Source organism: Mycobacterium sp. MUNTM1 (assembly GCF_054660795.1).
On record NZ_BAAGDE010000032.1, the window covers coordinates 1 to 57,671 of the forward strand.

45 protein-coding genes and 2 tRNA genes (1 of these 47 running past the window's edge) are annotated in these 57,671 nt (G+C 67.3%); 26 read left to right on the forward strand and 21 right to left on the reverse strand.

Annotated features, from left to right (window positions below):
- Positions 1–201 precede the first annotated feature (201 nt).
- Positions 202–1,668, reverse strand: a complete 1,467-nt coding sequence (locus ACYQ8K_RS18225) for an aldehyde dehydrogenase (RefSeq protein WP_459971101.1) — start codon at positions 1,666–1,668, stop codon at positions 202–204.
- Between the two features lie 82 nt (positions 1,669–1,750).
- Between ACYQ8K_RS18225 and ACYQ8K_RS18230 the strand changes: the two genes are divergently transcribed.
- Positions 1,751–3,100, forward strand: a complete 1,350-nt coding sequence (locus ACYQ8K_RS18230) for a secreted hydrolase (protein ID WP_459971103.1) — start codon at positions 1,751–1,753, stop codon at positions 3,098–3,100.
- On the opposite strand, the gene ACYQ8K_RS18235 is transcribed toward ACYQ8K_RS18230, so the two are convergent.
- Positions 3,083–4,234 (reverse strand): aromatic ring-hydroxylating oxygenase subunit alpha, encoded by a 1,152-nt coding sequence (locus tag ACYQ8K_RS18235; RefSeq protein ID WP_459971105.1) that lies wholly within the window; start codon positions 4,232–4,234, stop codon positions 3,083–3,085. The genes ACYQ8K_RS18230 and ACYQ8K_RS18235 overlap by 18 nt on opposite strands.
- A gap of 40 nt (positions 4,235–4,274) precedes the next feature.
- Here ACYQ8K_RS18235 and ACYQ8K_RS18240 point away from each other — a divergent pair, with 40 nt between their 5' ends.
- The 6 genes from ACYQ8K_RS18240 to ACYQ8K_RS18265 all read left to right on the forward strand — a co-directional run bounded on the left by ACYQ8K_RS18240 (position 4,275) and on the right by ACYQ8K_RS18265 (position 18,975).
- Positions 4,275–5,168 (forward strand): MerR family transcriptional regulator, encoded by an 894-nt coding sequence (locus tag ACYQ8K_RS18240; protein WP_459971107.1) that lies wholly within the window; start codon positions 4,275–4,277, stop codon positions 5,166–5,168.
- A gap of 60 nt (positions 5,169–5,228) precedes the next feature.
- The gene (locus tag ACYQ8K_RS18245) at positions 5,229–5,951 is read left to right on the forward strand and encodes a DUF1906 domain-containing protein (protein WP_459971109.1); all 723 of its coding nucleotides are present in this window, start codon (positions 5,229–5,231) and stop codon (positions 5,949–5,951) included.
- Between the two features lie 541 nt (positions 5,952–6,492).
- Positions 6,493–15,756 (forward strand): fatty acid synthase subunit beta domain-containing protein, encoded by a 9,264-nt coding sequence (locus tag ACYQ8K_RS18250; protein WP_459971111.1) that lies wholly within the window; start codon positions 6,493–6,495, stop codon positions 15,754–15,756.
- Between the two features lie 25 nt (positions 15,757–15,781).
- Complete coding sequence (acpS, locus tag ACYQ8K_RS18255; RefSeq protein WP_007774057.1) at positions 15,782–16,180, forward strand: holo-ACP synthase AcpS; 399 nt, start codon at positions 15,782–15,784, stop codon at positions 16,178–16,180.
- A 10-nt stretch (positions 16,181–16,190) separates the two neighbouring features.
- Positions 16,191–17,516: a M20/M25/M40 family metallo-hydrolase gene (locus ACYQ8K_RS18260; protein ID WP_459971113.1), complete on the forward strand. Its 1,326-nt coding sequence runs from the start codon at positions 16,191–16,193 to the stop codon at positions 17,514–17,516.
- Between the two features lie 94 nt (positions 17,517–17,610).
- Positions 17,611–18,975 (forward strand): cytochrome P450, encoded by a 1,365-nt coding sequence (locus ACYQ8K_RS18265; protein ID WP_459971115.1) that lies wholly within the window; start codon positions 17,611–17,613, stop codon positions 18,973–18,975.
- A 306-nt stretch (positions 18,976–19,281) separates the two neighbouring features.
- On the opposite strand, the gene bcp is transcribed toward ACYQ8K_RS18265, so the two are convergent.
- The gene (gene bcp / locus ACYQ8K_RS18270) at positions 19,282–19,755 is read right to left on the reverse strand and encodes a thioredoxin-dependent thiol peroxidase (protein WP_459971117.1); all 474 of its coding nucleotides are present in this window, start codon (positions 19,753–19,755) and stop codon (positions 19,282–19,284) included.
- 104 nt (positions 19,756–19,859) lie between these two features.
- Between bcp and ACYQ8K_RS18275 the strand changes: the two genes are divergently transcribed.
- Complete coding sequence (locus ACYQ8K_RS18275) at positions 19,860–20,087, forward strand: DUF3618 domain-containing protein (protein WP_459971193.1); 228 nt, start codon at positions 19,860–19,862, stop codon at positions 20,085–20,087.
- Here the strand turns inward: ACYQ8K_RS18275 and ACYQ8K_RS18280 are convergent.
- The 4 genes from ACYQ8K_RS18280 to ACYQ8K_RS18295 form a co-directional block, all read right to left on the reverse strand.
- Positions 20,074–21,813 carry a DUF3556 domain-containing protein gene (locus ACYQ8K_RS18280; RefSeq protein ID WP_459971119.1) on the reverse strand — a complete coding sequence of 580 codons (1,740 nt, stop codon included), beginning with the start codon at positions 21,811–21,813 and terminating at the stop codon, positions 20,074–20,076. The genes ACYQ8K_RS18275 and ACYQ8K_RS18280 overlap by 14 nt on opposite strands.
- A 148-nt stretch (positions 21,814–21,961) precedes the next feature.
- Positions 21,962–22,228, reverse strand: a complete 267-nt coding sequence (locus tag ACYQ8K_RS18285; RefSeq protein ID WP_459971121.1) for a hypothetical protein — start codon at positions 22,226–22,228, stop codon at positions 21,962–21,964.
- A 137-nt stretch (positions 22,229–22,365) separates the two neighbouring features.
- Positions 22,366–22,441: transfer RNA gene (locus ACYQ8K_RS18290), tRNA-Lys, on the reverse strand.
- Positions 22,442–22,649: 208 nt separating this feature from the next.
- The gene (locus ACYQ8K_RS18295; protein WP_459971123.1) at positions 22,650–23,888 is read right to left on the reverse strand and encodes a GNAT family N-acetyltransferase; all 1,239 of its coding nucleotides are present in this window, start codon (positions 23,886–23,888) and stop codon (positions 22,650–22,652) included.
- Between the two features lie 202 nt (positions 23,889–24,090).
- On the opposite strand from ACYQ8K_RS18295, the gene ACYQ8K_RS18300 reads away from it, so the two are divergent.
- The 3 genes from ACYQ8K_RS18300 to ACYQ8K_RS18310 all read left to right on the forward strand — a co-directional run bounded on the left by ACYQ8K_RS18300 (position 24,091) and on the right by ACYQ8K_RS18310 (position 28,760).
- Positions 24,091–26,472 (forward strand): MMPL family transporter, encoded by a 2,382-nt coding sequence (locus ACYQ8K_RS18300; RefSeq protein WP_459971125.1) that lies wholly within the window; start codon positions 24,091–24,093, stop codon positions 26,470–26,472.
- Between the two features lie 13 nt (positions 26,473–26,485).
- A complete protein-coding gene (locus ACYQ8K_RS18305) occupies positions 26,486–27,388 on the forward strand; it encodes a DMT family transporter (protein WP_459971127.1) in 903 nt (300 codons plus the stop codon).
- Between the two features lie 175 nt (positions 27,389–27,563).
- Positions 27,564–28,760, forward strand: a complete 1,197-nt coding sequence (locus ACYQ8K_RS18310; protein ID WP_459971129.1) for a L,D-transpeptidase — start codon at positions 27,564–27,566, stop codon at positions 28,758–28,760.
- A 5-nt stretch (positions 28,761–28,765) separates the two neighbouring features.
- On the opposite strand, the gene ACYQ8K_RS18315 is transcribed toward ACYQ8K_RS18310, so the two are convergent.
- The 3 genes from ACYQ8K_RS18315 to orn all read right to left on the reverse strand — a co-directional run bounded on the left by ACYQ8K_RS18315 (position 28,766) and on the right by orn (position 30,035).
- Positions 28,766–29,074, reverse strand: coding sequence for a hypothetical protein (locus ACYQ8K_RS18315; protein WP_459971195.1), 309 nt, complete (start codon positions 29,072–29,074; stop codon positions 28,766–28,768).
- 183 nt (positions 29,075–29,257) lie between these two features.
- Positions 29,258–29,333, reverse strand: a tRNA-His gene (locus ACYQ8K_RS18320).
- A gap of 54 nt (positions 29,334–29,387) precedes the next feature.
- Positions 29,388–30,035: an oligoribonuclease gene (gene orn, locus ACYQ8K_RS18325; RefSeq protein WP_459971131.1), complete on the reverse strand. Its 648-nt coding sequence runs from the start codon at positions 30,033–30,035 to the stop codon at positions 29,388–29,390.
- A gap of 60 nt (positions 30,036–30,095) precedes the next feature.
- Between orn and ACYQ8K_RS18330 the strand changes: the two genes are divergently transcribed.
- Positions 30,096–31,733: a helicase HerA-like domain-containing protein gene (locus ACYQ8K_RS18330; RefSeq protein WP_459971133.1), complete on the forward strand. Its 1,638-nt coding sequence runs from the start codon at positions 30,096–30,098 to the stop codon at positions 31,731–31,733.
- Between the two features lie 3 nt (positions 31,734–31,736).
- Here ACYQ8K_RS18330 and cmrA read toward each other — a convergent pair whose 3' ends face one another.
- A complete protein-coding gene (gene cmrA, locus ACYQ8K_RS18335) occupies positions 31,737–32,543 on the reverse strand; it encodes a mycolate reductase (RefSeq protein ID WP_459971135.1) in 807 nt (268 codons plus the stop codon).
- 69 nt (positions 32,544–32,612) lie between these two features.
- Here cmrA and ACYQ8K_RS18340 point away from each other — a divergent pair, with 69 nt between their 5' ends.
- Positions 32,613–33,977 (forward strand): MFS transporter, encoded by a 1,365-nt coding sequence (locus ACYQ8K_RS18340; protein ID WP_459971137.1) that lies wholly within the window; start codon positions 32,613–32,615, stop codon positions 33,975–33,977.
- Here the strand turns inward: ACYQ8K_RS18340 and ACYQ8K_RS18345 are convergent.
- Positions 33,974–34,747 carry an MmpS family transport accessory protein gene (locus ACYQ8K_RS18345; protein WP_459971139.1) on the reverse strand — a complete coding sequence of 258 codons (774 nt, stop codon included), beginning with the start codon at positions 34,745–34,747 and terminating at the stop codon, positions 33,974–33,976. The two genes, ACYQ8K_RS18340 and ACYQ8K_RS18345, sit on opposite strands and share 4 nt — an antisense overlap.
- Before the next feature lie 63 nt (positions 34,748–34,810).
- Entirely contained in the window at positions 34,811–35,467 is a 657-nt protein-coding gene (locus tag ACYQ8K_RS18350) for an SACE_7040 family transcriptional regulator (RefSeq protein WP_459971141.1), read from the reverse strand.
- A 196-nt stretch (positions 35,468–35,663) separates the two neighbouring features.
- Between ACYQ8K_RS18350 and ACYQ8K_RS18355 the strand changes: the two genes are divergently transcribed.
- The 8 genes from ACYQ8K_RS18355 (at position 35,664) to ACYQ8K_RS18390 (ending at position 45,301) form a co-directional block, all read left to right on the forward strand.
- Positions 35,664–37,250, forward strand: a complete 1,587-nt coding sequence (locus ACYQ8K_RS18355) for a carboxyl transferase domain-containing protein (RefSeq protein WP_459971197.1) — start codon at positions 35,664–35,666, stop codon at positions 37,248–37,250.
- Between the two features lie 5 nt (positions 37,251–37,255).
- On the forward strand, positions 37,256–39,271 hold the full coding sequence (locus tag ACYQ8K_RS18360; protein WP_459971143.1) for an acetyl/propionyl/methylcrotonyl-CoA carboxylase subunit alpha: 2,016 nt from the start codon (positions 37,256–37,258) through the stop codon (positions 39,269–39,271).
- Complete coding sequence (locus ACYQ8K_RS18365; RefSeq protein WP_459971145.1) at positions 39,268–40,431, forward strand: acyl-CoA dehydrogenase family protein; 1,164 nt, start codon at positions 39,268–39,270, stop codon at positions 40,429–40,431. Before ACYQ8K_RS18360 ends, ACYQ8K_RS18365 begins: the two co-directional genes overlap by 4 nt.
- Positions 40,431–40,934 (forward strand): MaoC family dehydratase, encoded by a 504-nt coding sequence (locus ACYQ8K_RS18370; RefSeq protein ID WP_459971147.1) that lies wholly within the window; start codon positions 40,431–40,433, stop codon positions 40,932–40,934. The genes ACYQ8K_RS18365 and ACYQ8K_RS18370 overlap by 1 nt, the downstream gene beginning before the upstream one ends.
- A complete protein-coding gene (locus ACYQ8K_RS18375; RefSeq protein ID WP_459971149.1) occupies positions 40,931–41,752 on the forward strand; it encodes an HpcH/HpaI aldolase/citrate lyase family protein in 822 nt (273 codons plus the stop codon). Before ACYQ8K_RS18370 ends, ACYQ8K_RS18375 begins: the two co-directional genes overlap by 4 nt.
- 250 nt (positions 41,753–42,002) lie before the next feature.
- Positions 42,003–43,070 (forward strand): pyruvate dehydrogenase (acetyl-transferring) E1 component subunit alpha, encoded by a 1,068-nt coding sequence (pdhA, locus tag ACYQ8K_RS18380; RefSeq protein WP_459971151.1) that lies wholly within the window; start codon positions 42,003–42,005, stop codon positions 43,068–43,070.
- Positions 43,071–43,079: 9 nt separating this feature from the next.
- The gene (bkdB, locus tag ACYQ8K_RS18385; protein ID WP_459971153.1) at positions 43,080–44,135 is read left to right on the forward strand and encodes a 3-methyl-2-oxobutanoate dehydrogenase subunit beta; all 1,056 of its coding nucleotides are present in this window, start codon (positions 43,080–43,082) and stop codon (positions 44,133–44,135) included.
- Positions 44,132–45,301, forward strand: a complete 1,170-nt coding sequence (locus ACYQ8K_RS18390; RefSeq protein ID WP_459971155.1) for a dihydrolipoamide acetyltransferase family protein — start codon at positions 44,132–44,134, stop codon at positions 45,299–45,301. Before bkdB ends, ACYQ8K_RS18390 begins: the two co-directional genes overlap by 4 nt.
- A gap of 29 nt (positions 45,302–45,330) precedes the next feature.
- On the opposite strand, the gene ACYQ8K_RS18395 is transcribed toward ACYQ8K_RS18390, so the two are convergent.
- The 3 genes from ACYQ8K_RS18395 to ACYQ8K_RS18405 all read right to left on the reverse strand — a co-directional run bounded on the left by ACYQ8K_RS18395 (position 45,331) and on the right by ACYQ8K_RS18405 (position 48,457).
- Positions 45,331–46,101 carry an enoyl-CoA hydratase gene (locus tag ACYQ8K_RS18395; protein WP_459971157.1) on the reverse strand — a complete coding sequence of 257 codons (771 nt, stop codon included), beginning with the start codon at positions 46,099–46,101 and terminating at the stop codon, positions 45,331–45,333.
- A gap of 440 nt (positions 46,102–46,541) precedes the next feature.
- The gene (locus ACYQ8K_RS18400; protein WP_459971159.1) at positions 46,542–46,952 is read right to left on the reverse strand and encodes a hypothetical protein; all 411 of its coding nucleotides are present in this window, start codon (positions 46,950–46,952) and stop codon (positions 46,542–46,544) included.
- 821 nt (positions 46,953–47,773) lie between these two features.
- The gene (locus ACYQ8K_RS18405) at positions 47,774–48,457 is read right to left on the reverse strand and encodes a cutinase family protein (RefSeq protein WP_459971161.1); all 684 of its coding nucleotides are present in this window, start codon (positions 48,455–48,457) and stop codon (positions 47,774–47,776) included.
- A 153-nt stretch (positions 48,458–48,610) separates the two neighbouring features.
- Here ACYQ8K_RS18405 and ACYQ8K_RS18410 point away from each other — a divergent pair, with 153 nt between their 5' ends.
- Together ACYQ8K_RS18410 and ACYQ8K_RS18415 are read left to right on the forward strand one after the other, a co-directional pair.
- On the forward strand, positions 48,611–48,832 hold the full coding sequence (locus tag ACYQ8K_RS18410) for a hypothetical protein (RefSeq protein WP_459971163.1): 222 nt from the start codon (positions 48,611–48,613) through the stop codon (positions 48,830–48,832).
- Positions 48,833–49,287: 455 nt separating this feature from the next.
- On the forward strand, positions 49,288–49,596 hold the full coding sequence (locus tag ACYQ8K_RS18415; protein WP_459971165.1) for a hypothetical protein: 309 nt from the start codon (positions 49,288–49,290) through the stop codon (positions 49,594–49,596).
- Positions 49,597–49,869: 273 nt separating this feature from the next.
- On the opposite strand, the gene ACYQ8K_RS18420 is transcribed toward ACYQ8K_RS18415, so the two are convergent.
- Positions 49,870–50,583 (reverse strand): GAF and ANTAR domain-containing protein, encoded by a 714-nt coding sequence (locus tag ACYQ8K_RS18420; RefSeq protein WP_459971167.1) that lies wholly within the window; start codon positions 50,581–50,583, stop codon positions 49,870–49,872.
- Between the two features lie 358 nt (positions 50,584–50,941).
- Between ACYQ8K_RS18420 and ACYQ8K_RS18425 the strand changes: the two genes are divergently transcribed.
- Entirely contained in the window at positions 50,942–51,352 is a 411-nt protein-coding gene (locus ACYQ8K_RS18425) for an ATP-binding protein (RefSeq protein WP_459971169.1), read from the forward strand.
- A 112-nt stretch (positions 51,353–51,464) separates the two neighbouring features.
- Here ACYQ8K_RS18425 and ACYQ8K_RS18430 read toward each other — a convergent pair whose 3' ends face one another.
- From ACYQ8K_RS18430 to ACYQ8K_RS18440, 3 genes are all read right to left on the reverse strand, one after another.
- A complete protein-coding gene (locus tag ACYQ8K_RS18430; RefSeq protein WP_459971199.1) occupies positions 51,465–52,043 on the reverse strand; it encodes a fasciclin domain-containing protein in 579 nt (192 codons plus the stop codon).
- 108 nt (positions 52,044–52,151) lie between these two features.
- A complete protein-coding gene (locus ACYQ8K_RS18435) occupies positions 52,152–53,900 on the reverse strand; it encodes a cytochrome c biogenesis protein CcdA (RefSeq protein ID WP_459971171.1) in 1,749 nt (582 codons plus the stop codon).
- A 115-nt stretch (positions 53,901–54,015) separates the two neighbouring features.
- The gene (locus tag ACYQ8K_RS18440) at positions 54,016–54,552 is read right to left on the reverse strand and encodes a fasciclin domain-containing protein (RefSeq protein ID WP_459971173.1); all 537 of its coding nucleotides are present in this window, start codon (positions 54,550–54,552) and stop codon (positions 54,016–54,018) included.
- Positions 54,553–54,968: 416 nt separating this feature from the next.
- Here ACYQ8K_RS18440 and sigK point away from each other — a divergent pair, with 416 nt between their 5' ends.
- Together sigK and ACYQ8K_RS18450 are read left to right on the forward strand one after the other, a co-directional pair.
- The gene (sigK, locus tag ACYQ8K_RS18445; protein ID WP_459971175.1) at positions 54,969–55,529 is read left to right on the forward strand and encodes an ECF RNA polymerase sigma factor SigK; all 561 of its coding nucleotides are present in this window, start codon (positions 54,969–54,971) and stop codon (positions 55,527–55,529) included.
- A complete protein-coding gene (locus ACYQ8K_RS18450) occupies positions 55,529–56,230 on the forward strand; it encodes an anti-sigma factor (protein WP_459971177.1) in 702 nt (233 codons plus the stop codon). Before sigK ends, ACYQ8K_RS18450 begins: the two co-directional genes overlap by 1 nt.
- Positions 56,231–56,735: 505 nt before the next feature.
- On the opposite strand, the gene ACYQ8K_RS18455 is transcribed toward ACYQ8K_RS18450, so the two are convergent.
- On the reverse strand, positions 56,736–57,671 hold the 3' portion of the coding sequence (locus ACYQ8K_RS18455; RefSeq protein WP_459971179.1) for a PPE family protein. Its footprint extends 429 nt past the window's final position; only the last 936 of its 1,365 coding nucleotides appear in the window; the start codon falls outside the window, past its right edge; the stop codon is at positions 56,736–56,738.

A 57,671-nucleotide genomic window follows, 5' to 3' on the forward strand; every position in this document is an offset into this window, starting at 1 on the left:
GCCCCGGACCCCTCGGCGAACGCGCCCAGTGGTGGTGGTACACCCCCTTCCAACCCCAACCACCACCGACAACCGTCTAGCTCGATGCGGCATCGATCGCTACGGCATACCGTTGGAGCCCAAATATGTTGCGGCATCGAACAATGTAAATAGTCCGGCCGCCCACCGCGTCGTTGATGCCGTGCCCGACAACCGCAAAGCCTATAGCGGCGGCAGCTGGCCCTTGCAAATCAGGGTCTGCAGCTCGACGTACTCGTGCAGCCCTTCGGGCCCGAACTCACGCCCGATGCCGGACTGCTTGAAGCCGCCGAACGGTGCGCCGATGTCCAGGGTGTACATGTTGATGCCGTAGGTTCCGGTGCGGACGGCGGCCGCGACCTCCAGGCCGTGTTCGATGTCGGCGGTCCACACCGAACCGGCCAGGCCGTAGTCGGTCTCGTTGGCGATGCGGACCGCGTCGTCCTCGTCGCGGTAGCGCAGCACCGTCAACACCGGACCGAAAATCTCCTCCCGGGCGATGCGCATGTCGTTGGTGGCGTCGGCGAACAGTGTCGGCTGCACGTACCAGCCGCGCTCGGACGGGCTCTGTTCCCCGCCGAGCACGACGCGGGCTCCCTCGCTGCGGCCCGACTTGATGTACTCCTGGACGCGGCGCTGTTGTCGTTGCGCCACAAGGGGTCCGATGTCCGTCGACTCGTCGGTCGGGTCGCCGACGTTCAGCGATGACATCATGTCGGCCAGCGCGTCTACCACCTCGTCGTGTTTACGGTCGCTGACCAGAATCCGGGTTTGCGCGACGCACGCCTGACCATTGTTCATCAACCCCGCGGACTTCAGGCCGGCCACCGTCTTGGCGATGTCGGCGTCGTCGAGGATGATCGCCGCGGACTTGCCGCCCAGCTCCAAACTCACCCGTTTCAGCTGCTCGCCGCACAGCGCGGCGATCCGGCGGCCGACCGCACTGGAACCGGTGAACGCGACCTTGTCCACACCGGGATGGCGGACCAGCGCCTCGCCGATCTCGGGGCCGCCGGGCAGCACCGACACCACGCCTTCGGGCAATCCGATCTGCTCGATCATCTCGGCCAACCACAAAGCGTCCAAAGGCGTTTCGGGCGCCGGTTTGATGATGACCGTGCAGCCGGCGATCAGCGCCGGGATCAGCTTGGGCATGATCAGAAACTGCGGAACGTTCCACGGCACGATCGCACCGACCACCCCGACCGGGGCCCTACGCAGATGGACTTCGCCGAGCACACCCTGGCGGCGTTCCTCCCACGGGAACCCTCGGGCGGCGGCCAGCGACAGGTGAATCAGCGCCCCGGCGGCCGCCCCCTGGCCCATCCGGCTGAAGCTGCGCGGCGACCCCATCTCGTCGGTGATGAGATCGGCCATCTCGTCGGCGTGGGCGGCGTAGATGCCGGCGAGTTGTTCGACCTTGGCCATCCGATCGGCATGACTCATCCGCGGCCACGGGCCGTGATCGAAGGCGCGCCGTGCGGCGGCGACGGCGGCGTCGACGTCCTCGGGGCCCGCGACCTGCACGTGCCCGACCGGCTCTTCGGAGTGCGGCGAGATCACGGCCAGCTGCTGGGGATTGGCGGGCTTGCGCCACTGGCCCCCGATGAACAGCTCGTTATAGGAGCGATGGGCGGAAGTCTCTGTCATCGGGGCACTTCCTCAGGGGATTGGACGCGACCGCAATTTCGCTATTCACGCTAACATAGCGAAAAAAGCAGCGAGGCCCGATATGACCAGCGATTGGCGCAGTTACCCGTTCCAATTGGTGCCCGGCGACAGCCAGTTGGAGTTTCCCGCCGCCGAAGGCGAACATCTCGACCAGGAGTCGGACACCTGGTTCATCGCCGGTCAGCTTGACGCCGCCGAGACCGATCGTTCGTTTGCCTTCCTGACCATCTTCAACAAGAACCGGCCCGGGGGAACGGTCGTCGCGGACTTCTACACGATGGCACTGTTCGACCTCGACACCGGCGACTACGGCACCTTCACCGACTACGACATGCCGCCGGCCAATATGGAGCCCGGCGCCCAGCGCAAGCTGACGATGGCGTCCGGTCATCTCGACATCAACTACCACAGCAGCGTGGGGACCGCGTCGTGGACGACCAGCCGCAACGGAGATGGCGAACTGCTGCCCTACACCTACCGGGTCAGCCTGGTCGGACAGGACCAATCCGGGCGGCCCATGCGACTGGACCTGGCCGTAACACCAACGCGCGCACCGACGCCGGTGGGCGCATCGACGTATAACGGGAAGATCGTCTGTTTCGGTCAAAGCGATACCTACTCCTATTTCCAGACCGGCATGGCGATGACCGGCACCCTGCGCTGGGGCGACGTGGTCCAGCAGGTGTCCGGCGCCAGCGGGCACGTCGATCGGCAGTGGTTCCCCAAGTACGCCGGCGGCGGGGGATCGGGGGGAGACCCGCGGGCCAGGTCGCACGAATGGCGCACGATCAACTTCGACAACGGCGTCGACCTGAGCATCTGGCGCCAGTTCGACCGCGCAGATGGCAATGCGCTGCAACCGTTTACCGGCATCACCACAAGCCACCCGGACCCCGCGATCGCGCCGGAATGCGCCGAAGACTTTGAGGTCACGGTGAGCAGCTATGTGCGATGGCCGGAGGCCGTGCGCCCCCTGGTACGGCCCCTCGCCCCGGCGCGGTACATGCCCGACCGGCACCGGATCACCTGTCCCACACTGCAACTGGATCTCATCGGCGAGCCGTTGGTGGCGGCGCCGGCGCACGGCCTGCCGATCGAGTACATGGAGGGCCCCTACCGCTACCGCGGAACCATGTGGGGAAAACCGGTGACGGGCTTCGCGTTCAACGAACGCTCGCTGGCGTTGTACCGGGATTGGGAACTCGTCGACGTGCTGTCCACTACCGTTGCGAGCCTGGCACCGGGGGAGCCCAGCTTGCAGGCCATGGTGGATCAGGTTGTGCCGCTGGTGGCGGCCGGCCGGCGCAAGGATGCCGTCGAGCTGCTGTTCCGCTCCGCGCCCGTCGAAAACGACATGCTGGCAAAGCTTCTCGACGATCTGATCGCGGTGCTCTCAGCCGACCCCAGCTGACGCGGACAGCGCCCGGGCCCACGTGACGTGGCGGTGCTGCAGGCCCGGCTCGTTGCGGCCGAACACCAGATGGTCGCGAGCTCCCGACTCGAGATTGGCTTGCAGCCCCTCGGCCAGCCGGTAATCCTCGTCGCGCACGGTGGCGTGTGCATAGTCGAAGACGGCTTGAACGGCGGCTGCCACCGCGTCATCGGAGACGTCCTGCGGTGTTGCGTTCTGGTGGACGGTGATTGACCTGCCGGGCCGATCCCCGGGGTACACCCGGAACAGCTCGCCGTTGGCGATCGTCACCGAAAGCACGATGTTGGGGAACAGCGCATAGATCACCACCACGTTGTAGAACGGACTCCACTGATCCTCGGGCACGTCATCGAGCTCGCGGATGGTGTTGAGCGGAAAGATCAGCCGGTGGTGCGGCCCGTAGGAGTCGAACACCGTGCAGTTGCTGCGCGCGATCGTGCCGAAGGTCTGCTGATGGACGGTGGCGAAATGGTAGTTCTCGGCGAAAGTGTCGATCGCTAATTTCCAGTTGACAGGGGAGTCCAGCACCTTCTCGCCCAGCGGGGACCAGCGCCCGATTCCCCACGAGTCGAGTTCGTCGGCGAGCGGGCCCAGGTGTGCCGCCACATCCAGCGTCGCTGCGGGATCCAGTGCCACCCAGAGGAATCCGGCGAATTCGGTGGCCGGCAGCTCGGTCAGCCCGTCGGACTTGATGGCCACTTCCGGGAACCCCTCGCGTCCCGGAAGGGCCACCAACTGCCCCGTGTTGTCGTATGTCCAGGCGTGATACGGACAGGTGAACCGCTTGGCGACGCCGCAACCCGACGCCACCTGCGACTGGCGATGCAGACACACGTTGTTGAACGCCTTGACCGTTCCCTGCGAGGTCCGGGTCAGCAGGATGGACCGCCCCATCACCGTCTTCGTGCAGTACGCACCGGGGGCGGGAAGTTCCGAGACGTACCCGACCAGCTGCGGACTGGCCAGCAGCATGGCCCGATCCCGGTGGTGCCGCTCGATACTCGTGTAGTCACGCGCATCGACCGTGTGCTGGGCCGGAGCGAGATCGGTCGCCTTGTCCCGCGCCAACTTCAACGCGCGCCGGGTGAGGTCGATGAGCTGATCGTGTTGCATCTGCCCAGTACAGACCTTGCCACAGTTGTAAGGTCAAGGGGTGGCTGAGCAGCTACTGATCGGCGACGTCACGGCCTTGACCGGTATCGCCTCCGGCCGTATTCGCCATTACGAGAAGATCGGACTGCTACACGCCCAGCACCTATCCAACGGTTATCGCGTCTTCGACGTCGAGCAGGTCCTCGACTTGCTGCGCATCGATCTGATGCGAAGCCTCGGCGTCGGTATCAATGACATCGCGCGGTTGATCGAAGGCGGGCACAGCACGCTGGCCGGCCTGCTCGACGAGCACCGCGCGCTACTGATGCAACAACGGGAGCGGATCGACCGCCTGATCCAGGCCATCGATGCGGCCACCGAGTGCGGCGACGCCAACCTCAACGAGGACATCCTGCACCGGTTGGCGACCACGCACCGCGACAGCATCGGGGTGATCGGGCGACTCAGCGCTCCGCTGCCCGCGCCCGTCGCCGCGATGTATGCCGACCTCTTCGACGAATGGGACCTGCCGGTTCCCGCGTTGTTCGGGCAAATGGTGCTTCCAACGGCGGCCAGCACCCTGTTGTCGCAACTGGCCGAGACCCGGGGACGCGAGGTGCTGTTCGATCGGTTGCGCGGCCTGGCCGCCGATGTGATCGCCTTGGGCGATGACGATGCCGCGGCAGCGGAGCTGGCGCGCCGCTGGGTCGACCAGCAGCTGGCCGACCCCCTGCCCGACGAGGTGGTCGGCGTGCTGCGGGGCGTGCAACCGCTGCTGGAGCGCGATCCGGTGATCGTGCAGGGGTTTCGCGCCTGGGCGGGATCGATCAGCCCGGCGGCCGCCGACTTCCTCGAGGAGGTCGCCCAGCAGACCGCGCGGCGCGGCGTAGAGGCCGTGAGCGTCATCGTGCTGCCCGCGCGCCAACCCGTTCAAACGCACGATGCGGCACTGTGATGCATATGTGACCGGTGTGATCAATGTGTCATATGGGATTTGTGTCGTACCCTGTGGCGTGTGTCATCCGTTTCACGGCGCGATCTGCTGAAACTCGCGGCCGTAGCCCCCGCCCTGCTGAGCCTGGGCGCCGCCGGCGCCTCGCTGAGCGCAGCGCCCGCATCGGCGTCGCTCGGCACCCTGCTGGACTACGCGGCCGGCGTCATTCCGGCCAGCCAGATCCGGGCCGCGGGCGCGGTGGGGTCGATTCGGTACGTCTCGGACCGTCGCCCCGGCGGCAACTGGATGTTGGGCAAGCCGATCCAGGTCGCCGAGGCACGCGACCTCGACAGCAACGGACTCAAAATCGTGTCGTGCTACCAGTACGGCAAGGCCAGCAGCGCGGACTGGCTGGGCGGCGCCAACGCCGGTCTGCAGCACGCGCAGCGCGGGATGCAGCTGCACGCCGCGGCCGGTGGGCCCGCCAGCGCGCCCATTTATGCCTCGATCGATGACGACCCGTCCTACGAGCAGTACAAGAGCCAGGTGGCGCCCTATCTGCGATCCTGGGAGTCGGTTATCGGGCATCAGCGCACAGGCGTGTACGCCAATTCGAAGACCATCGACTGGGCGCTGCACGACGGATTGGGCTCCTACTTCTGGCAGCACAACTGGGGCTCGCCCAAGGGATATGCCCATCCGGCGGCCAACTTGCACCAGGTTGAAATCGACAAACGCAGCGTCGGAGGGGTCGGCGTGGACGTCAACGAGATCCTCAAGCCCCAATTCGGTCAGTGGGCCTAGCGGCCGCCGCCGCCGCCCGTCCCCGTAGGGGCGCGGACTCTTAGAAACTCCAGCAAACACTCGTTCGCTCATTTTCCGGACGCGCGCGAGCGGGCGAACGTCGTCTGTTGCCGCCGACAGCGCCGTGACGGCACTCCACGACCCAAAAAATTTATATAACGATTCGATAACAAGACTGCCTTGATCTGCGCAGTTATAGCTACTCGACCGTAACCACCTTCATGCAGCGGGTTTGGTAATCGGGTTCGCGCCGCCGGTGAAACGGGGTGTTACCCAGGACACGGTTACCCATGCGTAGAACTCATCAGTAACCGATCAGCACGCGAAACGAGGGTCGATCCTTATGACACTCTTAGTGCAGCCGATGGAGTCCGTCGCGCCGCTCAGCGCCAGCCGGGCGGTCCGCCGACAACACACCGGCCAGCCGTTTTCCCGGCTAGTGATTCGACGCTGAACCACGCCGCATCGACAGAACCCCGCCCGGCGGTGGTGACCGCCAGACGAACGAGACCTAAAGACGCATACAGGGGAGACAGACAAGGTGACGATCCACGAGCACGACCGGGTGTCCGCTGACCGCGACGGCCAAGGCAAGGGCCCACAAGCCGGGGATGCCCACGCCCTTGTCGACCGCCTGACGACCGGCGAGCCCTACGCCGTGGCATTCGGCGGCCAGGGCAGCGCCTGGCTGGAGACCCTGGAAGAGCTGGTGTCGTCGGCCGGCATCGAGTCCGACCTGGCAACGCTGGTCGGTGAGGTCAACCTGCTCCTCGAGCCGGTGGCCAAAGAACTCGTCGTGGTGCGCCCGATCGGCTTCGAGCCGCTGTCGTGGGTGCGCGCGCTGGCGGCCGAGGACCCGGTTCCGTCGGACAAGCACCTGACCTCCGCCGCGGTGTCGATCCCGGGCGTGCTGCTCACCCAGATCGCGGCCGTGCGGGCGCTGGCCCGCCAAGGCATGGACCTCAAGGCGACGCCACCGGTCGCCGTCGCCGGACATTCCCAGGGTGTGCTCGCCGTCGAGGCGCTGAAGGCCGGGGGCTCCCGCGACGCCGAGCTGCTGGCAATGGCCCAGCTGATCGGGGCGGCCGGAACCCTGGTGGCCCGTCGGCGCGGCATCTCGGTGCTGGGTGACCGCCCGCCGATGGTGTCGGTCACCAACGCCGACCCCGAACGCATCGGCCGGCTGCTCGACGAGTTCGCGCAGGACGTGCGCACTGTGCTGCCGCCCGTGTTGTCCATCCGCAACGGCCGCCGTTCGGTCGTGATCACCGGCACCCCGGAACAGCTGTCCCGCTTCGAGCTCTACTGCCAGCAGATCTCGGAGAAGGAAGAAGCCGACCGTAAGAACAAGCTGCGCGGCGGCGACGTCTTCTCGCCGGTTTTCGACCCGGTGCAGGTCGAGGTGGGCTTCCACACGCCCCGCCTCGCCGACGGCATCGACATCGTCGGCAGCTGGGCCGAGAAGGTCGGCCTCGACGTCGAGCTGGCCCGGCACCTGACCGAGTCCATCCTGGTGCGTCCGGTCGACTGGGTGGAGGAGATCACCCGGGTCAACGACGCCGGCGCCCGCTGGATTCTCGACCTTGGCCCCGGCGACATCCTCACCCGGCTTACCGCGCCGGTGATCCGTGGGCTCGGCGTGGGCATCGTGCCTGCGGCGACCCGCGGCGGGCAGCGCAACCTATTCACCGTCGGCGCCGTCCCCGAGGTGGCGCGGGCGTGGTCCAGCTACGCCCCGACCCTGGTTCGCCTGCCCGACGGCCGGGTCAAGCTCTCGACGAAGTTCACCCGGCTCACCGGGCGCTCGCCGATCCTGCTGGCCGGCATGACCCCGACCACCGTCGACGCCCACATCGTGGCCGCCGCGGCCAACGCCGGGCACTGGGCCGAGCTGGCCGGCGGCGGGCAGGTCACCGAGGAGATCTTCGCCGACCGCATCGAGCAGCTGGCCGGGCTGCTCGAGGACGGCCGGACCTACCAGTTCAACGCGCTGTTCCTGGACCCGTATCTGTGGAAGCTGCAGGTCGGCGGCAAGCGGCTGGTGCAGAAGGCACGCCAGTCCGGCGCGGCCATCGACGGTCTGGTGGTCAGCGCCGGCATACCGGATCTGGAGGAGGCCGTCGAGCTGATCGAGGAGCTGGGCGAGGTCGGCATCAGCCACGTCGTCTTCAAGCCCGGCACCGTCGAGCAGATCCGCTCGGTCATCCGCATCGCGACCGAGGTGTCCACCAAGCCGGTGATCGCGCACATCGAGGGCGGACGCGCGGGCGGCCACCACTCCTGGGAAGACCTCGACGACCTGCTGCTGGCGACCTACTCCGAATTGCGGTCGCGTTCCAACATCACCGTCTGCGTCGGCGGCGGCATCGGCACGCCGGAGCGCGCGGCCGAATACCTGTCCGGGCGCTGGGCGCAGGCATACGGCTTCCCGCTGATGCCGATCGACGGCATCCTGGTGGGCACCGCGGCGATGGCGGCCAAGGAGGCCACCACGTCGCCGTCGGTCAAGCGGATGCTGGTCGAAACCCAGGGCACCGATCAGTGGATCGGCGCCGGAAAAGCCTCGGGCGGAATGGCTTCCAGCCGCAGCCAGCTCGGTGCGGACATCCACGAGATCGACAACAGCGCCTCGCGGTGCGGCCGGCTTCTCGACGAGGTCGCCGGTGACGCCGATGCCGTCGCGGAGCGTCGCGACGAGATCATCGCGGCGATGGCCAACACCGCCAAGCCCTACTTCGGCGACGTCGGCGAGATGACCTACCTGCAGTGGTTGCAGCGCTACGTCGAGCTGACCATCGGGGACGGCGATTCCACCGCCGACACCGCCTCACCCGGCAGCCCGTGGCTGGCCGACACCTGGCGTGACCGCTTCGAACAGATGCTGCAGCGCGCCGAAGCCCGTTTGCACACACAGGATTTCGGTCCCATCGAAACGCTGTTCGACGGCTCCACCGAGGACGGCGCGCGGCTGCTGGAGAATCCGGCCGAGGCGATCGCCACCCTGCTGGCGCACTACCCCGACGCCGAACGCGTGCAGCTGCACCCGGCCGACGTCCCGTTCTTCGTCACGCTGTGCAAGCTGCTGGGCAAGCCGGTCAACTTCGTGCCGGTGATCGACAAGGACGTGCGGCGCTGGTGGCGCAGCGATTCGCTGTGGCAGGCGCACGACGCCCGGTACGACGCCGATCAGGTGTGCATCATTCCGGGAACCGCGGCCGTCGCGGGCATCACCCGGATGGACGAGCCCGTCGGCGAACTGCTGGACCGCTTCGAGCAGGCAGCCATCGACGAGGCGCTGGCCGCCGGGGCAGAGCCCACGGCCGTCACGTCACGCCGGGCGGGCCGCGCCGACGTCACCGGTCCGCTGGCCGTCGTGCTGGACGCCCCCGATGTCCAATGGGCGGGCCGCACCGCGACCAACCCGGTCCACCGCATCGCCGACCCCTCCGACTGGCTGGTGCACGACGGACCCGAGAGCCGCCGCGCCACGCATTCGTCCACCGGCGCACGGCTTCAGGTCGAGGGCGACCGCGTCGTGCTCAGCGTTCCGGTGTCGGGCACGTGGATCGACATCCCATTCACGTTGCCGCCCAACACCGTTGACGGCGCCACCCCGGTGGTCTCCATCGAGGATGCCGCGACGGCGATGCGTGCGGTGCTGGCCATCGCCGCCGGCGTCGACGGGCCGGAGTTCCTGCCGGCGGTCACCGACGGATCGGCCACGGTCACGGTGGACTGGGACCCCGAACGGGTCGCCGACCACACCGGTGTCACGGCCACCTTCGGAGAACCGCTGGCGCCCAGCCTCACCACCGTGCCCGACGCGCTCGTCGGACCGTGCTGGCCCGCCGTATTCTCCGCGATCGGCTCGGCCGTCACCGACGCCGGCGTCCCGGTCGTCGAGGGCCTGCTGAGCCTGGTGCATCTGGACCACGCCGCCCACATGGTCGGCAAGCTGCCGGTGACCCAGTCGCAATTGACAATCACCGCAACGGCTTCGGCGGCTATCGACACGGACATGGGGCGCGTCGTCCCGGTCTCGGTCACCATCGCCGACACCGACGGTCGGGCTATCGCCACCCTCGAAGAGCGGTTCGCCATCCTGGGCCGCACCGGGGCCGCCGAACTGGCCGACCCCACCCGCGCCGGTGGCGCGGTCTCGGAGAACGCGACCGACACCCCGCGCCGGCGCCGGCGCGACGTCACCATCACCGCGCCGGTCGACATGCGTCCGTTCGCGGTGGTCTCCGGTGACCACAACCCCATTCACACGGACCGGGCCGCCGCGCTGCTGGCCGGCCTGGAATCGCCCATCGTGCACGGCATGTGGCTGTCGGCCGCCGCCCAGCACGCGGTGACCGCCACCGATGGTCAAGCCCGCCCGCCGGCACGGCTGATCGGCTGGACCGCGCGCTTCCTGGGCATGGTGCGACCCGGCGACGAGGTCGCGTTCCGCGTCGATCGGGTCGGAATCGACCAGGGCGCAGAGGTTTTGGAGGTCACCGCCAAGATCGGTTCGGATCTGGTGATGTCGGCGACGGCCCGCCTGGCGGCCCCGCACACCGTCTACGCGTTCCCCGGTCAGGGCATTCAGCACAAGGGCATGGGCATGGACGTCCGGGCCCGGTCCAAGGCCGCCCGCAAGGTGTGGGACAAGGCGGACAAGTTCACCCGCGACACCCTGGGCTTCTCGGTTCTGCATGTGGTGCGAGACAACCCGACCAGCATCATCGCCAGCGGTGTGCACTACAACCACCCCGAGGGCGTGCTGTACCTGACGCAGTTCACCCAGGTCGCGATGGCGACGGTGGCCGCGGCGCAGGTTGCCGAGATGCGCGAGCAGGGCGCCTTCGTCGAGGGTGCGATCGCCTGCGGCCACTCCGTCGGCGAGTACACCGCGCTGGCCTGCGTGACCGGCATCTATGAGCTGGAAGCTCTGCTGGAGACGGTGTTTCACCGCGGATCGAAGATGCACGACATCGTGCCGCGCGACGAGCTGGGCCGGTCCAACTACCGGCTGGCCGCCATCCGGCCGTCGCAGATCGACCTGCCGGACGACGAGGTCCCCGGGTTTGTCGCGGGCATCGCCGAGAGCACCGGCGAGTTCCTCGAGATCGTCAACTTCAACCTGCGCGGGTCGCAGTACGCGATCGCCGGCACCGTGCGCGGCCTGGAGGTGCTCGAGGAAGAGGTGGAGCGGCGCCGCGAGATCACCGGCGGCAAGCGCTCGTTCATCTTGGTGCCCGGGATCGACGTGCCGTTCCACTCGCGCGTGCTGCGGGTCGGTGTGGCGGAGTTCCGGCGATCGCTCGACCGGGTCATGCCGCGCGACAAGGATCCTGACGTGATCATCGGGCGCTACATCCCCAACTTGGTGCCGCGGCCGTTCACCCTGGACCGCGACTTCATCCAGGAGATCCGCGACCTGGTGCCGGCCGAGCCGCTCGACCCGATCCTCGCCGACTACGAGACCTGGCGTGCCGAGCGCCGCATCGAGATGGCCCGGATCGTCCTGATCGAGCTGCTGGCATGGCAATTCGCCAGCCCGGTGCGCTGGATCGAAACCCAGGACCTGCTGTTCACCGAGGAGCCCGCCGGCGGCCTGGGCGTGGAGCGCTTCGTCGAGATCGGCGTGAAGTCCGCACCGACCGTCGCGGGCCTGGCCACCAACACGCTGAAGCTTCCCGAATATGCCCACAGCACAGTGGAAGTGCTCAACGCCGAGCGTGACGCCGCGGTGTTGTTCGCCACCGACACCGACCCCGAGCCGGAGCCCGAGGACGAGCCGGAGACGCCGGCCGACAGTGCGTCGGCACCGGAGGCAGCCGCGGCCGCACCGGCGGCCCCCGCCGCCGCGCCGACCGCGCCGTCGGGCGCGGCCCGACCGGACGACATCGGGTTCGACGCCGCCGATGCCACCCTGGCGCTGATCGCGCTGTCGGCCAAGATGCGCATCGACCAGATCGAGGAGCTGGACTCCATCGAATCCATCACCGACGGCGCGTCGTCGCGGCGCAACCAGCTGCTGGTGGACCTGGGTTCGGAGCTGAACCTGGGCGCCATCGACGGCGCCGCCGAAGCCGACCTGGCCGGGCTGCGCGCGCAGGTCACCAAGCTGGCGCGCACCTACAAGCCTTACGGCCCAGTGCTTTCCGACGCGATCAACGACCAGCTGCGCACGGTGCTGGGGCCCTCCGGTAAGCGACCCGGGGCCATCGCCGAGCGGGTCAAGAAGACCTGGGAGCTCGGCGAGGGCTGGGCCAAGCACGTCACGGTCGAGGTCGCGCTGGGCACCCGCGAGGGGACCAGCGTCCGGGGCGGCGCGATGGGCCACCTGCACGAGGGTGCACTGGCCGACGCGGCAGCCGTCGACAAGGCGATCGACGCCGCGGTGGCTTCCGTCGCCGCGCGTCGTGGCATCGCGGTGGCGCTGCCGTCCTCGGGCGGAGGCGGCGGCGGTGCGACCATCGATGCCGCCGCGCTGGGCGAATTCACCGACCAGATCACCGGCCGCGACGGCGTGCTGGCCTCGGCGGCGCGCCTGGTGCTCAACCAGCTTGGCCTGGACGACCCGGTCAGCGCTTCGCCGGCGGCCACCGATGCCGAGCTCATCGACCTGGTGACCACCGAACTCGGCGCCGACTGGCCGCGGCTGGTGGCGCCGGTGTTCGAGCCGAAGAAGGCCGTGCTGTTCGACGACCGGTGGGCCAGCGCCCGCGAAGACCTGGTCAAGCTCTGGCTGGCCGACGAGGGTGACATCGACGCCCGCTGGCTGGAGCTGTCCGAAAGGTTCGAGGGCGCAGGCCATGTCGTGGCCACGCAGGCCACCTGGTGGCAGGGCAAGGCCCTGTCCGCGGGCCGGCAGATTCACGCGTCGCTGTACGGGCGGATCGCGGCCGGCGCCGAGAACCCGGACCCCGGCCCTTACAGCCACGAAGTCGCGGTGGTGACGGGCGCTTCCAAGGGCTCGATCGCCGCATCGGTGGTCGGGCGGCTGCTCGACGGCGGTGCCACCGTCATCGCCACGACGTCCAAGCTGGACGACGAGCGGCTGGCGTTCTACCGCGCGCTCTACCGTGACCACGCCCGGTTCGGCGCGGCGCTGTGGGTCGTCGCGGCCAACATGGCGTCCTACTCCGACATCGACGCTCTGGTCGAGTGGGTGGGCACCGAACAGAACGAAAGCCTTGGGCCGCAATCGATTCACATCAAGGATGCGCAGACCCCGACGCTGCTGTTCCCGTTCGCCGCACCGCGGGTCGCGGGCGACCTGTCCGAGGCCGGCTCGCGCTCCGAGATGGAGATGAAGGTGCTGCTGTGGGCGGTACAGCGGCTGATCGGCGGCCTGTCGAAGATCGGCGCCGAGCGCGACATCGCGTCGCGGCTGCACGTGGTGCTGCCGGGCTCACCGAACCGCGGAATGTTCGGCGGCGACGGCGCTTACGGCGAAGCCAAGTCGGCGCTGGACGCCCTGGTGAGCCGCTGGCACCCCGAGTCGTCGTGGGCGTCCCGGGTCAGCCTGGCGCACGCGCTGATCGGCTGGACCCGCGGCACCGGGCTGATGGGCCACAACGACGCCATCGTCGATGCGGTCGAGGAGGCCGGCGTCACCACCTACTCGACCGACGAGATGGCGTCAATGTTGTTGTCCCTCTGCGACATCGAGTCGAAGGTGGCCGCGGCCGGTGCGCCGATCAAGGCTGACCTGACGGGCGGGCTGGGCGAGGCCAACCTCGACATGGCCGAGCTGGCCGCCAAGGCCCGCGAGCAGGTCACCTCGAGTGAAGAGGCGGCCGGGGAGGCCGGCGCCGAGGGCACCATCGCCGCGCTGCCGTCCCCGCCGCGCGGCTTCACCCCGGCGCCGCCGCCGGAATGGGCGGACCTGGACGTCGACCCAGCCGACCTGGTGGTCATCGTCGGCGGCGCGGAACTCGGCCCCTACGGCTCGTCGCGGACTCGCTTCGAGATGGAGGTCGACAACGAACTGTCGGCGGCCGGTGTCCTGGAGCTGGCCTGGACCACCGGCCTGATCCGCTGGGAGGATGACCCCCAACCTGGTTGGTACGACACGCAATCCGGTGATCTGGTCGACGAGTCCGAACTGGTCGAGCGCTACCACGACACCGTCGTCGAGCGCTGCGGCATCCGCGAGTTCGTCGACGACGGCGCGATCGACCCCGATCACGCGTCGCCGCTGCTGGTGTCGGTGTTCCTGGACAAGGACTTCGCGTTCGTGGTGTCCTCGGAGGCCGACGCGCGGGCCTTCGTCGAGTTCGATCCGGAACACACGGTCATCCGGCCGGTGCCCGACTCCAGTGACTGGCAGGTCATCCGCAAGGCGGGCACCGAGATTCGGGTGCCGCGTAAGACCAAGCTGTCGCGGACGGTCGGCGCGCAGATCCCGACAGGGTTCGACCCGACCGTGTTCGGCATCAGCCAGGACATGGCCAGCTCGACCGACCGGGTTGCGCTGTGGAACATCGTCGCGACCGTCGACGCGTTCCTGTCCTCGGGATTCACCCCGGCCGAGTTGATGCGATGGGTGCACCCGGGCCTGGTGGCCAGCACGCAGGGCACCGGCATGGGCGGCATGACGTCGATGCAGACGATGTACCACGGCAACCTGCTCGGCCGGAACAAGCCGAACGACATCCTGCAGGAGGTTCTGCCGAACGTCGTTGCCGCGCATGTCATTCAGAGCTACGTGGGCAGCTACGGCGCGATGATCCACCCGGTGGGCGCATGCGCGACCGCGGCGGTGTCGGTCGAGGAGGGCGTCGACAAGATCCGTCTCGGCAAGGCCGAGCTGGTGGTCGCCGGCGGATTCGACGACCTGACGCTGGAAGCCATCATCGGCTTCGGTGACATGGCGGCCACCGCCGACACCGGCATGATGCGCGGCCGCGGCATCCACGACTCGAAGTTCTCCCGGCCCAACGATCGTCGCCGGCTGGGGTTCCTCGAGGCGCAGGGCGGCGGCACCATCCTGCTGGCGCGCGGCGACCTGGCGCTCAAGATGGGTCTGCCGGTGCTGGCCGTGGTGGCCTACGCGCAGTCGTTCGCCGACGGCGTGCACACGTCGATCCCGGCGCCGGGGCTGGGCGCGCTGGGCGCCGGTCGTGGCGGCAAGGATTCGGCGCTGGCGCGGTCGTTGGGTAGGCTCGGTGTGGGCGCCGACGACATCGCGGTGATCTCCAAGCACGACACGTCGACCCTGGCCAACGATCCCAACGAGACCGAACTGCACGAGCGGCTTGCGGATTCGCTCGGCCGCTCCGAGGGCGCGCCGCTGTTCGTGGTGTCGCAGAAGAGCCTCACCGGGCACGCCAAGGGCGGCGCGGCGGTCTTCCAGATGATGGGCCTGTGCCAGATGCTGCGCGACGGGGTGGTCCCGCCCAACCGCAGCCTGGATTGCGTCGACGACGAGCTGGCCGGCTCGGCCCACTTCGTGTGGGTGCGCGAGACCCTGCGGCTTGGGGAGAAGTTCCCGCTCAAGGCGGGCTTGGTGACCAGCCTTGGGTTCGGCCATGTTTCGGGGCTGGTGGCGCTGGTGCACCCGCAGGCGTTCGTCGCCGCGCTCGACCCGGAGCAGCGTGCGGACTACCAGCGGCGCGCGGATGCGCGCCTGCTGGCCGGTCAGCGGCGGCTGGCATCGGCGATCGCGGGTGGCGCGCCGATGTACGAGCGGCCACCGAACCGCCGCTTCGACCACGACGAGTCCGAGAAGCGTCAGGAGGCGGCGATGCTGCTGAACCCGGATTCGCGCCTGGGTGACGGCGAGACCTACCAGGTCTCTGCCGGATGACGCCGGTCCGTTAGCCTGGCGACCCATGGGAATTGTCGGTGTGGGGATCGATCTCGTCTCTATCCCTGATTTCGCCGAGCAGGTCGACCAGCCGGGAACCGTCTTCTCCGAGACGTTCACCCCGGGGGAGCGCCGCGACGCGTCGGACAAGAGTTCGTCGGCGGCTCGTCACCTGGCGGCCCGCTGGGCCGCGAAGGAGGCCGTGATCAAGGCGTGGTCGGGATCGCGGTTCGCCCAGCGGCCGGTGCTGCCGGAGGACATCCACCGCGACATCGAGGTCGTCACCGACATGTGGGGGCGTCCGCGGGTTCGGCTCAGCGGCGACATCGCCAAACACCTGGCCGACGTGATCATTCACGTCTCGCTGACGCACGAGGGCGATACCGCGGCCGCGGTGGCGATCCTGGAGACGACCGCCGACTAGCCTCGATCCCATGAGCGATCTGGTTGAGCGCGTCCGCGAGGTGCTGCCGTCGGTGCGCCGCGATCTGGAAGACCTGGTGCGCATCGAGTCGGTGTGGGCCGACCCCGCCCGCCGCGACGAGGTACACCGCAGCGCGCAGGCCGTCGCGGATCTGTTGTCGCAGGCCGGTTTCGGCGACATACAGATCGTCAGCGAAGGGGGAGCGCCCGCGGTCATCGCCCGCCACCCGGCGCCCCCCGGCGCGCCGACCGTGCTGCTGTACGCCCACCACGACGTCCAGCCCGAGGGCGACCGCGGCCAATGGGTGTCGCCGCCCTTCGAGCCCACCGAGCGCGACGGCCGGCTTTACGGACGCGGCAGCGCCGACGACAAGGCCGGCATCGCAACGCATTTGGCGGCGTTTCGGGCGCACGGCGGCCGGCCGCCGGTGGGCGTGACCGTGTTCGTCGAGGGCGAGGAGGAATCCGGGTCGCCGTCTTTGGGTCGGCTGCTGGCCGCGCACCGCGACGCGCTGGCCGCCGACGTGATCGTCATCGCCGACTCGGACAACTGGAGCACCGAAATCCCGGCGCTGACGGTGACGCTGCGCGGTCTGGTCGATTGCGTCGTCGAAGTCGCCACGCTCGACCACGGCCTGCACTCCGGCATCTGGGGCGGCGTGGTGCCCGACGCGCTCAGCGCCCTGGTGCGGCTATTGGCCAGCCTGCACGACGACGACGGGAATGTGGCCGTCGCCGGCCTGCACGAAAGCACCGCCGCGGCAGTCGATTACCCGCCCGAACGGGTGCGTGCCGACTCCGGGCTGCTGGACGGGGTGTCCGAAATCGGTTCGGGCTCGGCGCCGCAGCGGCTGTGGGCCAAGCCCGCGATCACCGTGATCGGCATCGACACCACACCCATCGAGAAGGCGTCGAACACGCTGATCCCGCGGGCCCGCGCCAAGATCAGCATGCGCGTCGCGCCCGGCGGTGACGCGGCGGCGCACCTGGACGCCTTGTCCGCGCACCTGCAGCAGCACGCCCCCTGGGGCGCGCACGTCAGCGTGACCCGCGGCGACGTCGGCGAGCCCTACGCCATCGATGCCAGCGGCAACGTCTACGACGCCGCGCGGGCCGCGTTCCGGCAGGCGTGGGGCGTCGACGCGATCGACATGGGCATGGGCGGGTCGATCCCGTTCATCGCCGAGTTCGCCGAGGCCTTTCCGGAGGCGAAGATTCTGGTCACCGGCGTGGAGGACCCGGCAACGCAGGCGCACAGCATCAACGAGAGCCTGCACTTGGGCGTGCTGGAGCGGGCGGCGATCAGTGAGGCGCTACTGCTGGCGAACCTGGGGTGAGCGGAAAACTCGACCGAGAGAATGCTTAACGAGACCGGCAGTCTCGCTGCATACTGCTTCTAGATGCAGCCACCCGTCCGCAGGAGACGCCACCGTGAGCACGGAAAACACCCTGACCGAAGACGCCGGCAAGACCAACCGTTACCACTTTGATCGCCACACCCCGGAGTACCGCGAGCGGTTCGCCGCGATCACCGAGGAGATGCACGCCAGGTGCCCGGTGGCCTGGACCGACACCTATGACGGGCATTGGGTGGCTGCGGGCAACCGGGAAGTCTTCGAGCTCGCCCGATGCCCGCACGTGTCCAACGACCACGACGTCACCGGCGAAGGCACCGGCTATAAGGGCATCACGATTCCCACGCTGCCGCAGGGCACCGGAGTCCGCGGCGGCATGCTCGAGATGGACGAACCCGAGCACTCCGCCTACCGCAGCATCCTCAACCCCTACCTGTCGCCGGCGGCCGTCAAGCGTTGGAAGCCGTTCGTGGACGAGATCGTGCGGGCGAGTATCGACGAGAAAATCGAAGCCGGGCGGATCGACTTCGTCGACGATCTCGCGAACGTGGTGCCCGCCGTCCTGACGCTGGCGATCATGGGCGTTCCGCTGAAGAAGTGGCAGCTGTACTGCGAGCCGGCCCACGCCAATGTCTACACGCCCGCCGATTCCCCGGACGCCCCAAGGGTTTTGGAGCAGACGATGGCGATGGGCGCGGACCTGTTCAACCACCTCCTCGAGATCCGCGAGAACCCGCGCCCAGGGATAGTGGACGCGCTGGCCAGGCTGAAGATCGACGGCGAACCCGCTCCCGACGCCGAACTGCTCGGCATGCTCGGCCTGATCATCGGCGGGGGTTTCGACACGACGACGGCGCTGACCGCGCACGCGCTGGAATGGCTGGGCGAGAATCCCGAGCAGCGCGAGCTGCTGAGGCGGGAATCGGAAACGCTGCTCGACTCGGCGACCGAGGAATTCCTGCGTTACTTCACGCCCGCGCCGGGCGACGGTCGCACGATCGCCGCCGATCTCGAAATCGCGGGCACGCGGTTCAAGGAGGGCGATCGCCTGTGGCTGTCCTGGGCGATGGCCAACCGCGACCCCTCAGTGTTTCCCGATCCGAACCGACTGGACCTCAGCCGAAAGAACAACCGGCACTTCAGCTTCGGGCTCGGCATCCATCGCTGCATCGGGTCCAACGTCGCGCGGGTCGTGTTCAAGTCGATGCTCACGGCGGTCCTCGACCGGATGCCCGACTACCGCTGCGACCCCGAGGGCACCGTGCACTATCCGACGATCGGCGTGATCCAGGGCATGCAGCACCTACCGGCCACCTTCACCCCCGGCAAGCGGCGTGGACCGGGGATTGACGAGACGCTGGAGAAGCTGCAACGGGTCTGCGACGAACAGGGGGTCGCGCGGCCTATCACCGAGTATCACGAGGCCGCCGTCATCGGTTGATCGTCGCTAGGCGGAAAGCGGAAAGGTCGTGAGTGGCGTACGACGCGCTTTTGCGCCGCACTTTGTGAGCGAAGCGGCAAAAAAGGAAGTGCCACTTTGTTTTACTTGCCACGGAGGTTGGGCAATGGGGACAGCTGGACAACGACTGGGGAGGAACGCCATGAGGGGTAAGAGGATCTTGATTGCGGTACTGCTGGCGTTCGCCGTCTCAACAACGTCGGTGAGCTGCGTGCTTCCCTACTGCCCCATGAAAGGTGGCCCATCCGTCACCTGCTAGGCAGCGTTATTGGCCGGTCAATTTTCGGGCTACACCGACAGGTCGCGGCGCAGCTTGGCGACGTGGCCGGTGGCCTTCACGTTGTACTGCGCGACGGCGATCTTGCCCTTCTCGTCGACCACGAACGTCGAGCGGATGACGCCGGTGACCGTCTTGCCGTACATCTGCTTCTCGCCGTAGGCGCCATACGCGCTCAGGACCTTGCGTTCGGGGTCGGACAGCAGCGGGAACGTCAGCTTCTCGGCGTCGCGGAACTTGGCCAGCTTCTCCGGCTTGTCGGGGGAGATTCCGATGACCTCGAGGCCGGCGCCGTTGAGCTCGGCCAGGCTGTCCCGAAAGTCGCACGCCTGCTTCGTGCAGCCCGGCGTCGACGCGGCCGGGTAGAAGTACACGACGACGCGACGCCCCTTGTAGTCGGCCAGGGAAACCAAGTTGGCGTCGGCGTCGGGCAGGCTGAAGGAGGGCGCTTTGTCGCCCGGTGCAAGCCGCGTGGTCTCGGTCAAGGTGGGTCCCTTTCTGTTCACCGGAGCGTTGGGGTTACCGCCAGCTGATCTAGGGTAGTTCGGGCAGGTGCATGAGCCGGATACTGGGCGACTTGGAGGACACAGTGGCGGACCGGGACCCCGAAGCCATCAAGCAGGACATCGACGTCGCCCGTGACCAGCTCGCGGCCACCGTCGACACGCTTGCCGAGCGGGCCAACCCTCGGCGCCTCGCCGACGACCTCAAGATCCGGGTGATCGGATTCGTGCAGAAGCCGGTGGTGCTGGCCTCGCTGGCCGGGGTCGGGGCCCTCGTCGTGGTGGTGGCGGTGCGCCGCGTCAGGAATCGGTGACGCGCCGGGCCTGGACGTAAACCGGGATGTCGTCGGCCCAGGGCTGGTTGGTGGCCATGTCGTCGACGTCGCAGTAGCCACGCTCGAATTCGCCCGTCGCGGCGTCGACCAGCCGGTATTCCTGCCGCTGGTGGTGGATGGGCTGGGCATCCAGGATGACGACCCGCACCTCGCCCGGCTCGAACCCGCACCGCTGCTGCAGCGCCTCGATCAGGCACTCGTTGTGCATGTGCCCGTCGCCGAAGTTCCAGCCGAGAACCATTGAGCACAGGACTTCGCCCTCGCACAGGTTGTAATCGTCCTCGTCGTAGTAGGCCATAGCCCGGTGCGCCAGGGTCATCAGCGCGCGTCCGTGCGTGTTCATGCCGCGGAACGCCAGGGCGAGGTGCAGGGGGATCAGGGTTTCCTCTTTGCTGCCGTACAACCGCTCGAGCTGCAGGTGCTGCATCGGGCCCAGGGCGCGCGACCCGACGCGGAACTTCTCGTCGGCCGACGGCCGCACGCACCACAGCGTGGTGTCCCAGTTGCCGGCGTAGTAACGCATGCCGGGCAGGAACGAGACCTTGCGCGGGTAGAGGTTCCCGACGACGACGGTGCCGGTGATGACCGCGAACAGGGCGGCGATCGGCAGCGGATGGGCGACGTCCGACAACCCCAGGCGCGCGTGCGCGACGAACAGCCACAGCACCCCGAAGATCATGAACACGTTCCACTCCAGCGGCACACCCATCGGGAAGGCCAACAGGATGTTCAGGTGGAACACGATCATCACGAAGGCGGCGAGGGCCGTCGGCCACCCGCCGTGCGAGAAGAAGAGCACCAGCGGCACCAGACCTTCCACCGCGGTCGAGAAATGCGCGATGAAGCCCGCCAACGCGCTGGGCCGCAGGTCGTCCGGATGGTGCTTGAACATCGACCGCTTGAGCGGGCCCGACGGGATGAACGGATTGTTCGCCAGCATGGTCGAGATCACGAACGGGAAGTGCTTGTTGAGCTTCGAGGTCGCCGCGCCCAGCCAGATCACCATGAATATGACCTTGGCCCCGACGACGATGTCGGGCCCGGCGAACAGAAACGTCAGCGCCAGCGGCGCATACACCTCGCCCCGCGCGGCCAGAAAGATCACCTTGTCGCGCAGGCTGAGCGCGGCCAGCACCACCAGAATCGCGACGGTCCGCCACCACGGCAGCACACCGATCACCGTGTGCAGAGCGGGAATTGGCCCGCTGCCGTCGGCCAGCAGCGCGGACACGAGCAGCGCCAGCAAAATGCCGTAGAGCAACGCGTCGAACGGGGTCCGGTTGCTGCCGTTGGTCAACGGCGCCCGGGTCGGCCACGGTGGCAACCGGATGGTGCCGGGCCGCAGCCAGTACAGGATCGACCCCATCGGCGGGAAGTAGCGCCCGGCCAACGGGCCGAAGCAGCAACCGAGGCCGATGACTTCGAACAGCATCGTGTAGAGCACGGCCTTCTGGAACACGATCGGCTCCGACCACCACGCGCCGACCCGGGTGAAGCCGCCGATGCCGGACGTCGACCACGCGAACAGCCAGCCGCCGAGGACGTATAGCGCGATCTTCACGCCGTACATCACGTGCATCACCAGGGGGGTGCCGAAGCCGTGCTCGGCGATGTGGCGCGCCATCGGCACGATCCGCTCGGCGCGTGAGCGGGCGCTCCATTCGGCCATGTCGACGACGGGCAGGTTGGGCCGGATGAACCCCATTGCAGCTCCTTCGACGCAGCGTGTCTCAAGGGGGCCTGTCGGCGCTTCAGGCGCCGATCGGTGCCAGCAAGAAATTACCTTCTAGGAGGGGCTTTCGCGATGAGATACGACGGCAACTGGTGCGTCGCCCACGGTGAGGGTGGTCGGCTTACTTCCAGCCGGGCGGGTCGTTCTCGGCCATGTAGGCCTCCCATGCGGCGCGCCGCATGGTCCGGGTGTACAGGTCCTGACAGATCGCTTGCGCCTCGGCGGCGGTGCCGGCCCGGCCCAGGTCGTGGTGCACCAAGCCGTCATCGACGCGCTCGGCGCGGAAGCCGCCCGTCGAGACCGCATGGACGCGGAACTCGCTGCGGTCGTCGATGTTGGCGTGGAAGTGGCCCTCGTAGGGTTCGACCCACTTCAGCTCAGTTTTCACAAATCCCCTCTGAAAAACCCCGTCGCAGAGATGGTAGGGCTGCCGGGGCCACGGGGAAAAGGAGTTCTCGGAGATTGTTACCCATCGGGCGAACTCCCATCGAAGTTCAGACGCCACCAAATAGATCTTTGGTGGGCTGGTGCGCCGTCAGGGTTTCGAACCCCGGACCCGCTGATTAAGAGTCAGCTGCTCTACCAACTGAGCTAACGGCGCTTGTGGTCGGCCGAGACCGCGTAGGCGACAATAACAGGCGTTGCGCCACGGAGTGAAATCCCGACCTCGTTCCAGGATAGCGGCCCGGGGACGGGCGGGCCGGTAACAGTCCGAGCTCACCCTGGTCGGCCGTCGCCTGGCTGCCGTCGACCCTTCGCCGCGCAATTCCGTGCGCCAGTGAAAGTGGCTGTCGCATAGCGGGTTTCGTTTACAACACGGTGCCGCAGAAGGGCGCGCGGTCGGTGCCGAAGGCCGCGTCCAGCTCGGCCAGCGCCCCCTGGCGCACCTCGGTGATCCGGTTCGCGCGGGCCAGCTGGGAAGCGCGATGCGCCCCCATGTAGATGGTGGCCAAGTCGGCCAGCCCGATCTCGATGTCGGGCGAGCCGTCGTGGGGCGTGCACTTACCGGCGCCGTCGCGGATCTGCAGCTGGAAACGCCCGCCCGCCAGCCCGAGCGGGTCTGTGACCTCCAGCACGATGTCGGCGTCGGCGCCATAGCTGCGGGCGCCGAGCGCTTCGGGGACGTCGTTGATGCGCACCCACAGGAAGTCGCTCATACCCTTGGTCTCGGCGGCGCGCTGGTCGACGAGTTTGAGCGGCAGCGGATCGTCGGGGGGCACATCGATCTCGATGCGGTAGAACATCTCCAAGACCAGGAGCGTCTGCAGCAGTTCGGTGTGCGCTTCATCGGTGATGGGGCAGAAGTCTTCGACGACCACGGTGCCCAGCGGCGGGCGGAACGCGTGCTGGTGCGAGCCGACGACCCGGTAGGTCAGGAAGCCGTCGGGATGAATGGTGTAATGCAGCGCAGATCCGTTGCCGCGCTGGGTCGGTCGGTCGTCCAGCGAGTCGGCCCACCACGCGTCGTCCCGCGATATCGCGCCATTGGTTGCGGCACACCATCGTTCGTAGAGCTCGGGCAGGTGCCGTCGCGCCTCGGCGGCGTTGACCTCGCGCGTCCGGATCCGGCTCGGCTTGTTGCGCAACTTCGCGAAACGGCGGTCGATGGCGTAGGTGCGACTGTAGCTCGACACGCCGGCGCCGAAACCGTCGTACATCGCGGTCTGCGTCGGGACGCCACACACGATCGGATAGCCGCGGTCCAGCAGTATGCCAAGTCCCTTGGCGCTGAGCTGCGCCCATAGTCCCTTGCCCTGATGCGTTGACGCGACGGCGATCATGGTCAGCCACGCCACCCGCAGAGTGGCACCACCCGGCACGGTGAGCCGCGAGCGGTAGATGATGGACGTTCCCACCAGATTCGGGTGCTCCGGATCGGAGACGTCCTCGGCAATGAGAATGTCGTCGAGGCTGACTCGGCGTTTCCACGCCTCGAGGTCTTCGGGGCCCACCGGGTCGCCGAATGTCCGGGCCTGATTCTCGAAGACCGCCTGCCAGTCGTCATCGGTGGGATGCCGAATATTGGTGCCGTCGTCCGTGTCATCCATTGCGCATCCAATCTGGTTGTAGCCCAGCCAAACCGGCACTGCGCACACCGAATGCAAGTACCGGAGTGCGCTTTTAGATTCGATACCCGAGCACCCGAGCGTCAAACCTCGAACCGACATCGTGCGCCACGAAATGCGCGCTGATGTGAGCAATTCAATACCGGGCGGGTCAAAGGGCGCGGTTTCGGGTAGGCGATACGCCATGCTGCAAGTAATCACCCGGCTTGCCATCGCCGCGCCGCGCCGCATCATCGCGATCGCGGTGCTGGTGTTTCTGGGGGCCGCGATCTTCGGGCTTCCGGTGGTCAACGGCCTTTCCGGTGGGGGTTTTCAGGACCCGACCTCGGAGTCCTCGCGGGCGACCGACACCCTTCGGGACAAGTTCAACCAGACCGATCAGCAGATGCTGATCGTGGTCAGCGCCCCGACCGGCGCCCGCCACGAGCAGGCCCGCCGGGTCGGCACCGAGATCGCCGACCAGCTGAAACGTTCGCCGTATGTGCTCAACGTGTCGTCGGCGTGGACGTCGCCACCGGCGGCCGCGGCACAGCTGATCAGCAAGGACGACAAGTCCGGAATGATCGTGGCCGGCCTCAAGGGTGGGGAGAACGACGCGCAGCGATACGCCAGCACGCTGGCCAAGGACCTCGTGCATGACCGCGACGGTGTGACCGTGCGCGCCGGCGGCATGGCCGTCGCGTATGCGCAGATCAATGACCAGAACCAGCGCGATCTGCTGCTGATGGAGTCCATCGCGATTCCGTTGAGCTTCGCGGTGCTGGTCTGGGTGCTCGGCGGCGTGGTCGCCGCTGCAATGCCGATCGTGTTGGGCACGTTGGCCATCGTGTGCACCATGTCGGTGTTGCGGCTGATCAGCTTCGCCACCGATGTGTCGACGTACGCCCTGGACCTCAGCATCGCGATGGGCCTCGCCCTGGCGATCGACTACAACCTGCTGATCATCACCCGCTACCGCGAGGAACTGGCCCGCACCGGGGACCGGAAACAGGAGCTGATGCGGCAGATGGATCGATACCAGGCGCTGATGCGGACCATGGCCACTGCGGGCAGGACGGTGCTGTTCTCTGCCACCACGGTCGGGTTGTCAATGGCGGTGATGGCGTTGTTCCCGATGTACTTCCTGAAGTCTTCCGCCTACACCATCGTGGCCACCGCGGCCATCGTCGCGATCGCGACCGTGGTCGTCACCCCGGCCGCGATCGTGCTGCTGGGGCCACGACTGGACACGATGGACGCCCGGCGGGTGCTGCACCGTATCCTGCACGGGCAGCGGCCGTTCCGCGATCACGCGCACAAGCCGCTCGTGGCGCAGTTCTGGTACCGATCGACCAAGTTCGTCCTGCGCCGCGCCGTGCCGGCCGGCCTGAGCGTCGTGGCGCTGCTGCTGGTGCTGGGGGTCCCGTTTCTGGGTGTGAAGTGGGGCTTTCCCGACGAGCGCGTGCTCCCCCGATCGGCGTCGGCGCGTCAGGTGGCCGACATGCTGGACAACGATTTCGCCAACGGGCTGGGGAACTCGGCGTCCGTCGTCGTCCCGGACGCCCACGGCGTGACCCCGGGCGAACTGCAGCGCTACGCCGCCGACCTGTCCCGGGTGCCCGACGTCTCCGCGGTCAGCGCGCCGACCGGGACGTTCGTGGCCGGAAACCGGGTGGGGCCGCCCGCCGCGCCCACCGGCATGGCCAACGGCAGCGCATTCCTCACCGTGGACAGCACGGCGCCGCTGTATTCACAGGCCTCGAACACCCAACTCGACCGGCTGCATCGGGTCGACGGGCCGGCCGGGCGGTCGGTGCAGATGACCGGCCTGGCCCAGATCAACCGCGACAGCGTCGATGCGATCACCAAGCGACTGCCGTCGGTGTTCGGGCTGATCGCCCTGATCACCTTCATGCTGCTGTTCTTGCTCACCGGCAGCGTGGTGCTGCCGCTGCAGGCGCTGGTGTGCAACGTGTTGTCGCTGACGGCGGCATTCGGGGCGATGGTGTGGATCTTCCAGGACGGCAACCTGGGCGCGCTGGGTACCACGCCCAACGGGACGCTGAACGCCAACATCCCAGTCTTGTTGTTCTGCATCGCTTTTGGGCTGGCGATGGACTACGAGGTGTTCCTGGTCTCGCGCATCCACGAGTACTGGCTGGCCTCGCAAGCCGGCCGGGAGAGGCCACCGACCGCGACCGAGGCGCGCGCCGACACCGACGAGAGCACCGCGCTGAGCATCGCCGGCATCGGCCGGGTGGTCACCACCGCCGCGGTGGTGATGTCGATTTCCTTCGCCGCGCTGATCCCCGCGCACGTGTCGTTCATGCGAATGCTGGGCCTGGGCCTCACGCTCGGTGTGCTGGTGGACGCCACGTTGGTGCGGATGGTCTTGGTGCCGGCCTTCATTCACCTGCTTGGCCGCTGGACGTGGTGGGCTCCCCGGTGGTCGGCGTTGTTGCGGGACCGGTCCGCGACGGGGCAGGACGAGGCCGTCGCGGTGGGCCGGCGCCGCTGGGCAGCCGATGCGCCCAGGATGCCCGTGGCCAGAAGGTGGTCCACCAGAGCCGCGCCCGGTCGAAGTTGATACGGAAACCCTGATGGCTCAAGCGAATATCGCCGCACTGCTGGCATTGAGCTCCGCGCTGTGCGTGGCGAGCGGTGATGTGCTGCAGCAACGGGCCGCGCACTGCATCGCCGACCGGTCGGTAGGCCCCGTCGAATTGTTCGCCGGCCTGCTGCGCAACCAGCGGTGGTGGTGGGGCGCAGTGCTTTTGGTCGCGAGCATCGCGTTACAGGCCGCGGCGCTGGGCGAGGGCTCGGTGCTGATGGTGCAGGCGCTGTTGATGTCCTCGGTGCTGTTCGCGCTGCCGATCAACGCCTGGTTTTCGCACCGCGCCGTGACTGGCGGCGAATGGGTGTGGGCCGCCCTGCTGACGGCCGCAGTGATCGTGGTCGTGGTCGTCGGCAACCCGGAGGCCGGTCGTCCGGGCGCCTCGCTGCGAACCTGGGCCGTCGTGGCCGTCGTGCTGGGGCCGCTCCTGGTCGGCTGCGTGGTCGCCGGCCGGATCCGGGGTGGCGCGACGGCCGCGGCGCTGTTCGCCTTCGCGTCGGGGTCGCTGTGGGGCGTCTTTGCGGTGCTCGCCAAGGAGGTCGTCGCCCGGCTTGGCGACGGCGCGGGCGCGGTGGCCCGGACCCCCGAGCTGTACGCGTGCATTCTGGTCGCGGTGGGCGGCGTCGTGTGGAGCCAGTCGGCGTTTCGGGCGGGTCCGCTGACCGCGTCGATGCCGACCCTGCAGATGTCGCAGCCGGTGGTGGGGGCGGTGCTCGGCGTCGTCGTGCTCGGCGAGACGTTGAACACGGGCCACGCGGGGATGATCGCCCTGGTGGCGGCCGCGCTGGTGATGACCGCGGCGATCGTCAAGCTCGCGCGCGTCGAGGCCGTCAGCACCCGCGACAGGGTCGAGGCGCAGCTGCGCGACGAAGTCGGCTCGCCGGCCTGATCTCCCCGGGGCGGGGCCCGGGGCCGGCCTGAATGACGAATTCATTGCGGTGGTGACACCGATCGGCAGCCCCGACTCGCATGGGCATGGAGTGTCGGCAAGAGCCATTAGAATGCCTGCAGCTACCTCGCTGGTCAGCGGTGACCAACTGGAGATTCATACGGAAGGTCACTGGATGACGCAGTTGCGGAGACGACGATCGTGGCTGGTGGCCGCGATGGTTCCGATTGCTGTCTTCGGTGCCGCCTGTAACGGCAATCACGCGGCGGCACCGGCGAAGGTGATCTTCGACAAGGGCACCCCGCTGGCCGACCTGCTGGTCCCCAAACTCACCGCCTCGGTGACCGATGGCGCCGTCGGCGTGACGGTGGATGCGCCGGTCACGGTGACCGTCGCCGACGGGGTGCTCGCGTCGGTCACCATGGTCAACGAGAACGGTAAGTCGATCAGTGGGCAGCTCAGTCCCGACGGGCTGCGCTGGTCGACCACCGAGCAGCTCGGCTACAACAGGCGCTACACGCTGAACGCGAAGGCGACCGGCCTGGGCGGCGCGGCCAGCAAGCAGATGACCTTCGAGACCAGTTCACCGGCGCACCTGACCATGCCCTACATCAGCCCGGCCGACGGCGACGTGGTGGGCATCGGTGAGCCCGTGGCGATCCGCTTCGACGAGAACATCGCGAACCGTGCGGCCGCCCAGAAGGCCATCACCGTCACCACCAACCCCCCGGTCGAGGGCGCGTTCTATTGGCTCAACAACCGCGAAGTGCGTTGGCGCCCAGAGCGTTTCTGGAAGTCGGGAACCACCATCGACGTGGCGGTCAACACCTACGGGGTGGACCTGGGCGACGGGATGTTCGGCGAGGACAACGTCAAGACGCACTTCACCATCGGTGACGAGGTGATCTCGACGGCCGACGACACCACGAAGACGGTCACGGTGCGGGTCAACGGTGATGTCGTCAAGACCATGCCGACGTCGATGGGCAAGGACAGCACCCCAACGGCCAACGGCGTCTACATCATTGGGGCGCGGTTCAAGCACATCATCATGGATTCCTCGACCTACGGCGTTCCGGTCAACTCGCCCAACGGATATCGCACCGAAGTCGACTGGGCCACCCAGATGTCCTACAGCGGCGTCTTCGTGCACTCCGCGCCGTGGTCGGTGGGCGCCCAGGGCCACACCAATACCAGCCACGGGTGCCTGAACGTGAGTCCGAGCAACGCCGAGTGGTTCTACGACCACAGCAAGAGCGGCGACATCGTCGAGGTGGTGCACACGGTGGGGCCGACGCTGCCGGGCATCGAGGGGCTGGGCGACTGGAACATCCCCTGGGCGCAGTGGAAAGCGGGCAACGCCAACACCTGACGGCGTCAGTCGATCTTCTGCCAGGTCCCGCAACTGCGCGTCATGAACGCGGCGTCGGTCGGCAAGATCCGGACCACCTGCTGGCCGTCGCCCACGTTGTTGTCGATGACGTCGTTGGTGTTGAAACTGCGCAGCCTGGCCCAGTAGCACCCCGACTTGCCGCCATCGGTGCGATAGGTGCCCGGCGCGATGTCCTTGTTGACGATGAACGTGCCGTTGTTCTCGATCGAGGTCTTGGGGCCGGGAGGGGGCGGCGGGGCGACGGTCTTTGTCACCGTTTTGGTCTCAGCCGGCACCGTCGACGTGACGGTCATCGTGGTGTGGCTCGACCCGCCGCAGCCCGCGAGCAACAGCGCAACCGCCGCGACGGCCGCGGCCCGGAGGGCTCGCGGCGGGGAGGGACGTTGGCTGTTCACTACATTTCACTCACGGGTGCGTCTGCGTTTGCCCGGAGACGGTAACACCAAGGTCGGGGAGCGGTGATGCTCCCCGACCAGTGGGGTGAGTGACGGGACTCGAACCCGCGACATTCAGGATCACAACCTGACGCTCTACCAACTGAACTACACCCACCACGGCCGCAAGCCGACCTCGCACGATGACGGTCAACGAGCGGCGACGTCGATACTAGCCGGTTGGCGGCGCGCTGGCCGAATCGCTTGGTCCCGGTGCGTCCTTTCCGCCGTCAAGCGCGGTGACCACCGCCTCGATTTCGCTGGTAGACGGCCCCGGCGGTGCGACGAACGCGGTGCGCCGGTAGAACTGCAGCTCGCGGATCGATTCGTGGATGTCGGCCAGCGCCCGGTGGGCCAGGCCCTTCACGGGCTGACCGAAGTAGATGCGCGGGTACCAGCGCCGGCACAGCTCTTTGATCGAGCTCACATCGATCATGCGGTAGTGCAGGAACGAGTCCAGGGCGGGCATGTCTCGCACGAGGAAGGCGCGGTCGGTAGCGATGGAGTTGCCGGCCAGCGGGGCGGTCTTGGGCTGCTTGACGTGTTCGCGGATGTAATCCAGCACCATCGCCTCGGCGGTCGCCAGGTCGACGGTGGACGTCCGCACGGCGTCGGTCAGCCCGGAGCGCGAATGCATTTCGCTGACCACGTCGCCCATCGCCGCGAGCGCGGCATCGTCGGCATGGATCACCACGTCGACTCCGTCGCCGAGAACGTTCAAATCGGCGTCGGTCACCAGCGCCGCGATCTCAATCAGCTTGTCCGAGCCCAGATCAAGCCCGGTCATCTCGCAGTCGATCCACACCAATTCGTCTCGCACAGCGCTCAGACTAGTGGCGCCCGCGCCGGACCTCGCCCCCGGATGAGCTGGAGAAGTAGGGTGAGCGTTGTCGAACTGCATGCCGAATCATCACCGGAAGAGGGGCGCAGCACGATGAGCACCGATTCAGCGGCCACGGCCGCGACGCGGATCGCCGATGGTTACGCCGTTGACGGCCAGGCCCTGGAGTTGGGCACGGTCGTCATCGACGGCGCGGCCGATCCGGCGGCTCAGATCCGTATCCCGTTGGCCACCATCAACAGGCACGGCCTGGTGGCCGGGGCCACCGGAACCGGCAAGACCAAGACGCTGCAACTGATCGCCGAGCAGCTCAGCGCCGCGGGTGTCCCGGTGCTGATGGCCGACGTGAAAGGCGACCTGTCCGGGCTGTCCAGACCCGGCGAAGGCAACGAGAAGACCGACGCACGGGCCAAGGACACCGGCGACAACTGGGAGCCGACCGGGTTTCCGGTCGAGTTCTTGTCGTTGGGCACCAAGGGAATCGGCGTGCCGATCCGCGCGACGGTCGACAGCTTCGGTCCCGTCCTGCTGTCAAAAGTTCTGGGGCTCAACGCTACCCAAGAGTCGACGCTGGGGCTGATCTTCCATTGGGCCAAGGACCAGAACCGCCGGCTGGTCACCACGGACGATCTGCGCAGCGCCATCGGCTACCTCACCAGCGACGAGGGCAAGGAGGCCCTGAAATCCTTGGGTGGCGTGTCGGCGACGACGGCGGGCGTGATCCTGCGGGCGCTGGTGAACCTCGATGCCGAGGGCGGGGACACGTTCTTCGGCGAACCCAAGCTCGACCCGAACGATCTGCTGCGCAACAACGACCAGGGCCAGGGCATCATTTCGCTGCTGGAGTTCACCGGTCAGTCGGTGCGTCCGGTCATCTTCTCCACCTTCCTGATGTGGCTACTCGCCGACCTGTACACCCAGCTGCCGGAGGTCGGCGACGTGGACAGGCCGAAGCTGGTGTTCTTCTTCGACGAGGCCCACCTGTTGTTCGCCGACGCGTCCAAGGCCTTCCTCGAACAGGTCGAACAGACCGTCAAGCTGATCCGGTCGAAGGGCGTCGGGGTGTTCTTCTGCACCCAGCTGCCCACGGACATTCCCAACGACATCCTCTCGCAGTTGGGCGCCCGAATTCAGCACGCGCTGCGCGCGTTCACCCCCGACGACCAGAAGGCGCTCAGCAGGACCGTCCGCACCTACCCGAAAACCGATGTGTACGACCTGGAGTCGGCGTTGACGTCGCTGGGAATCGGCGAGGCGGTGGTCACCGTGCTGTCGGAGAGGGGCGCACCGACGCCGGTCGCGTGGACCCGGATGCGGGTGCCGCGCTCGTTGATGGCGTCGATCGGCAACGGGGACATCGAGGCCGCAGCGAAAAAGAGTCCGCTGCAGGACAAATACGGCCAGACGGCTCCCCAGCCCGCGCAGCCGCAGGCCGCCCCGCAGCCGCCGCAGGCTCAACCCGCGCCGCAGCCACCACAGGCCCAGTCCGGCTACCCCCCGGTCCCGCCGAATGAGCCGGTACCGCCGATGCCGGAACCGGCGGAGCCGAAGGGTGCGAAGGGGCCCTCCATGTGGGAGGAAGTGCTGCAGAACCCGACGGTGAAAAGCGGGATCAACACCGCGATACGCGAAGCGGTCAAAAGCATCTTCGGTAGTTCCGGCCGGCGCCGGAAGTAATCCCTACCCGCCGCCCAGCTTCTTGTAGAACGCGCCGACGATCGGCGCCACGATGGCGCGCGGCCCGTACCCGCTGGCCACCGACATGGCCTTCGACGTCAGTCCCGGAACGACGCGCATCTTGTTGCGCGCCAACGCATCCAGCGACACCCGCGCGGTGTGCTCGGTCGAGATCCACAGGAAGTCCGGCACCAGCCGCTCGACGATCGAGGCCTCGGTGTCGTCGGGCAGGTCGGTCCGCACCGGGCCCGGCGCCAGCAGCGTCACGTTGACACCGGACCCGCGCAACTCGCCGCGCAACGATTCGCTGAAGGTGTTCGCGAACGCCTTGGTGGCCGCGTAGGTGGCGTTGTAGGGGATCGGCGAATTGCCCGCCGCCGAACCGGAAATCAGGATCCCGCCGGACCTACGCTCGACCATGCCCGGCAGCACCGCCAACGTAAGGTCATGCACACCAAGGACATTGAGTTGAAGCTGGGCCTTTTCGCCGGCCGGATCGAGCGTGGCGACCGGACCGAACGTCGCGGTGCCCGCGTTGGCGCACAGGATCGAGATCGGGCGGGCGGCCAGCTCGTCGCACAGCTTCGCGCGTTCGCCCGGGTCGGCCAGGTCGGCGGGGCGCACGTCGACGATGACGCCGTACCTGTCGGTCAGGTGGGCGGCCAGGCCCTTGAGCAGGTCCTCGCGGCGCGCGGTGACGATCAGGTGGTGTCCGCGTGCGGCGAGTTCGGTGGCCAGCGCTTCACCGATGTTCTGCGACGCTCCGGTCACAACGGCGCGCACCTCGGGGCTTGGAGCGGGTAGCGGCATGCGCCCAATCGTAGACAGCGGGCGAAATGGCGCCCGCAGCCGATCGCGGGCGCCTATAGAGTGCCGGGAATGAGCCAGCCGGAGTCGCCTTCCGTCAGCCCCGTGCGATCGCGGGTGGTGGCGTGGGCGCTGTGGGACTGCGGCTCGACCGGCCTGAACGCGATCGTGGCGACCTTTGTCTTCGCCGTCTACCTGACCAGCAGCGTCGGGGTGGGGATACCCGGCCCCACCACGCCGGCGAGCTGGTTGGGCCGCGCGGCGGCCGTCGCCGGGCTGACCGTCGCCGTGCTCGCGCCGGCCGTCGGCGTGTGGGTGGAGTCCCCGCACCGCAGGCGGGTGGCGCTGAGTGTGCTGACCGCCACGGCGGTGACGCTGACCTGCCTGATGTTCTTCATCCGCGACAGCCCCGGCTATCTGTGGGCAGGGCTGGTGCTGCTCGGGGCGACGGCGGCCTGCGGCGACTTGGCCAGCGTCCCCTACAACGCCATGCTGCGCCAGCTCTCGACGCCGCAGACGGCCGGGCGAATATCCGGATTCGGCTGGGCGGCCGGATATGTCGGAAGCGTTCTGCTGCTGCTGGTGATCTACACCGGCTTTATCTCCGGATCCGGCAAGGGGCCCGACGCGACGCGTGGCCTGCTGCGAATTCCCTTGCGGGACGGGCTCTATGTCCGTGAGGCGATGGTGGTGGCCGCGATCTGGTTCGCGGTGCTGGCGCTTCCCCTGCTGTTCGTCGCGCACCGGCTGACGGAGTCGTCGGAGGGCTACCAGCCGACGAGCATGCTGGGTGGATACCGCAAGCTGTGGACCGAGGTCAGCGCGGAATGGCGACGCGACCGCAACCTGGTGTACTTTCTGTTCGCCAGCGCGCTCTTCCGGGACGGGCTGGCGGCGATCTTCGCGTTCGGCGCGGTGCTCGGCGTCAACGTCTATGGCATCTCGCAGGCCAACGTGCTGATCTTCGGGGTCGCGGCCAGCGTGGTCGCCGCGGTGGGCGCGGTGCTCGGTGGGTTCGTCGACCACCGCGTCGGATCGAAGCCGGTCATCGTGGCGTCACTGTTCGCGATCGTCGTCCTGGGCCTGACCCTGATGGCGCTGTCCGGGCCGGTGGCCTTCTGGGTGTGCGGGCTGCTGCTGTGCATGTTCATCGGGCCGTCGCAGTCGTCGTCGCGCGCCTTGCTGCTGCACATGGCCAAGCACGGCCGGGAAGGCGTCGCGTTCGGCCTCTACACCATGACCGGGCGGGCCGTGGCGTTCGTGGCGCCGTGGCTGTTCTCGGTGTTCGTCGACGTCTTCGGCGCGGTGCGGGCCGGCCTGGGCGGCATTTCGCTGGTGCTGATCGCCGGATTGCTGGCGATGCTGGCGGTGCGGGTTCCGGCGCGTGGCGCCGCGGTGCCCGAACCCGCGGCCGAGCCGGCTGGAGGCAGCACCTAGCCGCGAGCGTCGCAAATGGTCAGGCCGCCGCCGACGCGCTTGCTGACCTGAACCCCGTCGATGGTGAGCGTGCAGGTCACGCTGTGGCCGATGTTGACGATCGTGACGTTGGGCGGGTGGTTGGCCGACTTCGACAGGCTGACTTCCTTGCTCCACGGCAGCGCGACGTTGAATTCGGTCTGGATCAGCCCGCCGGTATCGATGTACATGATGCTGATCGCGCGGCCCTCACCCGAGACGGTGTAGACGACGTCCTGCATCGTGGCCGGCCCCGTCGTCTCCGACGGCAGCTCGGGGCCGCTGGTCGGCGGTATCGGGGCCGGGATGAGCGACGGCGACCGGTGGGGCGATGTCGTCGTCTCCGGGGTCGTCTCCGGCATCGCCGGCAACGGCGGGACGGCGGTCTGGGTCTTGATCGCGTCGTTCGCCAGCACCAGCGCTATCACCAATGCGACGACCAGCAGGACCGCCGCGCCGGCGCCGAGCCACAACCACCGCGACGATTTCGGGCCGTCGGGCGGCGGGGGAGCCATGCCCGCCGGGAGGTCGCCCGACGGCGGCAGGTCCTGCTGCCAGTACGCCGGCAGCTCCTTGGTGGTGTTCGCCTCGTTCGGGGTGGGCGCCCAGGGCGACGCCGCCCCGCCATAGCTCTGCGCGTAGGGCATCTGGTCGGCGTACGCGGGATCGGCGGGCGGCGCATACCTCGGTTGCTGTGGCCCCGGCTGCGATGTAGGAAACCGCTCGGTGGGACGTGAATCGTTCATGTCCACCTCATGGCTTGCAGGGTACCTGGGCTCGGTGTTAAAACCCTGAGTCACCTTGTGACGGGGCGCTCAGGGGCAGTGATTTCCGGCCGCGAGCGCGGCCACCGTCATTGCCCGCATGACGGCGCGCGACCTCGACGCGCGGACGGTCTTGCTACGCGAATTATCGGCGGACTTCATGCTGTGCGGTGTCGAATTCAGCAGACCGAACACGGCGTGCGCGGCCAGCCGGGCGTCGGCCTCGGCCAGCGCCGGATTCAGCTCGCGCAGCACCCCCACCCAGACCTCGACGTATTGACGCTGTGATTTGCGCACCTGTTTTTCGGCGGACGCGGGCAGGTACGCGAGGTCGCGATCCTGGATGCGAATCAGGTCGGGCTCGTCGAACACAAAGTCCAGATGGAAATCGATCAGCCCGTCCAGGGCCGCGGCCGCGTCGGCGCTCTCGGTCTGCACCCGTCGGGCGCCGGCGAGCAGTCGCGTGCTGATGCCCACCAGCAATTCGACCAGCAGCGACTCCTTGTTCGGAAAGTGCCGGTAGATGGCCGGTCCGCTGACCCCGGCGGCCGCACCGATGTCTTCCAGCCGCACCGCCAGGAACCCGCGCTCGGCGAACAACCGCTCGGCGGCGGACAGCAGTTGTAGCCGGCGGTCGGACTTCAACTGGCTCCGGCGATTTGGAGCGTCAGCGGGACCGGCCTGGCCCTCGGAGGCGGAAGCTGTCATGACGGACCTCCGTCTGGTCAACTGGCCCTAACGTAGCACGAGTTATTCGCGATTAACTCGCGCCGTGCACCGACCGTGGTCCTCCCTGGACCGGCGACGACGGCAATGGTATTCTCGGCCCTTGAGTTAATGAGCATTAACTCAAAAGGCCCGACCGCACGACGGCAAGGAGGCTGCTGCGGCGATGGACAACGTGGTGACCTCACCCGCCAAGGCCGAGGCGTCGTTCTCCGACGAGCACCGTCGGCTGGTGGGCGAGTTGAACGCCAAGCTCGCGGCGGCGGCGTTGGGTGGAAACGAACGCGCACGGGAGCGTCACGTCAGCCGCGGCAAGCTGTTGCCCCGCGAACGGGTGGACCGCCTACTGGACCCGGGCAGCCCTTTTCTCGAACTTTCCCCGCTGGCCGCGGACGGCATGTATGGCGACGAATCTCCCGGAGCCGGGATCATCACCGGGATCGGCCGCGTGTCGGATCGCGAGTGCGTGATCGTCGCCAACGACGCGACGGTCAAGGGCGGCACCTACTACCCGATGACGGTCAAAAAGCATCTGCGCGCCCAGGAGGTGGCACTGCAGAATCGGCTACCGTGCATCTACCTGGTGGACTCCGGCGGCGCGTTCCTGCCCCGGCAGGACGAGGTCTTTCCCGACCGCGAGCACTTCGGTCGCATCTTCTACAACCAGGCGACCATGAGCGCCAAGGAGATTCCGCAAGTGGCCGCCGTGCTCGGTTCGTGCACGGCCGGCGGCGCCTACGTGCCCGCGATGAGCGACGAGGCCGTCATCGTGCGGGAGCAGGGCACGATCTTTTTGGGAGGCCCGCCCCTGGTCAAGGCGGCCACCGGGGAGATCGTGTCGGCCGAAGACCTCGGCGGTGGCGACCTGCATTCCCGGGTGTCCGGTGTCACCGACCATCTCGCCGAAGACGACGAGCACGCGTTGCGGATCGTCCGCGCGATCGCGGCCACGTTCGGCCCGCGCGAGCCTGCCCCGTGGGAGGTGCGGTCTCCGGTCGCGCCCACCTGCGCCCAGACGGAGCTCTACGACGTGGTGCCGCCCGACCCGCGGGTGCCCTACGATGTGCACGAGGTGATCGTGCGGCTGGTCGACGGCGGCGAATTCAGCGAATTCAAGGCCAATTACGGCAAGACGCTGGTGACCGCGTTCGCCCACATTCACGGCCACCCGGTTGGCATCGTGGCCAACAACGGCGTGCTTTTCAGCGAATCCGCTTTGAAGGGTGCGCATTTCATCGAGCTGTGCGACAAGCGCAGGATCCCGTTGCTGTTCTTGCAGAACATCGCCGGCTTCATGGTCGGCCGCGACTACGAGGCCGGCGGCATCGCCAAGCACGGCGCCAAGATGGTCACCGCCGTCGCCTGTGCGCGGGTGCCGAAGCTGACCGTGGTGATCGGCGGTTCCTATGGGGCGGGCAACTATTCGATGTGCGGCCGGGCGTATTCGCCACGCTTCCTGTGGATGTGGCCCAACGCCCGCATCTCGGTGATGGGCGGCGAACAGGCCGCTTCGGTGCTGGCCACCGTGCGTGGCGAGCAACTCGCCGGCGCGGGCAAGCCGTGGTCGGCCGACGAGGAAGAGGCGTTCAAGGCGCCCATCCGCGAGCAGTACGAAAGCCAGGGCAACCCTTACTACTCCACGGCCCGGCTGTGGGACGACGGGATCATTGACCCCGCTGACACCAGAACCTTTGTCGGGCTGGCTCTTTCGGTGTGCGCCCAAGCACCGCTGGAACCCGTCTCCTACGGCGTCTTTCGGATGTGAGTGCAGTGTTTCAGACCGTACTAGTGGCCAACCGCGGCGAGATCGCCGTGCGCGTGATCCGGACCCTGCGTCGGCTGGGCATCCGCTCGGTCGCCGTCTACAGCGACCCCGACGCCGGCGCGCGGCACGTGCTCGAGGCCGACGAAGCGGTGCGACTCGGGCCCGCCGCGGCGCGCGAAAGCTACCTGAATATCGACAAGGTTGTCGGGGCGGCCGCGCGCACCGGATCCCAAGCGGTCCACCCCGGGTACGGATTCCTCTCCGAGAACGCCGATTTCGCCGCGGCCTGCGAGCGGGCCGGGGTGGTGTTCCTTGGGCCGCCGGCACAGGCGATCCAGGTGATGGGCGACAAGATCACCGCCAAGAACGCCGTCGCCGCCTTCGACGTCCCGGTGGTGCCCGGTGTGGCCAAGCCCGGGCTGAGCGATGACGAACTGGTCGCGGCCGCGGACGAGGTCGGATACCCGGTACTGATCAAGCCGTCCGCCGGGGGCGGCGGCAAGGGCATGCGGCTGGTGGAAGAACCCGGCAGGCTGCGCGAGGCGCTGGTGGGCGCGCGGCGCGAGGCCGCCTCATCGTTCGGCGACGACACGCTCTTTTTGGAGCGATTCGTGTTGCGGCCCAGGCACATCGAGGTTCAGGTGCTGGCCGATACACACGGCAACGTCGTGCACCTCGGCGAGCGCGAGTGCAGCCTGCAGCGCCGTCACCAGAAGGTGATCGAGGAGGCGCCGTCGCCGCTGCTCGACGAGGCGACGCGCGCGCGCATCGGGGCGGCCGCCTGCAACACCGCGCGCAGCGTCGATTACGTTGGTGCGGGCACGGTCGAGTTCATCGTCTCCGCGGACCGGCCCGACGAGTTCTTCTTCATGGAGATGAACACCCGCCTGCAGGTCGAGCACCCGGTCACCGAGGCGGTCACCGGGCTGGACCTGGTCGAGTGGCAGCTGCGGGTGGCCGCCGGCGAGAAGCTGGGGTTCGCCCAGGACGACATCGAACTTCGCGGCCACGCGATCGAGGCCCGGGTGTACGCCGAGGATCCGGCGCGGGGCTTCCTGCCGACCGGCGGGCGGGTGCTGCAGGTGTCCGAGCCGTCCGGTGACGGTGTGCGGGTCGACTCCTCGCTGCTGGCCGGCACTCTGGTCGGCAGCGACTACGACCCGATGCTGAGCAAGGTGATCGCCCACGGCAGCGACCGCGCCGAGGCGCTGGCGACACTGGACCGGGCGCTGAGCCGAACCGCCATCCTGGGCATCCAGACCAACATCGAATTCCTCCGGTTCCTACTCGCCGACGAGCGGGTGCGAGCCGGCGACCTGGACACCGCGCTGCTGGACGAGCGGCTGGCGGACTTCGCCCCGCTGCCGGCCCCCGATGACGTGCTGGCGGCGGCCGGCCTCTATCGGCAATCGGCCCTGGCCTCCCGGGCACGCCGCTTCGCGGGCAACCCATGGGCCGCGCCGACGGGATGGCGGGTCGGCGGTAGCCCGGCCCCGGTCCGCACCGACATGCGCACCCCGCTGCGCAGTGAGACGGTCTCGGTGCGAGGACTGCCCGACGCGGCGACGGTGCAGGTCGGCGATGGTGAAACCGTTTCGGCCGCAGTGCAAGTCGAGGCGACGCGGATGAGCGCGATTCTGGACGGGGTGCGCCGGGACTACCGTTGGGCCGAAGCCGACCGACACCTGTGGATCGCCGACGAGCGGGGAACCTGGCACCTGCGTGAGGCCGAGGAGAACAAGATCCACCGCACCGCGGGCGCCCAGCGGGCCGAGATCGTCAGCCCGATGCCGGGCAGCGTGATCGCGGTTCAGGCAGCCTCGGGCGCCGACGTTTCCGAGGGCGACGTGGTGGTCGTCGTCGAGGCGATGAAAATGGAACATTCGCTTGCCGCACCGGTTTCCGGACAGGTGGAGGTGTTGGTCTGTGTCGGCGATCAGGTGACGGTGGACCAGGTGCTGGCCCGGCTGGTACCCGAAGAATCCAGCGCGGCAGCCGATTCGAGTAAGGACGCATCATGACCACATCCATTACCGCGGGGGCGTTACCCAAGGAGTATCAGGATCTTCGCGACACGGTCGCCGAGTTCGCGCGCACCGTGGTCGCTCCGGTGTCGGCCAAGCACGACGAGGAGCACAGTTTCCCGTACGAAGTCGTGGCGAAGATGGGGGAGATGGGCCTGTTCGGCCTGCCCTTCCCCGAGGAGTACGGCGGCATGGGCGGCGACTACTTCGCGCTGTCGCTGGCGCTCGAGGAACTGGGCAAGGTCGACCAATCGGTGGCGATCACCCTGGAGGCCGGCGCCAGCCTGGGCGCGATGCCCATCTACCGGTTCGGCACCGAAGAGCAAAAGCAGAAGTGGCTGCCGGACCTGACCGCCGGCCGCGCGCTCGCCGGCTTCGGGCTCACCGAACCCGGGGCGGGCTCGGACGCCGGGGGGACCCGCACCACGGCCCGGCTCGACAACGGCGATTGGGTGATCAACGGCAGCAAGCAATTCATCACCAACTCCGGCACCGACATCACGTCGCTGGTCACCGTCACCGCCGTTACCGGAAACGCCCCGAACGGCAAGAAAGAGATCTCCTCGATCATCGTGCCCAGCGGCACACCGGGATTCACCGTCGAACCGGTGTACAGCAAGGTCGGCTGGAACGCATCGGACACCCACCCGCTGAGCTTCGACGACGCCCGCGTTCCGGAGGAGAACCTGCTCGGTGCCCGCGGCACCGGCTACTCGGGCTTCCTGTCGATCCTGGACGAGGGTCGCATCGCGATCGCCGCGTTGGCTACCGGGGCGGCGCAGGGCTGCGTCGACGAAAGCGTGAAGTACGCCAAGGAACGCCAGGCGTTCGGCCAGCCGATCGGCGCCAACCAGGCGATCGGCTTCAAGATCGCGCGGATGGAGGCGCGTGCCCACGTGGCGCGCACCGCCTACTACGATGCGGCGGCAAAGATGTTGGCGGGCAATCCCTTCAAGAAGGAGGCGGCAATCGCGAAGATGATCGCCTCGGAAGCGGCGATGGACAACGCCCGCGATGCGACCCAGATCCACGGGGGCTACGGCTTCATGAACGAATATCCGGTGGCGCGGCACTACCGCGATAGCAAGATCCTCGAAATCGGCGAAGGGACAACCGAAGTGCAGTTGATGCTGATCGCGCGATCGCTGGGACTGTGATGACGGAGCAAGGTGGCAAGTCAGTTATCCAGCGCGGCTTGTGGTTTGAGGAATTCGAAATCGGCACCACGTACCTGCACCGTCCGGGCCGGACGGTCACCGAGGCGGACAACGTCTTGTTCACGACGCTCACCATGAACACCCAGTCGCTGCACCTCGACGCGGCGTGGGCCGCCGAGCAGCCCGGCTTTCGCGGCGAGCGGCTGGTGAACTCCATGTTCACCCTCTCCACGCTGGTCGGGCTGTCGGTGTCGCAGCTGACGCTCGGCACCATCGTGGCCAACCTGGGCTTCTCCGAGGTGTCCTTCCCCAAGCCGGTGTTCCACGGTGACACCCTGTACGCCGAGACGGTGTGCACGGGCAAGCGCGAATCGAAGAGCCGGCCCGGCGAAGGCATCGTCACCCTCGAACACACGGGGCGTAACCAGCATGGCGACGTGGTCGCGCGTGCCGTGCGCACCACGCTGGTGCAGAAGCGTCCGAGCGACGAGGAGGCCGAGTGAACCTGCAAGCCGCCGGTCCGGGCTGGCTGTTCTGCCCGGCCGACCGTCCCGAACGTTTCGCCAAGGCCGCCGCTGCCGCCGATGTGGTGATCCTCGACCTCGAGGACGGTGTGGCCGAGGCGGACAAGCCCGCGGCGCGCAAGGCGTTGCAGGACACACCGCTGGATCCCGAGCGCACCGTGGTGCGGATCAACGCGGCCGATACCGCGGAGTACCCCCGCGACCTCGAGGCCCTCGCCGGCACCGCGTACACGACCGTGATGCTGTCCAAGACCGAATCGGCCGCGCAGGTGACGGCGCTGGCGCCGCGCGAGGTGATCGCGTTGCTGGAGACGCCGCGCGGTGCGGTGTTCGCCACCGAGATCGCGGCGGCGCAGGGCACCGTGGCGCTGATGTGGGGCGCCGAGGACCTGGTCGCCACGCTCGGCGGCAGCTCCAGCCGCAAGGCCGACGGCAGCTACCGCGACGTCGCCCATCACGTCCGGTCGACGGCCCTGCTCACGGCGTCCACCTTCGGTCGGGTTGCGCTCGACGCGGTGCACCTGGACATCCGGGATCTCGACGGCCTGCGCGACGAGGCCGAGGACGCCGTCGCGCTGGGCTTTGCCGGAACGGTGTGTATTCACCCGAGCCAGATCGCGGTCGTGCGCGAGGCGTATCGCCCCAGCGAGGAACGGCTGGACTGGGCACGACGGGTGCTGACGGCAGCGCGCTCCGAGCGCGGCGTCTTCGCGTTCGAGGGACAGATGGTCGACTCGCCGGTGCTCAAGCACGCGCAGATGACGTTGCGCAGGGCGGGCGAAACCCTCCCCGACTGAACCCGGGCGGGGCCACACGCGGCGCAGCGCGACACGCTGCGCCGTCGTCGCAATCAGCGCGGTCTCTTCTCATTTGAGCGCATAATGGTGGGTACGTCAGTGTCGCGGCGAGCGAAGCCTTTCGTGTAACTGGCGATCGAACTCCGCTCGCGGTAGGTCCCGGCTGACCGTGTGCCGGGATCCGCTGTGGCTCACCGGCCACGCGGCACCCCGGCGAGGGAGGCGGTGTGGCGCAGTGTCTTCGGTGCCGATGACTGTCGATCTCGAGCCGGTGCAGCTGGTCGCGCCCGATGGCTCACCGACGCCCGAAGACCGCTACAGCCGTGAGCTTCCCGCGGAGACGCTGGGTTGGCTCTACGAGATGATGGTCGTCACCCGCGAGCTGGACGGCGAATTCGTCAACCTCAAACGGCAAGGGGAGCTGGGGCTGTTCGCCTCCTGCCACGGTCAGGAGGCCGCTCAGGTCGGTGCGGTGGCGTGCCTGCGTAAGACGGACTGGTTGTTCCCCCAATACCGGGAGCTCGGAGCATTTTTGGTGCGCGGCATCCCGCCGGGACACGTGGGGGCCGCGTGGCGTGGAACCTGGCACGGGGGCCTGGACTTCACCAAGAAGTGCTGTGCGCCGCTGTCGATTCCGATCGGCACCCAGACCCTGCACGCGGTGGGGGCGGCGATGGCCGCCCAACGCCTGGGCGAGGATTCGGTCACGATGGCATTCCTCGGCGACGGCGCCACCAGCGTGGGTGACGTGCACGAGGCGCTGAACTTCGCGGCCGTGTTCACCACGCCCTGCGTGTTTTTCGTGCAGAACAACCAATGGGCGATCTCGATGCCGATATCCAAGCAGACCGCCGCACCATCGCTGGCGCACAAGGCAATTGGATACGGCATGCCCGGAATCCGGGTGGACGGCAACGACGTGCTGGCCTGCTACGCCGTGACGGCCGAGGCCGCCGCCCGGGCCCGCGCCGGCGGCGGACCGACATTGATCGAGGCGGTCACCTACCGCCTGGCCCCGCACACCACATCCGATGACCCGAGTCGATACCGGACGCAAGACGAAGTCGACCACTGGTCCGCGCTGGAACCGATCGCGCGATACCGCAGCTACCTGCAAGGCCAGGGCCTGTGGTCGGAACGGTTGGAGGAACGGGTTGCCGCGCGCGCGAAGCGGATGCGGGCCGAATTGCGCGACGCGGTGTTCGACGCACCCGATTTCGACATCGACGAGGTGTTCACGTCGGTGTACGCGGAGATCACCCCGGGACTACAGGAGCAGCGGCGGCAGCTGCGCGCCGAACTCGACCGAAGTGATTGAGAGGCGTCCATGACTCAGCTCGCTGATCGCCCGGCCAGCCACGACGAAACACTCACCGCGGCAGTGCAGGACGTCGCGCTCGGCGCGCAGTCGTTGACCATGGTGCAGGCGCTCAACCGCGCCCTGCACGACGCGATGGCCGCCGACGACCGGGTCCTGGTATTCGGCGAGGACGTCTCGGTCGAGGGCGGGGTTTTCCGGGTCACCGAGGGACTGGCCTCGGCGTTCGGCGAGAGCCGCTGCTTCGACACGCCGCTGGCGGAGTCCGCCATCATCGGGATCGCGGTGGGGCTGGCGCTGCGCGGCTTCGTGCCGGTACCCGAGATCCAGTTCGACGGGTTTTCCTACCCGGCTTTCGATCAGGTGGTCAGCCACCTGGCCAAGTACCGCACCCGCACCCGCGGCGAAATCAACATGCCGGTGACGGTGCGTATCCCGTCGTTCGGGGGAATCGGTGCCGCCGAACATCATTCGGATTCCACCGAGTCGTACTGGGCCCACACCGCGGGCTTGAAGGTGGTGGTGCCGTCCAGCCCGGCGGACGCGTATTGGCTGCTGCGTCACGCGATCACCTGCCCGGACCCGGTCATGTATCTGGAGCCCAAGCGCCGGTATCAGGGCCGCGGCCCGGTCGACGTCACCCGGCCCGAACCGCCGATCGGGCAGGCGATGGTGCGCCGCCCGGGCACCGACGTGACCGTGGTGACCTACGGCAGCCTGGTCGGCACCGCGGTCGGTGCCGCCGCAGAGGCGCAGCGGCGACACGGTTGGAGCCTGGAAGTCATCGATCTGCGCTCCCTGGTGCCACTGGACTTCGACACCGTCGCCTCGTCGATCCACCGGACCGGACGGTGCGTGGTGATGCACGAGGGCCCGCGCAGCCTGGGGTACGGGGCGGGTTTGGCCGCCCGAATTCAGGAGGAGTTGTTTTACGAGCTGGAGGCTCCGGTGTTGCGCGCGTGCGGGTTTGACACCCCGTATCCGCCGGCCCGGCTGGAGAAGTTGTGGCTACCCGGGCCCGACCGGCTACTGGATTGTGTCGAGCGCGTGTTGGCACAGCCATGAGCGACGAACGGGTCAAGTCGTTCCGGGTCCCCGACCTCGGCGAGGGGCTGGAAGAAGTCACGGTGACCCAGTGGCACGTCGCCGTGGGTGACGACGTCGAACTCAACCAGGTGCTGTGCACCGTCGAGACCGCCAAGGCCGAGGTGGAGATCCCGAGCCCGTACCCGGGGCGGATCGTCGAACGCAACGGTGCCGAAGGCGATGTGATCGACGTGGGCGCGGTGCTGCTGCGGATCGACACGGTGCCGCTGGGCGGTGACCTACCGTCGGCCGAAACGGAGTTGCCCACACTGGTCGGCTATGGCGCCGACTCCGGCATCGACACCAGCCGGCGCAGCACCCGCCCGCTCGCGGCCCCTCCGGTGCGCAAGCTGGCCAAGGAGCTGATGGTGGACCTGAACTCGGTGCAGCACCGCGGCGGCGCGATCATCACCCGGGAGGACGTGCTGTCGGCGGCCCGCGGGAACGGCAACGGCGTCGACGTCCGGCAGGTCCGGGGCGTGCAGGCCCGGATGGCGGAGAAAATGGCGCTGTCGCACAAGGAGGTTCCCGCGGCCAAGGTCGGTGTCGAGGTCGACTGCACCGAGCTGGTCCGGCTGTCCGACCGGTTCCGGCCGGCGGAGGAGAACATGACGCCGTTCGTGCTCGTATTGCGGTTGCTGGTCATCGCGCTGCGCCACAACGAGATGTTGAACTCGACATGGAGCGACTCCCCGCAGGGACCGCAGGTGCGCGTCGATCACCGGGTGCACCTGGGCATCGCCACGGCCACCGAGCGTGGGCTGCTCGTCCCGGTTATCGCCGACGCGCACCTCAAGTCCACCCGCGAATTGGCCGGCCGCGCAGCCGAATTGATTGCCGGAGCACGCGCGGGCAGCCTGGGGCCGGGGGAGTTGCGGGGCTCGACGTTCACCGTGACGAATTTCGGCGCGCTGGGCGCAGACGACGGGGTTCCGGTGATCAACCATCCGGAAGCCGCCATCCTCGGCATGGGTGCAATCAGGCCGCGGGCCGTCGTCCGGGGCGCAGACATCGTCGCACGCCCGACGATGTCATTGACTTGTGTGTTCGACCATCGCATCGCCGACGGAGCCCAGGCCGCCCAATTCGTTTGCGAGCTCAGGGATCTGATCGAGTCGCCCGAAACGGCGTTGCTCGATTTGTAGATCGTGGGTGGCGGTACGGCCGCCATTGCCTACCGGCGTTGCGCCGCGGCCAAACGCTGTGCGAACTCCGGAGATTGGATGGAATAGGACTGCGGCCCGAGCTCGGCGCGCATCGCGAGCTCGTGCTGCTCGTTGTCCAGCGACCCCGGACTGACGGTGGCGCGCATGGTGGCCTTGGTCGCCAGCACGACTTCCCGCGGGGCCGCCGCCGGGCCGGCGGCCAGTGCCAGGGCCGCGGCGACGGGATCGTCGGCCACACTCAGCGCCAACCCGTGCCGCACGGCGGCGTCGGCGTCGAAACGCATGCCGAACAGCAGGGCCGCCCGGGCGACCTGCGGGCCGACGGCGCGCTGCAGCATCCACGTCGCGCCCCCACCGGGGTGCAGCCCCAGCTTCTGAAATCGCGCGTCGAACATGGCGGCGGGTCCGGCGATGCGCACGTCGGCCGCCAGGGCCAGGTTCAGTCCCGCGCCCACCGCGGCGCCGTTGACCGCGGCGATGGTGGGCAGCCGGCAACTGCCGACGGCCATGAAACCGTCATAAAGCTGCTGCAGGCCCGTCTCGGCCGCTCCGCCGCCGGCAGCGCCGAGCGCGCTGAGATCGGCGCCCGCGCAGAACGCCTTGCCCGCCCCGGTGATCACCACGGCGTGCACCTCGGGGTCTGCTTCGGCCCGCGCGACGGCCTCCCGCAGGTACCCCGACGACTCGGCCGTTATCGCGTTGCGCCGATCGGGATCGTTGACGGTGATGAGCGCGACGCGGCTGGTGACGTGGTAAAGGATGAGTTCGGACTGGGCCATCGGGCACCTCCGGCTTCGTGGATCGGCTGTCGGTCGGCCCGCCCTCACCGGTCCACCGGCGGCAGCGTCACGGGCGAGGTAAGACTACTTCGCGCCGCCAGGCCGGGGTTGGCCGGTGCGAGCGTGATTAGCGAGAACCTGCAGGCATTGCATGCCGGCGGCCCCGCGCCTATTGACCCGCCCGATGGCCGAACGCCATTCACGGGCGACCCATCTAGTTACCGGCGAGTAGCGCAAACGCGTAAGACTTTGCGGGCCGCGCCGCGGATATCGGAATCTACAAGTGACGCCGTGTTTATAGAAACGTTATCTGCCGCATTTGACATCATGGTTACGCACCTGAGTCAACCTGGTAAAACGCTTGATGAGACGCCGGCAAACCGGCTGGGCGCCGCCATCGCGCCCCGACTCGGTTGAACCGCCCAAATGCGCGGGCTCTGCTACAGCTCCGGTTTCGCTAACTTCTTCGCTAGCTCATCGAGTTCGGCTTGGCGCTCACGCACCGCACACCCGCGCCGCTCGATGCGCGCGCCCTGCAGAACGGCCCCCGGCAGCGCCTCGCTACGCAGTCTGTTGTTGGCGTAATGGATTGCGGCATCGATCATTTCGATGTACCGCTCCGCGTCATGCTCTGCGCAGGAGCCCTCGATGCGCTGGACTTCGTCCCAACACGGATAGGAAGAGTACCGGGCATCGAGTTGTTGCTGAGAGACCTGCGTTCCGAAGTAACACCGCCAGTCGCGGCTCAACCAGCCCCTCGTCTTGACTTCGACTTTGATTCGATTGCCAACACCAGCTATGAACCTCGGCTCACCGACGCGGACCACCGGCTGCCAGTCATTCGACGCCATATATCGCCAACCCCTCGAAGAGAAGACGCTCTAAGTAATGATCTCCCCGTAGCGTCATCTGCTCGTATTGACTCGCTGTTCCCAGAAAGATTAAACCGCAAACTTTTGGCATTGACTTCGAATTTTGCGGGATCGTCAAAAGGTATGGAAATGGCCCGACTGCATTACCGGCGGTTCAGCGCAAGCGTTTTGCGGCCCTGGGTGGCGACCGCCAAAATACGGCCGTGACCTGCGTCACCGGCGCGACGTCGCGAGGCTCCGGCTGTCGGCTGCCGCGGCCGCCGCGGCCGCCGGCTCGGGCACGAGTGGTCGTTCGCACGGCCCGCCCAAGGATCCGTTGAGGATCCGCCAAGACGTGTTCCGCAAGCTCATGTCAGCTCGAAAGAGCATCCCACTCGGCATCGACGCTAGGAGAACCTCATGCGGACAACGGGGTACAGGACGACACGGTCCGGGGCCATGGCGTGCCGGGCCTACGCACGGACCCGCGATCGACGAATTGGAAATGCCCGGCTGATGCTGGTCTCCGTCGCGACGGCCGGGCTGGTCGGCCTCGGTGTCGGTGTCGCTTGCCTCGATGGACCGCTGGCGGGCCGGCATTGTTCCGTTCCGGAAGTGACGACGCACGACGCAACCGGCCTCACATTGTCGTGCAGCCCGGCGTCGACGGGAGGCCGTGAGTTGGTGTGGCAGTATGCTCCGGCGTCGTAGCCTCGATAGGCCAAGTGGCGCAGCGCGTTTCGGTCGGGTCGAAGGTGTGTGGGCCGTTCAACCGGGCAAGACCGAACGAGCGCCACCAGCCGTTGCTGCCTGCGGGGGACTCAGAGGTGGCCGGCCACGAAAGCGGCCGCCTGACCGGGCATTCCGGACCCTTGGTAGGACAGGTCCGCCGCCGAGAACATCTCGTCGTGCGACGGCAGCGCCAGGGGTCCACCCGGAGTGCACACCGGATCGCCGGGCGCACACAGGTCGATGGCCTTCGCGCCGTACCACGGGCTGACCACGCTCACCGGCGCCCCGAGATACCGGGCCGACGGATTCCCGAACAGGGCCAGCGCCGCGACATGGTCGGCCTCGTCGGCCGTCAATATCTGAGGATTCAAGCCCGCGATCGAGGCCTGAGCGATGGTGATCAGATCGATCACCATCGCGCCCTGCGAATAGCCGCCGAGCACCAATTTGGTGTTCGGGCAGTTCGCCACCATGGACTGAACGTGAGCGTGGGCATCGCCGGCGCCGGCCGAGGCCGACGGGGCGAAATCCTCGCCGGCGGGGTAGTTGACCGCGTACACCCCGAGGGACCGGCCCCCGATCTGGGAACGCAGCGAATCGATGAATACTTGTCCGACCCCGCCGACGCCGGGCGGCTCGGCGGTGCCGCGCGCGAAGGTCACCTCGACGTCGGGACACGGGGCGGCGGACGCGGAAATCGGTGGGCACAGCGGCGCCGTCCAGGTTGTCGCCACCGCGACACCCAGCAAACGCGATAATCGGCGTGCGTTCACGCTCCAATGCTGACACATCGGGGCCGGAAAGACACCGTCCAATTCAGCGCCCGGTATCCGCCGGGCGCTCTGACCCGGACCGTTTGTCGGTTCAGCACACCCGGTTGCTGCGTATCCGGGTATTTGCTGGTGTCATTGACGCGATGGGAATGGATGTCCGGCGAAATGACGTCGAGCGCTTCGATGCTTCTCGTCATTAACGCGAGGCGTCATGGCAGCAACGGTTCTCGATATCCGAACGATGCCAACGGTGTGGCGATCTGCGCGACGACCACCGGCGGGCAGGGTGTATGCGCTGAAACCATCTTCGCTGACTTCTCTGCCGGCTTGGCGGGCGCGGTCGGACGTGACTTTTCCCGCACGCCCTACGACTAACGGCAGACGGATCTGGTTCCGTTCCCTTTGCAACGGACGCAATACTCGTCGTCCTGATTCTGCGTTTCATGGATCGAATTGCATTCAGGACACTCTTGAATATATTTGTGTCGCGGATTCAGGCACGAGGCCATTAACGCTTGTTTTTGTCTGAATATGCTTGCCGAACTTCTATTGGTACTAGACAACATTCCGATTGATTTCCCTGCTCAGTAAAGCGCATGCCTGGCTGCGATAGCGGCTACGCGCGTTTGCCACTGCCAACCACTGTTCCCAAATTCGGCCGGTTGAAACCCCCGCGAACAGGTCTTTCGAAAACTCCTTGCGAGGCCAGCCGGGCGCCGTAGGCAATCTCTACCGGCCCCGCAGAAATGGCGTAGGCGGCTACTCTAGACGGCTCGATCAGGAGCGCCGGAAACTATTGAGGTCCCGCCCCTCCAGCGAAAGGTTCAGCCATGACCATCATCGCTACCACGATCGTCCATCCCAACCCAGGGGTCGGCTGGGACGACGTTCAGAAGCAGCTGAAGCGAGCGACCGGGCTCGCCCGTAAACATGGCGCGGAGAATGTCACCGCGCTGGTGAACATGATCGGAGGTCAGGGCACCAATGCCATCGGCTTGATGACAAGCGCTCAAGACTGGGCGACCTATGGCCGGATCCAGCAGAGCCTCAGTGCCGACCCGGATTACCAAAGCCTCCTCATCGACGCGGGCCAGATCGCCACCTGGGAGAACTACGTCAGCCAGACGATCGAGGTCTAGCACAGCGCGCAGTACTACGTGATCGACGGCCCGCGGCCCGGCGTTTGGCGCCATCGGTCGTCGATCTACCCAATGACCGCCTAGGTAGTCGCCAGTAGCGACTACCTAGGCGGTCGGCGTCCGGCTCTCTACCGAACATCAACCTCTCGATCTGGGGAGCGCCTCGTTGCAAGGGCCCGGCCAGGTCTTGCTTCAGCTGTGCTGCAACAGGATTGGTTGTGCTTCGGCCTGGTTGAGAAGCTGCCCACGAAGCTCGCACCCTGCTGCACAGACCTAATCTGCACCTGGGCGTGAAGGGTGCTCGACGTCGATGAGTCGCTGAGCGAGGTCGGCGATCTTGGTGTTGGTCTTTTGGGAAAGCCGAGTCAGCAGACTGAACGCCGCGACCGAGTCGAGGTTGAACCGTTCCATCAAGATCCCTTTGGCCTGTCCGATGATGTCCCGGGATGCCAGAGCGCTACGGAATTGTTCGTCGCGACGCAGCATCTTCCACGCCAGCGCGGTATGGGTGGCCACTATCAACCCCAGCTCCACGGACTCATGGTCGAACGCCCGTGGCTGTTCGGCGTAGACGTTCAGTGCGCTCAAGGTATCGCTGGTCACGGAGAGTTCGAACGACATGATGGACCGGATAGGTGTTTGAGCGACTGCATCTTCGGCGTAGCGCGGCCACCGCGTTTCGGAGGCAAGGTCATCGATGCGGATGACGTGTTGCTCCCATGCAGCGGTGAGGCAAGGCCCTTCTTGGTGCTGTTGTTGAAGTTTGTCGAGCAGCACGGGATAGCGGTGGGTTGCGGCCGCGGTGCTGATTCCGCTGGAGCGGCTCGCCAAGGTGATTCCGGCGTATTGAACACCCGGTACAAACTGGGCCACGCTTTCCAGCAGTTCGCTGAGAGCCTGATCGACATCGACCGGATTGGATTGCGCTTCGTTGACAAGGTCAGCGAGCTCGGCGATCAACCCGCTGCTAGGCCGATTGTCCGTCATCGCCGAGACCTCCTCTGACCGGCAAAGCAATTCGCAGTTCATTATCGCCTACCGGGCGGCCGAGCCCCACACCGATTCGCGGGGATGATCGGCACGCGCGTGACGTCGTGCGACTTCAGCTGGGCCGCGCTGCTGAGTTTGAGGGCGGGCCTCGGCGGAGTAGTTTGAACCGGAGTTGCTCGCAGCGCGGGCCGAGGCGGGGTACAACGGATTTGATGATTGACGATCAATTCGCCGCCGCACGCGGTGTACGTCCCAGCTTGACGCCCAAACGCTTGCGGACGCGCACACGACCCATCCCCTGCTCTGGCAGGACGGAGCGTCGGTCGACAGCACTCACTACGCGCCCGGCGAGGCGTTGGCCCGCTACTATCGGCCGCTGCCCACCAACCCGGCGGCACGGACCTACACGGTCGAACATTTCGCCGATCTGGAATACGCACGATCATTCGCTGCCGGCTATGCCAGATGGCTTGGCTTGCCCGCCAGACGCATCAGCGACTTACTGCTGATCACAACCGAATTGGCCACCAACAGCCTGCAACACACCAGCAGCGCCTGCCGCCTGGCCTTGTGGCAGCACGGTAGCCACCTCATATGTGAGGCCAGCGATACCGGCCGGTTCGACGATCCCCTGGGCGGCCATCGTCGACCAACCGCCGACGGTGGCCGAGGGCTGTTGTTGGTCAACGCCGTTGCCGACCTGCTACGGACTCACACCACCGCGATCGGCACGACAATCCAAGCATATTTGGCCTTGACCGGCTAGTGTCGCGCATTTGAAATTGGGCTTCTGATGACGTTGTCTCCCAGAGCTTTCCGCTGCGACCGTTGCCATCAGTCGTTGCACCCGATCCTCCGGCGACGCGGCGCAGACCCTGCTAGGCCGGCGGCATCAGAACGGTGTCGACCATGTAGACCGTCGCGTTCGCGGTGTGCACCCCGCCGCACACCACGGCGGCGTTGTTGACGGTGAGGTTGTTGGCTTGTCCGGCAACCGTCAGGTCGGCGCCCTGCTGGGTCTTGTGCGTGCCGATGACCTTGGCCGGGCTGAGCTGGCCTTGGACGACGTGATAGGTCAGGATGCTCGTCAGCATCGAGGCGTTCGTTTTGAGCTGGTCAATCGTTGCGGGCGGCAGTTTGTTGAATGCGTCATCGGTGGGTGCGAAGACCGTGAACTGGCCGTTGTTGAGAGTGTCGACCAAGTTCACCTGCGGGTTGAGCTGGCCGGAGACCGCGGCGGTCAATGTGGTGAGCATCGGGTTGTGCGACGCGGCGACCGCAACGGGGTCTTGTGACATGCCCTGCACAGAGGCGGGCCCGGCGGGGTGGGCATTGGCGTAGTCCGCGCATCCAGGTCCGACCAAGTCGGACGCCATCGCGGCCGGTGCGGTGGCCACTGCGAACCCCACGACTGTCGCCGCGGTCAAACCCGCGGCCGTCAGCGGCATGTTGGTCATCTTCATCGTTTTCGCTCCTCGGTTATCGGCGTCAGCCGTGTGCAGCTGGCATCGGTGATTCGGAGCCGTAAGGGGTTCGGATTGCTCAACGGATTCGATCGGCGTCGATCAACCGTAAGTGAAGGAAAATGCCTCAAGGCCTTTGGTGAGGTGTATCTCGAGCGTTGTGGCATCGCTGTGGTCGTCTGCCACCAGCAAATGTGACGTCGGTGGCCCGGTTACGGCCACGGTCTTGGTTTGTACGCCTCGCGTCACTGTGACGGTGCCCGTTCCGCCGGCTACCAGATAGACCTTTTGCGCGTGGTAGTTGAGTCTGATGCTGGACTCGTCGCTGTTGGCTGTTGCGCCCTGGTAGTCCAGCGACCATGGGCCACGCAGAGCGAAGCTGTCGGCGGGAAGATTTGGGGGATAGTCGAATACCGTTGCGCCCTCGTCGTATTGGCCGACGCCGCGGTAGTTGACCACCTTTCCGACTCCGAAGTAGGTCTCGGGTGTGGTCTGTCGCGGTGGGACCGGGTCGTCGGCGGTGTCTCGCGGCGACGGAAGGCGCACGCCGCGGTTCGCGTCGGCGATCAATTGCCTGATGAGCTTCTCGGTGCCGCGGTAATCGCCTTCGCCGAACTTGATGTGTCGCACCGTACCGGTGGCGTCGATCAGATACTCCGCGGGCCAGTAACGATTGCGGTAATTGGTCCAGGTCGAATAGGCGTTGTCGAGCGCGATGGGGTAGGTGATACCGAGATCTGCCGCACCCTTGGCCACGTTGGCGGGTACCTTCTCGAACGCGTACTCGGGGGTGTGCACCCCGATGACTTCGAGGTTGTCGTGATAGGCGTTGAACCAGCCCACGACGTGCGGGATGGCACGCTGACAATTGATGCACGAATAGGCCCAGAAATCGATCAACACCACCTTGCCGCGCAGACTTTTCAAGTCGACCGGTCGATCACCTGGTGTGTTGAGCCAGCCGACGATGCCTTTGATATTGGGTGCCGGGCCGCAGCTTTCGAGTTGCGCGCTCCCGTCGCTGCAGTGCGACAGCTGCGCATTCTCGGCAGTGACGATTCCGCCCAAGTCGAGTTTCTCCTGTATCCGTTGATCGCTCGCGATCCTGTCCTGCAATGAACGCGTGTAGTCCGGGACGGCCTGTTGCAGCATCGCGGGCAGGTTGAATACCAGGGCGACCGCTAGCAATATCGTCACGATTCCCGCGGCGGTGCGCAGCTGACGTTGTCGACGCCGGAAGGCGCTCACCCGTTGTGCCACTTGTTGACCCGCGAGCGCGAACAACAGAAGCGGCACGGCGGCGCCGAGAGCGAAGGCGCATGTCAGTACGAGCGTGCCGATGCCGATCCTCGCGGTCGCACCGGCCACCATGATTGCGGCCAAGACCGGGCCGGCGCAGGGCACGTAGAGGACGCCCAGCGCAATGCCGAGACCAAACCCGTTGTCGTAGTTGCGCGTTTGCCATTGCGGCAGGCGTGCGAAGGGCTTTTCGAGAAGCTGTTCGAAACCGGGAAAGATAAGGCCGAGCCCGATAGCGACCAGGGCGACCAAAGCCGCCCAGCGGACGGCGTCTTGTGGCAAACGCAGCAGGGATAGCAACGTCGATCCGACCAGGGTGACAGCGCTGAAGCCCAGGACGAGGCCGCCGATCACCCAATACGGTCGAAACCGTTGTTTCTCCGGGCTTTTCGATGTGGCTGCCGAGCCGCCGTCAGTCGGTGCACGGCGCTGATGCCGGTCGGAGCGTTGGTGGGAGCCGGAGAAGAAAATGACCGGCAACACCGGCAAAATGCACGGCGAGACGCCGGTGATCAAGCCGCCGATGAATCCGACCAGCGCAAGAGTAACCATGACCGGTATTCGTTGCCGGACCACTCGTGGATCGCGTGACGCGTCGAATTAGGGCCGACACGAAGGCAGCCGGGCGCAGATAGCCCGGCTGCCTTCGGTTAGTGGGCTCGGAGGTTTATCGGCTGGGCGGCATCAACACCGTGTCGATCATGTACACCGTCGCGTTTGCGGTGTGCACCCCGCCGCACACCAGTCCCGCGTCGTTGACCTTCAGACCGTTGCCCTGGCCCGTCACGTTCACGTCGGCGCCCTGCAGTGTCGGATGGGTGCCGTCAACCTTGTTCGGGCTCGCCTGCCCTTGGACCACGTGATAGGTCAGAATGCTCTTGAGCATCGCGGCATCCGTCTTGAGCTTGTCGATGGTCCCCGCCGGCAGTTTGTCGAACGCGGCGTTGGTGGGCGCGAAAACCGTGTACTGGCCGTTGTTGAGGATATCGACCAAGTTGACCTCCGGGTTCAGCTTGCCCGACAGGGCCGACGTCAACGTGGTCAGCATCGGATTGTTGGAGGCGGCCGTGGCGACCGGATCTTGAGCCATGCCCGCGACCGATCCCGGGCCGGTCGGGTTTTGTTTGGCGTAGTCCCCACAGCCCGCGCCCACCAGATCCGCTGCCGGATCGGCGGTCGCAGACGTGGTTGCCGGTGCTGCCATGCTGCTGGCAGTGGTCGGTTCAGAAGCTGACTTGTTCGATGAACATGCTGATAGGCCGGCTACCAGCGCTGTTGCGGCGATGGCAGCGGCAGCGACTGATCGTGCCCGAGCGTTCCTCATTGTGTTCGGCTCCTTCGTGGTGGGCGGCCTCGTGCCGCCGTCGTCGGTCGGTCATGAGTCATTCGGAACCGTGGTCGCCGCGGATGGGTCAACGACGGCGAGGGCAGCATCCGCGCGCAGTTCGGCGCCGAATACCGGGTATGCGATCGGACGCGGTCACTCCTCCGACGGGGTCGGACCTTCCCGCGACTCCAAGTAGCGTGACCGGCCCACGGGAGTCGAGTTGGATACATCGGACGGCGCCACCGTCCCCGTGTCGGCAGGCGCAGTCGAGAAAGCCGATACGCTATCGCGCCATGGGCAGTGCGGCGCGCACCGGCAGCGATCTCGACGCTTTACTGCGCCGCGTCGCGAAGCACGACGTCGATGCGTTCACGCAGCTTTACGATCAGACTTGCGCACGGGTGTACGGATTGGTCTTCAAGATCCTTCGTGATGCCAACTACAGCGAGGAAACGACCCAAGAGCTGTACCTGCAGGTCTGGCGCAACGCCGGCACTTATGATCCGGCTGCGGGAAGCGCCCTGGCATGGCTGCTGATGCTGGCCCACCGACGGGCCATCGATCGAGTCCGATCAGAGCAGGCCGCTACGGAACGCGAATCACGTTACGGCGTAAGCCATGTCGAGCGCCCGCGCGACGTCGTCGCGGATGCTGCCATCGCCCGGGAAGAGCGTGACCGCGTACTTGGATGCCTACAGGCGCTCACCGCGACACAACGCGAGTGCATCGATTTGGCCTACTATCGAGGCCTGACCTACGTCCAGGTCGCTGAGCGGCTCGCGCAGAACCCCTCGACCATCAAGTCTCGGATGCGCGACGCCTTGCGCGCCTTACGTCGTTGTTTGGAAACCTGATGACCGACCCCACAGACACGCCGCTGCTCGAACTGGCCACCGTATACGCGCTGGACGCTGTCTCCGACAGCGAGCGCGAAGACATCGAACGACGTGTCGCCGCGGCCCCCGCGTCGGTCGCCGAAGCGTTTTACGCAGAGGTGCAGGCGGTGCGGGAGGCGATGGCAGCCCTTTCCGAAACGACTCGGCTGGAACCTGCGCCGACGCTGCGGGCCAGAGTGCGTGGAGAAGTCATCGAGCCAGTCAGGCCTCGCAATACCTATTGGCGCACAGCCGTTTTGGCGGCAGCGGCAGCTGTCATCGCCGCGGTGGTCGCGACGGGAGTCACCTTGACGCTGCGCCCGACGCCGCCGGCGTCGACGACCGCGTCTGTGTTGTCCGCGCCGGACCTTCGCACCGCCGCTGCCCAGCTTCCGGACGGCGGCACCGTGACCCTGCTGTCCTCTCAACAGAGAAATGCCGCCGTGATCGTCATGAACAATGTCCCGCCGCCCAGCTCGGGCACGGTGTACGAGATGTGGTTGATAGACGCCGCCGGCCCCCGGCCGGCAGGCATCATGAGCGCCGAAACCGTCAAGCCATCCGTCACCGCGGTGATCGGGAACCTCGGGCACAGCACCGCGCTCGCGCTGACCAACGAGCCCGGACGAGGGTCCAGCCAACCGACCACCACACCGTTTCTCAAGCTTCCATTGACCTGAGGGTTGGCCGTTGTCGGACTACGAGTTACCGGCGTTGACGGCTGCGGAGCAGAGCCGATTCGTCGTTACCGGCCGCGTACCCGGGAGTGGGGTTTGTCAGCGATCGACCGGGTGAAGATTGGCCAAAGCAGTGGCTCCGGCCGCGTCGAAGCAACGTCCTAGTCGCGCCGCCTACCCGAAAGTCCCTCCTGTATTCCCCGACGGATTTGCCGTCCTTGGGTCGGGGTGCCGGCCGGGGCGGTCTCGCTGCAGCTGCAGCTGAGACCGCCGAACGGTCCGGGGTCGCCGCCGCTTGGACCCGGGTCGGCGCCCGCAAGCGCACGCCCCGAAGTCACGAACGCCACGATCAGGGCAGCGCATGTCAGCGCTTTCGTGGTGAATGTCAACGGTTTTCGTCCCGCGATCGGGTTCCTAGGCCGTTGGGGTGCGGGTCTAGCCAATTGCGGTTCCTTTGCAGTCGTAGCGCTTGTACACCTTTGGACGATGCGGTGATCGATTCGGTGCATTACCCAGCCACCGGGGAGTGCGGAATCAGCGAGACGCGCAGGCCGACGCGCTGGACTGCACCCTCGGATTCACGACCGACCATGCCGCCCAACGGAACCTTGGATACGGCGGTGCCCGGTGCAGCCGTTGGTGCTGCGGCCCATCCACCCGGCAGGGCGCCGCCGTTGAGAGCATGCAGCGGGGTGACTGATGACACCGTCGCCGCCCAACTCGGTGGCACGGACAGTGTGCTCAGCGAACTGGCCTGGCCCACGCTGGCCGAGGCGCCCTGACCCAGGGCCGCCAGCGGCGCGAGGTTTCCCGAGCCCGTCGCTGCGCCCGCTCCTCCCATGCTCGCCATCCCGGCGCTGCCCTCGGCCCCCAAGATCGAACCGGCGCCCGCTTCGTCCAGGGCCAATCCCTGGTAGTCCAGGTCCAGGCCGTAGAGGTCTATGCCGATCCCACCGCCGTCGGCGATGAGGCCGGCGCCGTCGGCGCCATACCCGGCCGCCTCGGAGGCCAGGCCGGCCGTGGCTCCGTCCGCTGCGGGCGCGGCAGCGAGCGCCGAGGCCAGTCCCGCCGCAGCGCCCGCACCGGTGCTGGCGCTCTTGGTCGCGCCCTTGCCCGAGGCGCCGGTCAGACCCGACAGTGAACTGAGTGGGGCGGAGGCTCCCGACGACCCCAGCGACGCTCCGGCGCCCATCGCCGCCTGCGACAGGCCGGAACTCGGGGACGACCCCGGGGTGGAGAGGCCTTGGAGGGTTTGGGGCACCGAGGAGAGCCACTGCGTCGGAGTGTTGCTCCCCGCGTGAGCTGCCGCGTGGCTGACGGCGCCGATGTGGCCGCCGAGGCCGGCACTAGTGGTCGTCTGCGGCGGCGATGGCATGGGCGAAAGCGTCGAGGCCGAAGCTGACGTGGCCGCATAGCTGTACATCGCCGTGGCGTCCTGGGCCCA

Bases quoted from the DNA above. Each gene is read 5' to 3' on its own strand.
- ACYQ8K_RS18225 (WP_459971101.1), bottom strand. From the start codon at position 1,668: ATGACAGAGACTTCCGCCCATCGCTCCTATAACGAGCTGTTCATCGGG.
- ACYQ8K_RS18230 (WP_459971103.1), top strand. From the start codon at position 1,751: ATGACCAGCGATTGGCGCAGTTACCCGTTCCAATTGGTGCCCGGCGAC.
- ACYQ8K_RS18235 (WP_459971105.1), bottom strand. From the start codon at position 4,234: ATGCAACACGATCAGCTCATCGACCTCACCCGGCGCGCGTTGAAGTTG.
- acpS (WP_007774057.1), top strand. From the start codon at position 15,782: ATGGGAATTGTCGGTGTGGGGATCGATCTCGTCTCTATCCCTGATTTC.
- ACYQ8K_RS18260 (WP_459971113.1), top strand. From the start codon at position 16,191: ATGAGCGATCTGGTTGAGCGCGTCCGCGAGGTGCTGCCGTCGGTGCGC.
- ACYQ8K_RS18280 (WP_459971119.1), bottom strand. From the start codon at position 21,813: ATGGGGTTCATCCGGCCCAACCTGCCCGTCGTCGACATGGCCGAATGG.
- ACYQ8K_RS18295 (WP_459971123.1), bottom strand. From the start codon at position 23,888: ATGGATGACACGGACGACGGCACCAATATTCGGCATCCCACCGATGAC.
- ACYQ8K_RS18300 (WP_459971125.1), top strand. From the start codon at position 24,091: ATGCTGCAAGTAATCACCCGGCTTGCCATCGCCGCGCCGCGCCGCATC.
- ACYQ8K_RS18305 (WP_459971127.1), top strand. From the start codon at position 26,486: ATGGCTCAAGCGAATATCGCCGCACTGCTGGCATTGAGCTCCGCGCTG.
- ACYQ8K_RS18310 (WP_459971129.1), top strand. From the start codon at position 27,564: ATGACGCAGTTGCGGAGACGACGATCGTGGCTGGTGGCCGCGATGGTT.
- ACYQ8K_RS18315 (WP_459971195.1), bottom strand. From the start codon at position 29,074: ATGACCGTCACGTCGACGGTGCCGGCTGAGACCAAAACGGTGACAAAG.
- cmrA (WP_459971135.1), bottom strand. From the start codon at position 32,543: ATGCCGCTACCCGCTCCAAGCCCCGAGGTGCGCGCCGTTGTGACCGGA.
- ACYQ8K_RS18340 (WP_459971137.1), top strand. From the start codon at position 32,613: ATGAGCCAGCCGGAGTCGCCTTCCGTCAGCCCCGTGCGATCGCGGGTG.
- ACYQ8K_RS18350 (WP_459971141.1), bottom strand. From the start codon at position 35,467: ATGACAGCTTCCGCCTCCGAGGGCCAGGCCGGTCCCGCTGACGCTCCA.
- ACYQ8K_RS18365 (WP_459971145.1), top strand. From the start codon at position 39,268: ATGACCACATCCATTACCGCGGGGGCGTTACCCAAGGAGTATCAGGAT.
- ACYQ8K_RS18370 (WP_459971147.1), top strand. From the start codon at position 40,431: ATGACGGAGCAAGGTGGCAAGTCAGTTATCCAGCGCGGCTTGTGGTTT.
- pdhA (WP_459971151.1), top strand. From the start codon at position 42,003: ATGACTGTCGATCTCGAGCCGGTGCAGCTGGTCGCGCCCGATGGCTCA.
- bkdB (WP_459971153.1), top strand. From the start codon at position 43,080: ATGACTCAGCTCGCTGATCGCCCGGCCAGCCACGACGAAACACTCACC.
- ACYQ8K_RS18390 (WP_459971155.1), top strand. From the start codon at position 44,132: ATGAGCGACGAACGGGTCAAGTCGTTCCGGGTCCCCGACCTCGGCGAG.
- ACYQ8K_RS18395 (WP_459971157.1), bottom strand. From the start codon at position 46,101: ATGGCCCAGTCCGAACTCATCCTTTACCACGTCACCAGCCGCGTCGCG.
- ACYQ8K_RS18400 (WP_459971159.1), bottom strand. From the start codon at position 46,952: ATGGCGTCGAATGACTGGCAGCCGGTGGTCCGCGTCGGTGAGCCGAGG.
- ACYQ8K_RS18410 (WP_459971163.1), top strand. From the start codon at position 48,611: ATGTCCGGCGAAATGACGTCGAGCGCTTCGATGCTTCTCGTCATTAAC.
- ACYQ8K_RS18415 (WP_459971165.1), top strand. From the start codon at position 49,288: ATGACCATCATCGCTACCACGATCGTCCATCCCAACCCAGGGGTCGGC.
- ACYQ8K_RS18420 (WP_459971167.1), bottom strand. From the start codon at position 50,583: ATGACGGACAATCGGCCTAGCAGCGGGTTGATCGCCGAGCTCGCTGAC.
- ACYQ8K_RS18430 (WP_459971199.1), bottom strand. From the start codon at position 52,043: ATGACCAACATGCCGCTGACGGCCGCGGGTTTGACCGCGGCGACAGTC.
- ACYQ8K_RS18435 (WP_459971171.1), bottom strand. From the start codon at position 53,900: ATGGTTACTCTTGCGCTGGTCGGATTCATCGGCGGCTTGATCACCGGC.
- ACYQ8K_RS18440 (WP_459971173.1), bottom strand. From the start codon at position 54,552: ATGGCAGCACCGGCAACCACGTCTGCGACCGCCGATCCGGCAGCGGAT.
- sigK (WP_459971175.1), top strand. From the start codon at position 54,969: ATGGGCAGTGCGGCGCGCACCGGCAGCGATCTCGACGCTTTACTGCGC.
- ACYQ8K_RS18450 (WP_459971177.1), top strand. From the start codon at position 55,529: ATGACCGACCCCACAGACACGCCGCTGCTCGAACTGGCCACCGTATAC.